This window comes from Salinivibrio sp. SS3, assembly GCF_001722105.1.
Classification (GTDB): domain Bacteria; phylum Pseudomonadota; class Gammaproteobacteria; order Enterobacterales; family Vibrionaceae; genus Salinivibrio; species Salinivibrio kushneri.
The window spans coordinates 57,672-103,486 of record NZ_MEBQ01000017.1 but is presented as its reverse complement, the minus strand read 5'-3'; the positions used below and the strand labels follow the sequence as shown (position 1 = coordinate 103,486).

Below are 45,815 nucleotides of genomic sequence, written 5' to 3'. Positions count from 1 at the left end.
TGTTGGTTGCTGTGTCTGGTTTTTGTTCATCTGGTTTGGCTTCGGCCTTGTTGGTTGCACACTTGTGTTCCGAGTTCTCTGTCATCCGTCGTCCTCCCTGACTGGTCGTGGTGTCCGCCGCCAGGTCGCTGCCGGCCACGTCCACGCTCCACTCGCCGTTTTCATCCACGGTGGTGGTGTACTCGGTGCCGTTGATGGTCATGGTGACCTGATCGTTTGCGGCGATGTCGCCGCCGCTCGCGCTGCCGGTGACCGGGATGGTCTCGCCCGCTTCTTGCGCGTTGATCACGTCATCGTTGGTGATGTCGTTCACGCTGACCGTGCCTGCATCCGCGGTTTGGTCAACGTCTGCTTGATCACTGCCCGGCGCGGAGGTGTTGCCGGAGGTGTCGGTAATGGTGGCTTCTACGGTTAACGTTTCTCCGTCTGCGGGCGTATCCGGGAGGGTCACGACAACAGAGCCGTCGGTAATATTGTCTTCTGTCACGGTAAAGGTTTGTCCGTTCACCGTTAGTACATCACCTGGATTGGCGTTGGTCCCCGTCAGGCCGATAGACACACGAATACCATCGCCAATTTCTTGGCTGCTAATCACACCATCATTGTTTGCATCGTTGAGGATGGTTACCCCAGGGGCATTAGGAGCAGTGGAATCTACTAAGCGCCCCAAACCATCTTCTTCGTTAGTACCAATCGTGCCTGCATTGTTGGCAATCGAGTCAGAGTCAAACCCGGAGCTCGCAATGGTCTCGCTTCCATCGCGCTCAACATTGACATAACTCCATGATCCACTCCCCGTTGCTTCACCACCAGCCGCGGTTGCTTGATCTTCTTGAATGGTGATCTCGCCTTCACCATCAAGAATTTGTTGCTGAATCTCGGCTATTTCATCTTGAACATCTTGCGGCAATCCATCGAGCACGGCGCCGGGCTGCTGTCCCTGAGCCTCAACGGCGAGCAACGTTCCGTCGCTGAGTACAATAACAGCCTCACTGTTATCTGGCAGAACCAGCTCGGTTCCAGACGGAAAGGACGTGCCTTCGGTCACTGTCATTGGTGTGCCATTAACAAGCAGCACACCATTTCCCTGGATACTTTCGACGTTTACATTGCGAGAGAGCGAGATTGTTTTCATAGCCGGGACTCTTTATCCATAAAAAATGTGAGGTGCATTCAAAGCCTATCACTTGCATTATCTAAGGAATTAGACTTCTTCGAAAGTAATTTTACTCCGAAATGTGCACTTTGTACGGCTCAAAATTGAGACAATGCGTAAGTCTAGATGGAGGTTTGAAACGGCGCGAACACATGCCCTTACATATTGGTTTTAACGGAATTAAGTGTTTTATCTCTTAGCCATACCGCTGCATGATGGTTGAACTGGCCTTTTCGATAAAGTCTTGGATGTAATCATCTCTCTCTCCGGCACGTATTCCTAAATGAATGGCTTTATTGATGCCGCTTTTTCCCATACGAAGAATATGTAATTTAAGTTGTTGTTGGTACTCTTCCGCCAGCCACTTCGGTAAGGCCGCGATGCCTCGTCCTGCGGCAACCATATGTAGCATAATATCCGTTGTTTCAATGGTTTTATGTTTACGTGGCGCACAATGTGCCGGCGCGAGAAACTGAGTAAAAACATCGAGACGAGCCTGATCGACAGGATAAGTGATCAGTATTTCTGATGTGAGCTGATGAGGTTCAACGTATGTCTGATCGGCCAAGGGGCTTTGTGGGCTGGTGACAAGCACAAGCTCGTAGTCAAATACAGACACATACTCGATACCAGGTTTAAATAGAGGGTCCGGCGTGACAAGCACATCAATGTCATGGCCAAAGAGCGCTCCTAGGCCACCGAATTGGAACTTCTGTTTCACGTCAACATCCACATCCGGCCATTGGTGCAAGAAAGGCTCAACCACCTTAAGCAGCCACTGATAGCAGGGGTGACATTCCATGCCGATGCGTAATGTGCCGCGCTGACCTTGAGCAAACTGTTTGAGCTGTTGTTCGGCATGCTCAAACTGCGGAAGCATACGCTCAGAAAGAGTCAGCAAGTACTCACCAGCCTGAGTGAAATGCAATTGTCTACCTGATTTTTTCCACAGACTAACGCCTATCTGACTTTCTAATTTTTTCATCGCATGGCTAATGGCAGATTGGGTGAGATAAAGCGTCTCTGCCGCCGCGGTCAGTGAGCCTTGCTCTTTTATTGCGCGCAAAATATGAAGATGATGACGTTCTAACATGTCTTTCCATGATCAGATTTCATTAATTGATGAAATAATGCCATTTTAGTTCATAACGAGAAAGCCCTATGCTGAACTCAACTTAAAGGAGGACGTATAGATGGCTAAAACTCATAATCTCGGTTTTCCCCGCATAGGGGCACAGCGCGAACTAAAATTTGCACTCGAACGTTACTGGCGTGGTGAATCATCACTGCAAGATTTGACCAATACGGCGGCGGATCTACGCCGTACTCATTGGCACCAACAAAGTAAGCTCGATACAGTACCAGCGGGTGATTTTTCCTTTTATGACCATGTGCTTGATACCAGCTTTTTAGTCGGCAATGTCCCTGACCGTGTGGCTGATCATCAAGATAACACCCTCGATAACTACTTCCGCGTCGCTCGCGGCCGCTCGGCAAACGATACCGGTTGCCAGTGTGTCCACGCTGGTGAAATGACTAAATGGTTTGACACCAATTATCACTACATCGTGCCAGAATTTACCGCGCAAACAACGTTTAGTCTTCATGCTGACAACCTGTTGAACCAAATAGAAGAAGCCCAACAAGCTGGTGTTCAGGCTAAACCGGTTTTAGTCGGCCCCGTCACATATCTGTGGCTGGGCAAAGAAAAAGATGCCTCTAATAAGCGGGATCTGCTCGATAAGCTATTGCCCGTGTATCAAACGCTTCTAAGCAGCCTGGCAGAAAAAGGCGTTGAGTGGGTCCAAATCGATGAGCCTATTTTGGTGACTGAGCTCACGCCTGAATGGCAGACGGCGCTAAAAACCGCGTATCGTGTATTAAGCCAAACCAAGGTCAAGTTATTGCTGGCGAGCTACTTCGGCGAACAAGCTGAAAACCGCCCATTGGCGCAATCCTTGCCTGTTGACGGCTGGCACTTGGATGCTATTCGTGGCCGAGGGGATGTGGATGCATACCGTGAAGCGCTTAGCGATCAACACGTCCTATCTCTGGGGGTGATTAATGGCCGTAACGTTTGGAAAACGAATCTCAATGCCACGTTAGAATGGATCGAACCGATTCACCAATCTCTAGGGGATCGCCTCTGGCTCGCGCCTTCTTGCTCATTACTCCATGTACCCGTCGATTTGGCGAGCGAACACAAGCTCGATCCTGAAGTAAAAAACTGGCTCGCCTTTGCCCATCAAAAACTCGAGGAGCTGGATGTGCTTGCCAGCGCACTCAACCATGGTAAGCAAAGCGTTCAACAAGCACTGGCCGACAACCGCCAGGCTATTGAGAGTCGTGAGCAGTCACCACGCGTGCACAACCCTAATGTGCAAGCCGCATTAGCGGCAATGACACCGCATCTGGGTAAGCGACAACGCCCGTTTGCAGAGCGTATTCGCTTGCAACATGAGCAGCTCCAATTACCGCGTTTCCCAACCACCACTATAGGATCATTCCCGCAGACTAGCACCATTCGCCAAACACGCTTGCAATACAAAAAAGGCGAGATTGATGCGGTGACCTATCAGGACATTATGCGCAAAGAGATCGCTCATGCGGTGGAAAAGCAAGAAGCTCTCGGGCTTGATGTCTTGGTTCATGGTGAAGCTGAACGTAACGATATGGTGGAATACTTTGGCGAACAATTGGATGGTTATGTGTTTAGCCAGTTCGGTTGGGTGCAATCGTATGGCTCTCGCTGTGTGAAGCCGCCGATTTTATTTGGTGATATTGAACGCCCGAAGGCAATGACCGTGGAGTGGACCCAGTACGCACAATCTCTCACCGATAAGCCGCTCAAAGGCATGCTTACCGGACCGGTGACAATTCTCAACTGGTCGTTTGTCCGCGATGATCAGCCGCGAGCGCAAACCTGCAACCAACTGGCACTGGCGATCCGCCAAGAGGTGCAAGATCTCGAGAAAGCCGGCACCAAAATTATTCAAATTGATGAAGCAGCTCTGCGTGAAGGCCTACCTCTTCGTCGCAGTGAGTGGCAACACTATCTCGACTGGGCCATCAATGCGTTTAAAATTGCGGCTAATGGCGTGAGTGACGAGACGCAAATCCACACCCATATGTGCTACTCCGAGTTTAACGATATTATTGCATCGATTGCGGATATGGACGCTGACGTGATCACCATTGAAACCTCGCGCTCGGATATGGAACTGCTGGATGCCTTTGATCACTTTGACTATCCCAATGACATCGGCCCAGGCGTGTACGACATTCACTCCCCCAATACGCCAAGCCAGGCACAAATTCTTGGCTTAATGGAGAAAGCCGCCGCCCGTATTCCTGAAGAAAGATTGTGGGTGAACCCAGATTGCGGCCTAAAAACGCGCCAATGGGATGAGGTGATCCCGGCATTAGAAAACATGGTTGCAGCGGCAAAAGCGCTTCGCGAATAATAGTCAGATAATATCTAATAAAAGAGATGAGCCTTAAGTGCTATACAATAGCTATTGATAGGGGCTCACTCTTTTAGGATCTTTTACAAATAAACCAACAACATACCAGACGAGCAACGTCAATATAAAGCTCACGATACCATCGACTGCATAATGCCACGCTAATAAAAAAGAGCCGATATAAATGATGAAAGCATACAACCAAAAGATAATACCAATCCATTTTTGGACATGTGTTAATCCTAAAGCCATCAATACCGCCATTGAAACATGCATGCTTGGCATGGCTGAAATGCCAGCTCCCGCCTTAACACCTTGCTCTACGTGAAGATTGTATAGCCAGTCTTGCATAGATAGCGCCCACAGAGGAAAGGGATAATCCGAGGCGATAAGGTAAGCGTCGATACTTCGTAATCTCTCCATCAAATCCTGATAAGGTTCAACGGCTAAACCTGGATGAACGCGAGAGAAAAAGGCAGGTCCAGCAGAGGAGAAAAGGGTTGCGCACACGACACCTAAAGCCACCCAACATGCAAGCCAAGAATATAAGTACGTACTTCTCACTCGACTCGGTAATTGAAAGCAAAAAAACGCAAAAACGCCGAGGACAGCGAACAGCCATACATTATAAAAGAGGTTAAGTAGCATCATAAAGGCTGGATATTGGTACAGCCAATCAAAAAAACGCCAAGCATCTTTTCCGAAAAAAAGAAGTCTATCCATTTCAGCAAATGCACTATCCCACGCAAACTCTCCAACTGTATATACTGATACCTTTGCTGTTGAAAACGCACTCATAAAAAAGGCTATAGCATAAAGTAAGAAGACACCTGACAAAATATAATAACGCCTAGTAAAAATAGACTTGATCAGATAGCCAAACTGCCTTATTGGTCGCTTTTCTCTAACAACAATTAGATATATAAAATAACTCACCAAGAAAAGTGCCCCTACTACCTTAAAGAGTATTTTTAGATAAGGGAAATAAGAGCCATCAGCAAAGGAAAAACTGCCATTAACAAAAATATTGTATAGCACTAAGGACAGCGTGAGTACACTTCCGTATAAGAGAATCCCTACATTGGGTAAAGCTGCTTGCTTAAAAAGCCGCCACTCCCTCTTTATTAATAAAATGACTTTCGACATAAAGGTTGCTAAAACACATCAACCTCGACACGGCGATTAATAGCGCGCCCCTTCTCGGTGTGATTGGTCGCAGCAGGTTGTATTTCACCTTTCCCGTCCAGCGTCATTGTGTTGACATCAGCAGACGGAATAAAGGGGACAACCGCGTTCGCCCGTCGCTGTGACAGTTGCTGGTTATAGTGTGCGCGGCCGACATTATCAGTATGACCGGTAATCGAGATCTGTGATGGGTGCTTTGCTAACGCCTGCGCTAAGCGTTGCAAAATCACTTGGCCTTGGGAAGAAATACGCGACGTATCAAAATCAAAATGCACACGCGCCACCGGCGAATTGGGCGCTTTTTGCCAATAGGCATGACTTCTAATAAAACTGGCACACTGTGGCGACACATCAAGTGCATCAATTTGCTCGATCAGCCATTGATCCTTGGTAGTGGTTTGGGGCGCAACCGTGAGTAGTTTATTATTCTGATAAGTGCGCGCGATGACGCCCTCACTACTCGTCACCTGATAATGTGCCGATCCTTCTTGCATGATGCAATAGGTATCAAATAAGGCGTCACTCGCCCATACGATATTGGGAAGGCTTAGCACGAGTGCAATATTGATCCATTTAATCATTGGATGCTCCTTGTTATGGGGCAAGATGACCGATTTCTTCAGAGATTAGCTCTAATATTTTGTTCTTGATAGCCGCTCTATCTTGTGCTTGGTAGATATTCTCTCCACCAACACAATTTTTAAGCTCTGGGTGTTCGAAAACATCATAGTCAAAGCCCACCACTACCATACGCGCTTTAATACTGACTCCGTCTTTGCTCTCGTTTAGCTCGTCATAAATAGTCGAACATAGGCCTTCGTCGATGAGACGCTGAGTGACTGTTCGGTAAGAATCCTCTCCATCTGACAACACTAAAAGCAACCGTCTAGGGTTCGTTCCTTCTTTTAGTATTTGAGCGCCCCGGATAATCCCAGCATAAGATGACGTTCCACTGCCGCCACTAGCAGGAACAGAGAACTGAGAAACATTAGATTTAAAACCCTCTACATTACTGGTTAAAGGTAGATCGTAAAAATAGGATACATTTGTTACTTCCCATTCATCTAACGCCTCATGAGCAGAGCTGTTCATGAAAAAAACGTCATCCACCGTACCCGAGTAGTCGATATCATTCGGCCTTGAACCCGGGAGGCTCTCATTAGGGCCGTAGTTACTATAGCTAGAGAATTTGAGGTGCCTGACAAACTTTCTTCTAGAGTTAAACCAGTGAGATGAATAAAAGTCATACCCAACGAAGGCTATTCTATTTTCTACTTCGGAAAAAAAACTATTATATTTTTTAATCTCGTCGGCCACTTCAGCGATTATATCTTTTAAGTCTTGATATTTTTGTTGGCTGCCACCAGTCCAATTGTTATACATAGAGGCAGAGAAGTCCGATACTAGCACCACATCAACAGCTTCGGATTGATATTTTCTTGCCACAGACTGACCCGCCACACCATAATCATCATCAAAACCTATGATGGCTTCATTACCAGGAAACCAGGAGGGCTGTTCCAAGTTTGCTCTCAATTGATATTCAAAAAAAGGTTGTTGATTGGGATCTGTTTCATCACAGGATGGGTTGATATCACAAGATATTTTCGTTATTTGAAGCTCGTTGTCTATTATCCTAGCTTGAGGGAAGTAGTAAGCGATATACGCTTTAGCGGTCTCTCTTTGTACATTAATATCGTCAGCATTTTGACCAGCAATAGCAAGCGTTGCCACTTCAACCGCCTCCTCTAGGCGCGCCTTGTCCTGCACCGCACGCGCACCATCTGTACCTAGGGTAAAAATGCCAAACAGTATCGGAATAAACAGGGCGAATAAAATGGCGGCATGCCCTTGCTGCTGACGATAGTAACCAGGGGCTGAGTGAGCAAAACCTTGTTGTAAGCGCATAAACTATCTCCCCATTACCACGGCGCGCGACGATACGCGCGAGAACGCTTCACCAATAAGATTGCCGTACCAATTATCGGTGTCGTAGCACAAGGTCACTTGGTATAAGGTGGCTGGCCGCCCAAAGGTCGTGGTAAAGCTGAGATCTTTACTCGGGGGCGTTGCCTGGCACAGGGTTCCAGAAGGTGCAGACCACTGGCTAATAATCTTGGTTTGATCTTCTTCGTCCGTCTCTCCAACCCCTTGACGAACATGAAGCGCAAATCCGAGCTTGCTACTGTCAAAATTAGTCATGCTGCGCGTGAGGGAGTTTCTGACGATGATGTAAGCTTCTTCGGCTTGCTCCTCGCCCACTTCAAAATCGTCCTCACCAAACAGCTCAGTACGCTCTTTAATGATATTCGCCGCAGAGAAAGCCATACGATCGAGCTTACCTTTAACACTCAATTTAATGATGATATCGGCACTGAACACCAGCAGCAGTGCGAAGAAGACCCCGACGATAGCAAACTCGACGGTAAAGTTACCTTGCTGATGAACTTTAAAGCGCGAAGGTTTCACGTTGGTATTCCTGTATCACTATCATTTCACGGGAAAAAAGAGTGTTTTTATCCAAAAATAAGTTAAAGGTAGGTTGATAGTCATAACTGACGTTATAAATGGCAATCGGCGCTTTCTCAGGCTCGCCACACACGGTTTCTCTATCGTCTTCATCTTCAGACTCACAGCCCTCCGTGATCGTGGCAAGGGTGTTGTATTCATTCACATAATGAACACTGATCCGATAATTATCGACATCGATCAACGCATGCCAAAGACTACTGTCATCATTAAGGGATTGTTTAAATACGGGTAGAAAATCTTCGGTTTTTTGTTTTTTCGCATGCTGCGCAGCTCTTGAGATAGCCAAATCGCCCAACGCCGATACATATGACATAAAACTCATTTCCACCCAGGCAGCACACATTAGCCAAAATGCAAAAAAGCCGCCAACAAATTCTATCGTTGCGACACCAGAATGCCGGCAGGGAGCGTTTCGCTTTGGTAACATCATTGATTGGCCTCTACCTCGTGTCTAGAACCACCCATCGGTGCGCCGTTGATCACGCCTGTCACTGCTTAATTCATCCCCTAGTCACCCCCTACCTGTTCCGATAAAGGGAACTTTGCTGCCGTCGCTCACTGCCCACTAAGTGAGGACTGCGTCAGCTCTTCGTCATTCGGTATCGTTACCGAATCATAATTCGCATTCCCCCCGAGAATCGCAGAAAAATCCGCAACGGGGAGTGCTTGCAATTGTTGGTAAAGCGATACGCGCTCACTCTTGCCCATATTGTCTGTTAACACTTCAAATGCCGAATATTGATCAGTTTTAGCATAGACCAACGACAGCGTTACGCGTGCTCTATCTGACAACTGTCTCAGATCTGGTACAGGCTGCAGTCGGCGTAAAGCCTCTGTATAGCGTTCCTCAAACACATCAAGGAGCGCTAAATTATTTTTGATAGTACGATCATCCGCCATATTGCTGCGCGCATGGTTAAACCACTCTCGTGCAACCGTAAAGTTTCCCTCTCGAGCAGAGAGTATGCCAAGAAGGTTCGCTGATTCGCTATTCGACGGCGCAAGTTGCTGAACCTTGTTTAAGTGCTTTCTTGCCTCAGCCCACTGCTCTAGCCCAAGTGAAATCTTTCCAGCGAGTAGTAACACATTACTAGCGGTTGGGTCTTTTGCGTCAAACGGTTGAAGAAGCGGTGTAAGGTAGAAGCGGGCTGAATCATAATCTTTAATCTCTAGATATCGCTTTACCAGCTTTATCCTCACTTCCTCCGATTCTTTTTCTTTCAGCTGGTTTTTGTAAAAATCAATGATTTCAATATCATTACCACTACTTTCCAGAACTTGCTCATTAGTTAGCGTTTTTTCCTGAGGTGGGGCACTCCCCACACATCCTGTTATGATAAGAGCAAGGCTGGGCACGAGTAGTCGTAGAAACGGAAATGATCTCAATACGAAAAGATTAAGCATTCGCTAACATCCTCATAATTCCTGGCGCCGCAATGAGAATAACTATCGGTACCATAATAAATACAATCAAGGGAATCGACATTTTTGCTGCCAACTGACCAATTTTTTCTTCTATTCGAAGCAATTGCACTTCGCGAATATCCGATGAAAGTGTCGTTAGCACACCATAAATAGACGTTCCATATTGCAAACTCTGGTTGAGGGTCATCACGAAACTGCGCATTTCATTGGAGGGAACACGCATGTAGAGTTCTTCTAGCGCTTGTTCTAGACCCACGATTCTTGAGCGTTCATTCACCCTTGTGAGTAAAAAACTCAGATCACGATCAAAAGCTGCCATTTCCCGCGATAGATAAGTAATAGACGCTTCAATCGTCATCCCGGTTTGTACACAGACCGCCATCAGGTCTAACATGTACGGAAGTTTGTTTGAAATGGATTTTACCAATGCCTTTTTTCGAATACCCAAGTAGGCATCAGGACCAATAATCGTCACAACAAGCCATAATATTTCTACAATGAATAGCCATTTACTTGGCCACTGTTGCCATTGACCAATTAGGTATATTGCTGATGCACCGACTATTAATAGCATATATTTAGCGGGCATAAACAACTTGCTCAAGCGTGTGTCGTAGATCCCTGCCGCTAGGAATTTTTGCTCCATATCTTGTTTATCACTAGAGACGAGTTGACTAAGGGCGGTTCCAACGCGCTCCCAAAAATCAAACTTTCTCTCGTCAGCCGAGTTGACGCTAAATTCTCGGAAGCGCTTTTGTTTCATTGAGTGACGTAAGCCACGAAGCGCTATCACACAACCGATTAGTATTAACGCCAAAAAAAGCCATTGCTGCTGTGACATAATGACTACCCTGTATTAGCGGACGCTTTTCATTAATCCCCACACAATGGCAATGCCAATTGCTTCACTGATCAACACATAGTAAAGAATGACTTTTCCATCCGGGTCGAACATGACAAACTCAAAATTTTCTGGGCTCAGGTACTGCAAAATGAAAAGAAAGAAGAATGGAATAGCCGCCACTATTTTTGCGGATGTTCTCGCCTCAGAAGTGAGTGCCATTTTTTTCTTCTCTATAGAGCGAGCATTAAACATCATGCGGTTCAACCGCATCATGATCTCTTTCAGCTGCCCTCCCCTTTGCATATTGGCGCGTAAAGTAATAACGAAGAAATAAAAGGATGGGTAAGGGTAACGCCGGCATGACTTACGAAAAACGTCATCCGGTGATTCACCTAACTGTAAGCGCTTCCCCATTATACGAAACTCGCGGCCGATATCACCTTCCAGTGTATTTCCTACATATAAGATGGCATGCATAATGCTCTCCCCCGCTGATACAGCACTCGTCATCATATTGAGCGCATCAGGGAATTCAGTTTCAAACATTTTGCGCTCTCGACCTTGCAACCAGCGATAGAAAACCAACATACCCACTAGTACAATGACAGGTGTGATAAGCCACTGAGACTCTCGCAAAAACTGGCGGTTAAAATAAATAGAGGCGAAAGTAAGGCCAAAAAGCAACGCCACCAGTTTTAAAATCGGTCGCGTGCCTAATTGCTTCTTAAAGTTACTCCAGCGAAGTAATAACTCCTCCCACAGGCTTCTATCGGCCAGTGATCTCAAGTCGACAGCCTGTTGGTTTGCAACTACCGATTCAACAAACTCTGTTTGATTAAACTCCTCAAGATAGTCGTAGCGCTTGCGTTTTTTAAGCCAAGGAATAATGAGCAGCCCGATACCGATCACAAGCATAACCAAGTAAATCATCTTTCCTCCCCAGCTTTGAATGCAGATGAGAGCTTGTCTTCCAGACCAAAGAAGCGGGCTTTTTCCATCAACACTGACCGTTGCATCAAACCAGCAGTCACGTAGTTACCGCGCACTTTCCCATCAGAAGATTGCTGATACATAGGCTGAAAACGAAAGATTTCTTCCATGACGACGTTACTTCCCTCTAGCCCAACCACTTCGGTTATGCTCATCACTTTACGACTGCCATCATGCAACCGGCTGATTTGTATCACTAAGTCAACAGCACTGACTATGGTGCGCCGAATCGCCTCTAACGGGAGATTGCTATTGGCCATCATCACCATCGACTCAACCCTAGCTAATGCATCACGCGGTGTATTGGCGTGAAGCGTCGACATGGAGCCATCGTGGCCAGTATTCATAGCTTGGAGCATCTCAAAGGCTTCAGCACCACGACACTCACCGACAATGATTCTATCTGGGCGCATCCGAAGTGAGTTGATAACAAGGTCTCGCTGATCCACTAGCCCAGTATTCTCAATGCCCGCTGTACGAGTTTCTAAGCGAACAACATGTGGTTGTTGTAAGCGTAGTTCAGCCGCATCCTCTATCGTAATAATGCGCTCGTTTTCACCGATAAATTGTGACAACGCGTTGAGCATCGTCGTTTTACCCGAGCCCGTACCACCTGATATCAATATATTGAGGCGGCAATGTGCGGCAATCATTAACAATTGCGCCATTTCAGGGCTCATAGCCCCAAATTCGCAAAGCTTCTGGAGATCGATGCTTTGTTTTTTAAATTTGCGGATAGAAATCGCTGTTCCATCAATCGATATCGGTGGAATAACGATATTCACACGGCTACCATCTTCTAGGCGCGCATCACAAGTGGGTGAGGATTCATCTACTCGACGCCCGACGCGAGAGGCAATACGCTTTGCGATTTCTCTTAGTTGGTTCTCATCGATAAAAGTAACAGGTGCACGCTCAACAAGGCCATTACGCTCAATATAAACGGAATCAGGGCCATTGATCATAATGTCCGTGATCGTTTCATCGTCCATCAGGTTTTGTAGCGGGCCTAGGCCAATCAACTCATCCGTTAAGTATTTAACAAACTCTTTTTTTACCGTACTACTCAGTGGCCATTGTTCACGGTTGATCAATAGTTCAACAGCGCTTTCTAATTGTTTCTCAAGCTCCTCTCGCGAAACATCGGCGACCACATTTGGATCCAAAGCGTCAAAAACCTGTTTGCGAATCTTGACATAAACTTCTTTGGTGCCAATCACTCAGCTTGCCTCTTTCTGCTAAAAAGGTTGGTTAACTTTGCTAAGGTTGAAGATGCTTCCACTGACTCACCCACAACTAGCGAGGCAAGTTTATGTATCGACCCTGAGGCATTGATCTTTGCTCGTGCTATCCGCTCTCCCTCGAGTAATAATTCGCCTATTTTCCCATTAAAAGGAATATTCACATCGACAGGACATTGCAAAAACTTTTCAATGTCATCTTCGGTAACAGTTGCAAACTTTCCAGGGAAATTATTGTTGACAACAAGGATCAAACGAGGTCGCGCGTTTTCATCCATCGAATCAATACTTAACTTTAACCGACCAGCGTCTCGCAAGGCCGCAACCGTTGGCGTAAGAACCAGAATAATACAATCACTGCTAAGCCAGCGCTTCTGATTCCGATGAGTAAAGCCTGATGATCCGGATACATCCTCGATAATAAAGTTACATTCAGACGATAGAATGTCAGCGGCGCTATTGTGATAATCATTCAACTCATCAGCACTATACTGCGAGGAGGACAATGCGAGGACAGACAGCATCTCACTGTGTTTCGTCAGTAGACTCTGAGCAGAAGATAAGTCCAGACTTGATGAAAATGCGCCTTTTTGCACCTCCCGCTTTTCAAATTTTTTAATGCCGAGCATGATATCCAAATCACCACTGGTATAGTTATGATCCACAACGATACAGGATGCCTTTTTTTCTGAAACCAGTTGATGCGCCAATTCAGAAGCAACTAGGGTTGTACCCACTCCTCCTTTTGTACCAACTACAGAGATCCGCTTGGCACGCCTATTTTGTCCTACACCACGATTTCTCTGCCGATTATCACTCACACTACGAACGAAATCGATTAGCTCTTGCTTAGTGATGGGCCAGAACAAGTAATAAAAACCCATCTGTTTGAGGTTACGAATCGTTGAAATTGCATCTTCACTACCAATGACTATCACAGAGGCATGACTCGGTAATAAGTGGCTAATTCGGCGCGCATCACCCGTCACATCTTGGCTGCTATTAAGCTCAACCAAGACAATCTCAACACTTTGCTGGCGCACATGATCCGTAATGACCATATCCGAGTTTTTACATATTTCAGGCGCAGAGACGCCTTCAAATCTAAAGGCTTCTTCAACGAGAGAGCGGCAAGGCTCCGTTTGATAGAAGAGAACGGAGGTTATCTTATCTTTGTCATCTTGCTGCGACTGATTGCTCTTTAGTATATCAACGAGATCAAACATCAATAATTGCCTTGTTCATGACTAACATCCGGGATACTTAGCCCTTTCTCAGGGTGGACTTTCGACAGCCATTGATTGTGAGTTAATACACAACCGCTTTTCTTCGGGTGAGTATCGGCAATTGTGACTGGCTCACAGGTCTCTGTCTGAACGTGATAAGAATACAACGCCACTTGCCAATCACCCTCGCGCAGTGGCATTGCCTTTTCATGGATATTTTTTTTATCAACCCCTTGGGCTAGGAGGTAATTGCGCGCTTTGACCGTTTTTTTAGCACCTGCTTTCGAGCTATAGCTTAAGTGTATGGGTTGCGTTAATATCAGTGACTGATGGTGGGAAACAAAACGGATAAACTCATCAAAACTGGCATCGCCAGTGCTAGACTGTGCGGTTAAAGACAATTTATACGTCACTGGGGTGACGGAAACTCCCACACCTTCCGTTTGATACGCAGGCGTACAAGCCGTGATCCCAGCCACTAACACAGTAAAAAGGGCCCATATTCTTGGACTTTTCATTGGATAAAGCCTCCTTTACGTAGCCATTGTCGCAATGGCGCCTGCTCAGGCACAGCATCCAGCGCGAAGAATCGCTCTAGCGTTGAAGTACGCTGTATACGAGGGATAACAACTTGGTCAGATTGAATTGGCTTCACCAAGTTCACCTTAGCAATAATGACAAGTTCGGTTTTATTGCGCTGCGTTTCTGTGTGACGAAATAGCGCACCTAGGATAGGTATATCACCGACAAAAGGTATCTTGGATAATGACTCGCGCTCTTCGCTATTGAGCAACCCCCCTAGGACAAAGCTCTCACCATCTCCCAGTTCAACCGTGGTCCGTGCTCTTCGAGTTTTTAAGGCAGGCAAATCGTACGCATCGTTACTAAATTGCTGATCGAGCGAGCTCACTTCTGGCATCAATGCGAGTTTGATCTTGTCATCGCGCCGCACATCCGCCGCAAGCTCTAACTTAACTCCATATTCGCGGTATTGAACGTTCACGCCGCCATCAATACGTGTGACGACAGGCAGTTCACCGCCGACAAGAAAGCTAGCCGTTTCACCAGAAAGCACTGATAAGTTGGGCTCTGCGAGCACTTGCCCAACATTGTCATCACCGACTGCACTGATCACTGTGATAATGTCGCTGGCACTAAAGCGCTTTAACGGATTGACAAAGATCCCACTTCCTCGGCCACCAGAGCTAAAGTCGACCCCAAACTTTTCCATGAACGAGTTTGATACTTCTGCCACTGTAAGCTGAACATTCACTTGCTTGGTTGTCGCGACTTCTAAGTTGTTGACAATACCTTCGTATCGGTAGCGGCGCATAAACCCAAGGTTGTACGTTTCGTCACCTGTGTCCCACTCTATCTCGTCTTGGGTAGAAGGCTTGGATAACAACTCCCCGACGAGTCGCTCTATATCTTGTTTCTGCTCCTCACTCGCAACAAGGCCACTTAGCACCACTTGCTCTGCTAAGTTATAAATAGACACATCTAGTTCGGGATAACGAAGCTGTATTTGTTGTTGAAGATGAACCATGCTCTGATTCACTATCAACTGTCGCGACACTATGGTCTTTCCCTCTTCATCAAAAACCAACAAAGTCGTGGATCCCACCGTTTTGCCGAATGCGACCACCTTCTGTTTATCAATGACCTGATAATCAGCGATAGCAGGGTCAGCAATGAATACCGAGCCAATCACTTTATTAACATGAAACGCCTGTGCCTGTCCCTTAGGCAAGTTCATCACAGTTGTCGACGCCTGGGCTGCAAGTACGGCCAAGCTTATTACCATTAACCCCATCCATCGGAGGTATAAGCATGTTTTTTTCATCAGGGCCCCTTACTTTATTACCGCTGAGTCGGCACGAAACTCTTTTATAGCGCGATAGTCTTCTAGCACATCACCCGCATTGGCAGACATATCTTGCTCTGGCGTTTTCCCAAAAGATTTGTGCACTTCAAGCTGAGCAATCCGTTTTGCAATGGTCATGGTCGCCACTTGCTTGCGAGTTAACTCTAGAATGAGCGTCGTTTCTGTTGATGCTGGCTCGGTTCGTGTCGCCTCTTGCTGCTGTTGGTCGACTTTCAGTACTTTCACCCCAATTAGTACAGGCGATAAAGAAACGCCACGAAAGCTACGAACCGTGGTTTCATTGGCTAAGTTCTGGTCAGTAGACGCTAACGCCATAATATCCACCAATGTGCCTGCACGCACAGCCCCCCCCACCACAGCAGTCGGAGAAACCTTTATCGGGAAAGGAATGCGATCTGCGCGAGTCACATAGTCAAGATAGTCTGGACTCTCTGGTGATACAATTTTATCGGGGTATAAGATATCGCCTGCGACAAGCGCTTCTCTTGCGATCAAGGGGCTGTCACCTGATTCAGGCAGTGCCATATCACTATCGATTCCCATTTGGTTAGCCTTATTCTCAGGCCAGGTTTCAATGATTAATTTGCTACGTGTTATCGAGTCACCACGATTGACAGGCGCTTTTAGCGAAATGACTTTATAAGTCACTTCAGGGGAAGGTGCACTCGCCTTTTCCTGAGAGGAGGTCTCAGGCTCGTCGCTTTGGAGTAATCCGTACAAACCAATCGAAATAGCGGCTAGTGCAAGAATAGAGAGTAATTTTGAGTTCATAGTCCCTCTGACCACCTAAGACAAGTAAAAAGCGAAGCGCTAAGGTATTCGTATTCACTCTCCGCAATGGTAGATAGATAACGCTATGAGTGGGGAGGCAGCTAAATCCGCTTATATTGTTATACGGATAGTGTTTTTATGTGGGTGGCCACCCATTATTATACTCGGTATCTTCAAGCGTCTGGGTTACGTCGCACTGATTAGCGTTAGCCAAATCGCCAACCATCCCGATGGAGCAATGGCTAGCGCATAGGGGACCCCCATTGCTCGCCATTCCGGCTTCCCTAACCCACTCGCCAGCAAAAGCCCTAATGCGACAATGCCACCCAAGGTAGCGGTTAAAAGCAACATCCACGGCCACCAATAGTCGCTCACCGCGAGGCTTATCGCCGCGAGTAACTTCACGTCTCCCGCGCCACACACGCCGAGCCAAAATAAAATAAAGCCAGCCAACAAAACCAGGCCGGCCTGAAAAAGTGCTCTGTCTATTGGCAACTTGTACCAATAAACAATGAAAACGTTTATAAGCACAATGACTGCAACGGCGCCATGCCCTATTTTTCTATACTTCAAGTCTCCTAGAATTATCCAAGATAGACAGCATGTCGAAAGTAGTAACAAGACTGCGGTAATCACTCTTACCCAACATCTATATCAATTACTCGTTCGCCGCCGCCGCCGTGATGTTTGACGTTATTGCGCTAATCGCTCCTTCGAGAGCCGATTGAAGGCCACCATCGCCTTGGAATACGGCTAAGACGATAGCAGAAATTGCCACACCTATGATCGCATATTCAATCGCTGTTACACCACGGTCATCCTTCGCAAACGATTCCAGCGCAAGACGAGTATTCACGAATAGTTTAGTTAACATAAGCATATTCCTTCTCCAAAGGTTGGGCCACTGGAACCCGTACCACAATTTATAAATAAAGTGTAGCACCTAAACGCAAAGCAACAACTAACCAGTTGACAAAAAGCCGACGTATAAGGTAGGCGAGCAAATACTACTTACCACTACAACAATCAAGCCGCTACACCTTATCCACTGTCAGGGTACTGCCCTCTGACTCGTCCTTGTGCGCGTCTCATTTTTAATGACGAAAAATCACGAGTTCATTTAGAAAGCGCAAGCGTCACAGCTACCAGTATGGGTTGAGACTGAAAAAGGCAGGGGTTTCAATCGCTCAGTAAGAAGGACACAAGCAATGAATGGAAGACTAGAATCGGAGGGATGTACAAATAGAGTAAGAATTAGCAGAAAAAGAAAAGGGAGCCTGAGCTCCCTTTTCTCCAGAATCTTAGCGACGGATGCCTAGACGCTTGATAACGTCCAAGTAACGGTCAACGTTGTTCTTTTTCAGGTAGTCCAGCAGCTTACGACGACGTGAAACCATGCGTAGCAGGCCACGACGGCTGTGGTGGTCACCTTTGTGCTCAGCGAAGTGCGATTGCAGATCGTTGATTGATGCGGTCAAAAGGGCGATTTGAACTTCTGGTGAACCCGTATCGTTCTCAGTTTTACCAAAATCAGCAACGATTTGTGCTTTTGCTTCTGCAGTCAGAGACATAATGCTCTCCTAATAAGAGTGTGTGATTATCATGCACCAGCCAATCTCTGATTCAGCCGGTGCCCGAAGGCGCGTATTCTACTGACTTTCGTCTAAGGTAGCAATCTATCCACGCCGCTTTTCCTGTAAAAACACGCGCCGAAGCGTCGGTTTTTTAGCGCGCTTCAGGCTGGCGACTGGCCACCAAACGGCGTGGGGCGACCAAACCATCGGCGTCGATTTCTCCCACACCGATGAAGTGGCGCTTATCACCCGCGGTGAGGCGAACAAAACCACTCGTGGGTGCATTAGGCACTTGAACCGCTTGCCCTTGCAATGCATAGCTGGCCATCACCGGCAGCAAGTTAATTTCGCGCAAATCTTGCACCGCGGTATCGAGGGGCAGCAACAAAGGATCGAGCAGCTGCTTGGGCTGGATCTCTTGCTCTCTGGCTTGATTGAGCAAGCTTTCCAGTTGCTCAAGCGTCACCATCTGGCGCGTTGGGTAGGCTGATACGCCAGTACGACGTAAGGCCGTCACATGCGCGCCACAGCCCAACATTTCACCCAGATCATCGACGATAGTGCGAATATAAGTGCCCTTAGAGCAATGCACTTCCATTTCAATCTCATCACCTTCAAAGCGCAGCAATTCAATCTGATACACCTTGATGGTACGCGCTTCACGTGGCACCTCGATGCCTTGACGCGCATATTCATACAAAGGCTTACCTTGGTATTTCAGCGCCGAGAACATAGAAGGAATTTGCTGGGTTTCACCACGAAACTTAGCAATACAACGCTCGAGTAAGCCTAGGTTAACTTTCACGTCTCGGGTTTCTACCACGTCGCCATCGGCGTCAGAGGTGTTCGTGCGCTCACCCAGCTTTGCAACCACGCGATAACGCTTATCAGAGTCGAGCAAAAACTGGGAGAATTTGGTGGCTTCGCCCAGGCAAATAGGCAGCATACCGGTTGCGAGCGGATCAAGCGCACCTGTATGGCCTGCTTTTTCGGCAAAAAAGATACGTTTTACTTTTTGTAAGGCATCATTAGAGGTCATGCCCGTGGGCTTATCGAGCAGGATAATCCCATCAACGGGGCGACCTCGACGACGTTGACGACGCGCCATCTGTTACTCCTCACCTTTGTCATCTTCACCACGGCGCTCATCATCGCTGCGCACCGCTTTGCTTACCAAGTTGGAAATACGAATTCCCTCAGTGAGTGACTCATCAAAAACAAACGTCAGCTCAGGGGTCACACGCAAACGAATGGCCTTTCCAACCAAAGAGCGGATATAACCACTCGCTTCATTGAGGGCTTTGAGGCTTTCTGTCGGCGCTTGCTCGTCAACGGTTAAAAACGTGACGAAAACCTTCGCGTACGCCAGATCACGTGAAATCTGAACGTCAGAGACAGTGACCATGCCAATGCGCGGATCTTTGATTTCGCGCTGCAGTATCAGTGCAATTTCTTTTTGCAGCTGATGGGCGACGCGGTCTGTGCGGCTAAAATCTTTACCCATTTTCTTTTCTCTCAATAAAATGGGGGTAAGCGCATGCGCCTCCCCCCACGGTGTATCCAAACAACCTGGTTGATTTATACGCTTAATCAGTCGATTGAGCGCTGAATTTCAACCGTTTCATAGACTTCGATTTGGTCTCCCACGCGAACGTCATTGTAGTTCTTCACGCCGATACCACATTCGTAGCCTTTCTTCACTTCGTTGACATCATCTTTGAAACGACGCAGTGATTCTAGCTCACCCTCGTAGATAACCACGTTTTCACGTAGTACACGGATTGGGTTGTTACGCTTAATCACACCTTCAGAAACCTGACAACCAGCAATGGCGCCCAGTTTCGGTGATTTGAACACGTCACGGACTTCTGCCAGACCGATGATTTCTTGTTTGAACTCAGGCGCAAGCATACCGCTCATCGCTTGTTTCACTTCATCAATCATGGTGTAGATGACAGAGTAGTAGCGCAGATCCAAGCTTTCATTTTCAATGGTCTTACGTGCTGCGGCATCGGCACGCACGTTAAAGCCACAAATGATCGCATTGGAGGCGGCAGCCAAGACGGCGTCAGTTTCAGTGATACCACCGACACCTGAGCCGACAATCTTCACTTTCACTTCATCCGTTGACAGCTTGACCAGTGAATCGGCAATCGCTTCGACAGAACCTTGTACGTCCGCCTTGAGCACGATATTCAGCTCAGCCACTTCACCTTCAGCCATGTTCGAGAACATGTTCTCCAGTTTGGCTTTTTGCTGACGCGCCAGTTTCACGTCACGGAACTTGCCTTGACGATACAGCGCCACTTCACGGGCTTTCTTCTCGTCACGCACAACCGTGGCTTCGTCACCGGCTGCTGGCACACCAGACAAGCCGAGGATCTCAACCGGAATCGACGGACCAGCATGCTCTACATCTTGGCCATTCTCATCACGCATCGCACGGACACGGCCATATTCCAAGCCACACAGAACGATATCACCTTTGTTTAAGGTACCTTCTTGAACCAGTACTGTCGCGACAGGACCGCGGCCTTTATCAAGACGTGATTCAACTACCACACCGCGCGCCATGCCTTGCTCAACCGCTTTCAGTTCAAGCACTTCTGATTGCAGCAAGATAGACTCAAGCAGGCCGTCAATGTTCTGACCTTGTTTTGCCGACACATGCACGAAGATGTTTTCACCACCCCACTCTTCAGGGATAACGTCATACTGTGCGAGCTCGTTTTTCACGCTGTCAGGGTTAGCGCCTTCTTTATCCATCTTGTTGACGGCCACAATCAAAGGCACACCGGCCGCTTTCGCGTGTTGAATCGCTTCTTTGGTTTGTGGCATCACGCCATCATCAGCGGCAACCACCAAGACAACGATATCCGTAGCACCCGCACCACGTGCACGCATCGCGGTAAACGCGGCGTGTCCAGGGGTATCTAAGAAGGTGATCATGCCATTGTCGGTTTGTACGTGATACGCACCGATGTGCTGGGTAATACCGCCCGCTTCGCCCGTCGCAACGTGCGCTTTACGGATGTAGTCAAGCAGCGAGGTTTTACCGTGGTCAACGTGACCCATGATAGTTACCACCGGCGCACGTGGTGCGACGGGTGCATCGCTATCACGATCCGAGAGTACAGCCTCTTCCAGCTCGTTCTCTTTACGTAGGATAACTTTATGGCCCATTTCTTCCGCCACTAGTTGCGCGGTTTCTTGGTCGATCACTTGGTTAATCGTCGCCATCGCACCCATTTTCATCATGGTTTTGATGACTTCGGCGCCTTTAACAGCCATCTTGTTGGCCAGCTCCGCGACGGTGATGGTTTCGCCGATTTCAACTTCACGGTTTACTTTCTGCGCTGGCTTTTTAAAGCCATGCTGCATCGATGATGGCTTAGCCATGCGGCCTTTGCCTTTCCCACCTTTGCCACGACGGCCACGAATGGTTTTATCTTCGGCTGCATTGGCCTTTTTCTTTTTCTTACGACGTGGCGCCGCGCTTTCTTCGCGACGATCCGCCTCGTCTTCTGCCTCACGGGCGTACTCGGAAGTGACTGTATGGTGATCAGCCGCCTCCATGGTATTGAGTGCTTTGTCTTGATCTGACCAGCGTTCTTGGTTTGCTTCTGCCATTTTGCGTGCCTCTTCTAACTGCCGCTGACTTTCTTCTTCAGCTTTACGCTTGGCTTCCTCTTCCTGGCGACGCTTAAGTTCATCAGCTTCTTTCTTCGCTTGCGCATCAGCAGTTTGAGCTGCAGCAGTATCCGCTGCGTTTTCTGTAGACTGCTCAGTTTTCGGTTGCGCTTGCGGCTTGGCTTCACGCTTAGCTTTTTCTTCGGCTTCGCGTTTGGCTTTCTCTTCTGCTTCACGTTTGGCTTTTTCTTCCGCCTCACGCTTGGCTTTCTCTTCTGCTTCGCGTTTCGCTTGCTCTTCCGCTTCTAGACGCGCTTTTTCTTCGGCTTCGCGTTTCGCTTGCTCTTCCGCTTCTTGCGCTGTCTTTTGCTCTTCAAGCTCGCTACGCTTCACATAGGTACGCTTCTTACGCACCTCAACTTGGACATCTTTGTTCTTTCCGCCAGCCCCTGACACGCTCAGTGTGCTACGTTTCTTGCGCTGAAGCGTCAGACGCGTCGGAGCATTGCCGTTATCACCGTGCTCACGCTTTAAATGCGCGAGCAAAGCTTGTTTCTCATCTTGGCTTACCTGATCGTCAGCCGACTTTTGCATACCAGCTTCTTTAAACTGCTTCAGCAGACGATCGACTGGCGTATCAATTTCCTTCGCCAGCGTATGTACTGTAACCTCTGACATTCTGCTCCTCCTTTGCCGTCTTTACGCTTCGTCGCTGAACCAGCAGATATTACGTGCGGCCATAATTAGCTCGCCCGCACTGGTTTCGTCTAATCCGTCAATATCTAACAGATCGTCAGTGCCTTGATCAGCCAGATCTTCCAGCGTCTTCACGCCCTTCGCGGCCAGCTTGAAAGCCATTTCACGAGAAAGACCATCGAGAGCCAGTAAATCTTCGGCAGGTTCAACGTCTCCCAGCGACTCTTCTTGTGCCAGCGCGATGGTGGTCAACGCTTCTTTGGCACGTGCGCGCAAAATCTCGACGGTGTCTTCGTCTAGACCATCGATTTCGAGCATTTCGCTGGTTGGCACATAGGCCACTTCTTCAAGGGTGGTAAACCCTTCTTCTACCAAGGTTTCGGCAAAGTCTTCGTCAATATCGAGATATTTCACAAACAACTCGACGGAGGCTTGCGCTTCTTCTTGGTGCTTTTTCTGTAGATCTTCAACTGTCATCACGTTCAGTTCCCAACCGGTTAGTTGAGACGCCAAACGAACGTTTTGACCATTACGACCAATGGCTTGCGCCAAGTTATCCGCCGCGACAGCGATATCCATGGAGTGCGTGTCTTCATCGACGATGATAGAGGCTACGTCGGCCGGTGCCATGGCATTGATCACAAATTGTGCAGGGTTATCGTCCCAAAGCACGATGTCAATGCGCTCGCCACCTAGCTCGGTCGATACGGCTTGCACACGTGCACCACGCATACCGACACAGGCGCCAACAGGGTCAATACGCTTGTCGTTGGTTTTAACCGCAATTTTCGCCCGCGACGCTGGATCACGCGCCGCGCCCATCAGCTCAATCATTTCTTCGCCAATTTCTGGCACTTCAATGCGGAATAGCTCGCTGAGCATTTCCGGCTTTGAGCGGGTCATAAACAGCTGGAAACCGCGCGCCTCTGGACGGACGGCATACAGCAAGCCACGTACACGGTCGCCTGGACGGAAGTTTTCACGAGGCAGCTGATCGTCGCGCTGGATAGCCGCCTCCGCGTTGTTACCCAAATCAACGATGATCACATCGCGGTTAACCTTCTTAACCACACCGGTTACCAGCTCACCTTCGTTGTCCATGAACTGCTCAACCACTTGTGCACGCTCAGCTTCACGGACTTTTTGTACGATCACTTGTTTGGCGGTTTGGGTGGTAATACGGTCAAAGGCAACAGATTCAATCTGATCTTCAACGTAACCGCCCAACTCTAGGGTCTCGTCTTCGTATTGTGCCGCTTCTAACGTAATTTCACGCGTCGGCTGGGTGACTTCATCAACCACGAGCCAACGGCGGAATGTATCGAATTCACCGGACTTGCGATCAATGGCGATACGTACATCAATGTCGGCTTCGTACTTCTTTTTAGTTGCCGTTGCCAGTGCGGTTTCTAGTGCCTCAAAAATACGCTCACGGGGAACGGCTTTTTCGTTTGAGACCGCTTCGACAACAGCCAAGATTTCTTTATTCATCTACTAATGCCTCATTTACTCTTAAAATGAAGGAACCAGGTTTGCTTTGGCGATATTACTCAAGGCAAACGCCTCATCTTGGCCGTCAACGCGAACCGTGATGGTATCGCCATCGACAGAAAGAATTTCTCCTTTCCACTTACGGCGGTTTTGCATAGCCATTTTCAGCACGATGTTCACTTCATGCCCGATGAATTGCTGATAATGATCAGCGGTGAACAGTGGACGGTCAACCCCGGGTGATGACACCTCAAGGTTATAAGCCACTGTGATTGGGTCTTCTACATCCAACACGGCACTGACCTGACGGCTCACGTCGGCACAATCGTCGACGGTAATGCCATTTTCATGGTCAATAAAAATACGCAATGTTGAATGCTGGCCAGCTCGAACAAATTCAAGCCCAACCAACTCATAGTCCAACGCCTCAACCGGCGCGGCCAAAAGCTCAGTCAGTTGTTTCTCTAATCCTGTCATTCCAAACCCCAGAAATAAAAAAAGGGCTTAAAAGCCCAGTTACTATCCGAATGGTCTTCTTCAGATAACAAAAAACCCCGAAGATCGGGGTTTAATGTAACTGGACCCTGATGCCATGCTATCAACATAAGTCGCTAGCATAGCCGTTATCGCTGGTGTCGGAATCATCTCAGCAATAACGAGAGAGTAACTCTCTACACAAAGGCTTATTGGTCCGCTTTGTGCTGCCCCCGAGGGCAAAAAGGCTAGCACATGGCTAGCCCGGTCAGCGTGGCTTTGACAAGAAACGCTGACGCGTTATTCAGTTTAGCCGTTATTTAAACAACAAACTCAAATTCGGTTGCGGAAGCGGACTTTATCGCTTCACCAACCTAAAATTGGTTGCGAGAAGCGGATTTTATCGCGCCGTGCAACGGCGCCGACCGGAGGTCGTGTTGATTACGTTCAACCTGATATTTCACTTCACGAACCTAAAATTGGTTGCGGGAGACGGATTTGAACCGCCGACCTTCGGGTTATGAGCCCGACGAGCTACCAAACTGCTCCATCCCGCGTCCGATTGCGATTATTATATCGCTTTTTGCAACAAAGGTGCAAGCTAATGCCCTTTGTGAACTTGGTGCCGAGAGCGGGACTTGAACCCGCACGCCTATAAGGCACTACCCCCTCAAGATAGCGTGTCTACCAATTCCACCACCTCGGCTCAATTTTTACTGAGGGATCTCACTGTTATCAACAGGGATTTCGTCCTCTTTTGGCGTCGCTTGCTGTTGTGTAGCAGGCTCGCTTAAATCTTCAAAACCGCCTTTTGCTTCAGGTTTGTGTGCAGTGAGGTTACCCAGCACCAAACTTAACGCAAAGAATGCAATTGCAAAACCGGTTGTCATTCGGGTTAAAAAGTTTCCAGAGCCGCCAGAGCCAAATACTGTATTTGATGCTCCAGCCCCGAACGAGGCTCCCATATCTGCGCCTTTACCTTGCTGAACCAGAACCAGGCCAATTACACCGATTGCGGCCAACAGATAAATCACAAGTAGAATTTCGTACATGGTTCCACCTATGCTCCAGGTTGTTGAGCCGGCAGTGTTACTTCTCAGCCAGCGCAGCCCCCTTCGTTGGGAGCGGGTGAATACTAGCGAAAGCGCGGTGACGAAACAAGAGGAAATTGCAAAAAACCTTGATTTCGACGCTGTTTGCGCAATCTATGACCACCCGCTCGACCGTTATCAACAATTCGCCTTCACAGCCTCTGCGATTTCAAGCGCATAAGCGTGAACCTTGTCGGTATCCGGTCCCTCAACCATCACTCGAATCAAAGGTTCTGTCCCGGATTTACGTAACAGTACACGCCCTTGCTCGCCCAGCTTTTGCTCGACATTGGTTTTCGCTGCCAGCACCGGCTCGCTTTGTAACGGGTCAACCGTGCCACTAAAACGGACGTTCTCTAATACCTGAGGCAACAAGGTCATCCCGTCACTCAACGCTTTTAGATCCATGCCCGTCGCGGCGATGCTCGCTAACACTTGTAATGCAGCGACAATGCCATCGCCGGTCGTGACCTTATCCAGCACAATGACGTGACCCGAGTTTTCGGCACCGATCCGCCACCCTTTCTCTTGCAGCAGCTCCATCACATAACGGTCGCCCACTTTGGCGCGCGCAAACGGAATACCGAGAGACTGAAGTGCAAGCTCCATCCCCATGTTGGTCATCAAGGTACCAACCACTCCGCCTTTTAATTCACCACGACGAAGGCTCTCGCGGGCGATAATATATGCAATTTGGTCGCCGTCGACTTTATTGCCAAGGTGATCCACCATGATGACGCGGTCTCCATCCCCGTCAAAAGCAATGCCTAAATCGGCTTTTTGCTCGAGGACGTGTTTTTGTAACGCACGGACGTCCGTGGCTCCCACCTCATCGTTAATATTGGTGCCGTTAGGGGCACAGCCAATGGTGGTCACCTCCGCACCTAGTTCACGAAACACAGAAGGCGCAATGTGATAGGTGGCACCGTGAGCACAATCGAGCACAATTTTTAACCCACTCAGGCTCAACGCGCTGGGGAAGGTGCCTTTACAGAATTCGATGTAACGCCCGGCCGCGTCGTTAATGCGGCTGGCTTTACCTAACTCCGCCGACTCGACACAAGTCAATGTTTTTTCGAGCTCAGCTTCAATCGCTAACTCAACCTCATCAGCCAGTTTCGTGCCCTCGGAGGAGAAAAACTTAATCCCGTTATCGTAATGCGGGTTATGCGAGGCCGAAATCACAATCCCGGCTTCCGCGCGGAACGTTTGGGTTAAGTAAGCAATCGCAGGTGTCGGCATAGGGCCGGTAAAGGCCGCTTCCAATCCCGCCGCAGACAGCCCTGACTCGAGCGCCGACTCTAACATATAACCAGAAATACGCGTGTCTTTACCAATCAGTACCTTACGCGTGCCTTGTTGCGACAACACGCGACCTGCGGCCCAGCCAAGCTTTAGCATAAATTCCGGCGTAATGGGAAATTCGCCCACCTTGCCGCGCACACCATCGGTGCCAAAATACTTACGCTCTGTCATTATTTTTCTTCTCCTAGTTCATTTTTTACGCGCGCTGTCATGGCGACAACCTTGAGCGCATCAGCGGTTTCTTTCACATCATGGACGCGAATGATCTGTGCGCCTTTCGCCGCGGCTAAGGTGGCACAGGCAAGGCTACCGCCCAGAATATCCTGCGGCGTTTTATCTAACATTTTATAAATCATTGACTTGCGTGACATGCCTGCTAATACAGGTAATCCGAAGTCATGAAAAGCATCGAGGTCAGCAAGAAGCTGATAGTTATGCGCCAACGTCTTACCAAAACCAAAGCCAGGATCCAGAATGATATTCTGTCGATGGATCCCCGCCTCAGTGCAGGCATCGATACGTGCCGCTAAAAACGTTTTCACCTCACCAACGACATCTTGGTAGTCAGGGGCCGCTTGCATTGTTCGTGGCTGCCCTTGCATGTGCATGATGCATACAGGCACTTGCAGATCTGCTGCCGCTTCCAACGCCCCAGGCGCTTGTAATGCGCGCACATCATTAATGACGTTGGCACCCGCATTGACTGCGGCACGCATGACGGCTGCTTTACTGGTATCAATTGAAATCCAACAATCAGATTGCTCACGAATCGCTTCAATGACGGGAACAACACGATTAATCTCGTCTTGCTCATCGACATCGGCCGCACCTGGGCGCGTCGACTCGCCACCAATATCGAGAATGGTGGCGCCGTCTGCGAGCATCTGCATCGCACGTTCGACCGCTTTATCACAGTGCTGAAATTGGCCGCCATCGGAAAAGGAATCTGGCGTGACGTTTAAGACCCCCATGATGACGGGGCGGGTCAGAGAGAGTGTGAGGTTATTGTGTGTTATTTGCATGCGTTTTTCCGAGCACGATCAAAAAAACCCCGACGTATCGGGGTTTGTATTCATGGGTATTTACGCTTCAGACTGGTTTTCTGAATCAAGCGGTTTTTGCTTTTTGTCGTCAGATGATTCGTCAGACGCGCTCGCTTTCGAGGCATCCGGCTTGCTTGGAGTATCATCAGAGGATGACCCCCCATCGCCACCTTCCCAGCCAGCAGGCTCTCGCACATCACGGCGAGCCATCAAGTCATCGATCTGCGCCGCATCAATGGTTTCGTACTTCATCAAGGCATCTTTCATCGCGTGCATGATATCCAGGTTTTCTTCCAAGATTTGCTTGGCGCGATCGTAGTTGCGATCGATGATGCCACGGATCTCCGCGTCAATAAGTCGAGCCGTTTCATCGGAGATGTGCTTGGTCTGTGCCATAGAGCGGCCTAGGAAGACTTCACCTTCTTCTTCTGCATAAAGCAGTGGACCCAGCTTCTCTGAGAAGCCCCATTGCGTTACCATTTTGCGGGCAATATCGGTCGCGCGCTCGATGTCGTTCGATGCCCCTGTCGAGACTTTTTCTTTGCCGTAGATCAGCTCTTCTGCCAAACGGCCGCCGTACAGGCTCGAAATCATCGAGTCGAGATGCTGGCGCGACATGCTGATCCTGTCTTGCTCAGGCAAGTACATGGTGACACCCAATGCACGCCCACGCGGGATAATGGAGACCTTGTAAACCGGGTCATGTTCTGGCACCAAGCGACCAACAATGGCGTGACCCGCTTCGTGATACGCCGTTGACTCTTTGGTTTCTTCCGACATCACCATTGAACGGCGCTCTGCACCCATCATGATTTTGTCTTTCGCCAGTTCAAATTCGACCATCGACACTACACGCTTGTTACCACGCGCAGAGAACAATGCCGCTTCGTTAACAAGGTTAGCCAAGTCAGCGCCTGAGAAGCCTGGCGTACCACGCGCAATCAGTGAGGCATCAACATCATTACCGAGTGGCACTTTGCGCATGTGTACTTTAAGAATATGCTCACGACCGCGCACATCTGGCAAGCTGACTACCACTTGGCGGTCAAAACGGCCAGGACGCAACAGCGCTGGGTCGAGGACATCTGGACGGTTGGTCGCCGCAATGACGATAACGCCTTCATTGCCCTCAAAGCCATCCATTTCGACCAACATCTGGTTCAAGGTTTGCTCACGCTCGTCGTGACCACCACCAAGCCCAGCGCCACGCTGACGACCGACGGCGTCGATTTCATCGATAAAGATGATACACGGCGAGGCTTTTTTTGCCTGTTCGAACATGTCACGGACACGTGATGCGCCCACACCCACGAACATTTCCACAAAGTCAGAGCCAGAAATGGTAAAGAACGGCACTTTCGCTTCACCGGCAATCGCTTTGGCGAGCAAGGTTTTACCGGTACCTGGAGGGCCGACCATCAATACGCCGGTTGGGATTTTACCGCCTAGTTTTTGGAAACGGCTTGGATCGCGCAGGTAATCCACCAGCTCTTTCACGTCTTCTTTCGCTTCATCGCAGCCAGCGACGTCAGTGAAGGTGGTCTTAACCTGCTCTTCACTCATCATTTTGGCTTTCGATTTACCAAACGACATGGCACCTTTGCCGCCACCGCCTTGCATCTGGCGCATGAAGAAAATCCACACCCCGATAAGCAGTAGCATTGGGAACCAAGAAATGAAGATCGATGCCAACATGCTTGGCTCTTCAGGTGGCGTCCCTTTCACGCGAACGTTTTTATTAAGCAAATCATCCAACAACTTTGGATCATTCATCACAGGCATAAAGGTGACATAGCGTGAGCCGTCACGTCGGGTGACACTCAGCTCACGATCGTCAAATTTTACTTCCTGTATTTGATCGTTGCCGATTTCGCGTACGAAAGAGGTATAGTCGACTTGACGACCGGCGCTGTCTCCTGGTCCAAAGCTTTGGAACACAGACATTAAGACAACGGCGATAACCAGCCACAGAATCAAGTTTTTTGCCATGTCACTCAAGGTGTTAGCCTCGCATAACTGAGATAGATAAATGTAAGGGTACTACAGTTTATAACCTGTAGCCACAATGTAGACTTCTCGCGACCTTGCACGGGATGAGTCGGGTTTTCGAATTTTGACCGCTGTAAACATTTTACGCACCTCGGCCAAATACTGATCAAAGCCTTCGCCCTGAAAAACTTTTACCACGAAGCTGCCTTTCGGTCCCAGCACTTCACGGCACATTTCTAATGCCAATTCGACCAAATACATCGCTTTGGGTTGATCGGCCGCCTGATTACCGCTCATGTTTGGCGCCATGTCAGACATCACCACATCAACTTGGTTGGGTTGAATGCGCTCGAGCAAGGTATCGAGTACCGCTTGTTCGCGAAAGTCCCCTTGCAGAAAGCTAACACCTGGCATGGAATCCATCGGTAAGATATCGCAAGCAATCACTTGCCCGTCATCGCCGACTTGTGTTGCAGCATATTGTGACCAACCTCCGGGGGCAGCGCCCAGATCCACTACCGTCATTCCCGGTTTCAAGATGCGATCTTTGTGCTGAATCTCTTCTAGCTTAAAAATCGCCCGAGACCGATACCCTTTCTTCTGCGCTTCATGAACGTATTTATCGTCGAAGTGTTCTTTCAACCAGCGTCCTGAGCTGGCAGAGTGTTTTTTATTCGCCATGTTGTTCCTACTACGCCCACCCATCGCACCACATTCATATAAAATTCAGACAATTGTGTGCGTTAGCTTATTCTCAAAGACAGACTTACTCTCACCCAGCAGACCAAGTGCTTGCCATCCGCCCACTTTCTAGTGTTTCAGTTTGTGGTGAGATGGCGTTAGAATGGCATGTTTTCAACCCCTAGCAAATAGAAATCGAGCCAACATGAAACTCAGCACCAAACAAAAACAGTATCTCAAAGGACTGGCTCACCCCCTTAAGCCTGTCGTCTTAATGGGCGCCAATGGTTTAACTGAAGCCGTGGTCGCTGAAATTGAGCTTGCACTTGACCACCACGAGCTGATTAAAGTGAAAGTCGCTTCAGAAGACCGTGAGACCAAAAACCTGATTGTCGACGCCATTCTTCGGGAAACCGGCGCCGAAAAAGTGCAGGTGATCGGTAAAACCTTGGTGATTTATCGCCAAAGCGAAGATCGCAAAATTGAATTACCACGCAAATAGTTACGTGCGTGATCAGTCTGTGCTATCGCATAACAAAAAGGCCGCATTGCGGCCTTTTTACTGTCTCAGCATCGGAGAAGGGTTACATTCAGTAACACTTTTCTATACGTAATCGACGCTATCGAGTTCGAACTCTTTGACGCCACCCGGGGTAGTGATGCTCACTTCTTCCCCTTCTTCTTTTCCAATCAGGCCACGGGCGATGGGAGAATTCACCGAAATTAAATTCGCTTTGATGTCGGCTTCATCATCACCCACGATCCGATAGGTCACCTCTTCGTCCGTGTTCACGTCAATCAAGGTGACCGTCGCGCCAAAAATCACTTTGCCATTATTCGGCATTTTAGTGACATCAATCACCTGTGCCACCGACAGCTTGTACTCGATGTCACGGATTTGCGCCTCACAAATACCCTGCTCTTCACGAGCCGCATGATATTCTGCATTTTCTTTTAAGTCACCGAGTTCACGCGCCTCTGCAATGGCGTTGGAGATCTCAGGGCGACGCTTGATCAACTTGTCCAGCTCTTCTCGTAGCAGCTGCTCACCGCGTACGGTCATTGGCACTTTATCCATAAATGACATTACCTCTTTCAATCCACAGCAAAGGGATTTTGGCAAAACAAAGCCACGCCCAAATAAAATATCTGGGCGCGGCGGAATTCAACGCTTTTTTTAGATTGTAAACAAGAATTCGCGCAAAATCATCTCTTATCCGGCGATAGCGTGAGCCATCCATCTGCGATCCACTTTGCGGCTATCCACTTTATCATCAGCCCAACGAGTGGGTTGTCCGCCCCGAACCGCTTGTCTTCAAGGCTAGACAGGGTAGGATGGCATGCATGCGCAAATAAAAAGGCTTTTATCATGCTTTCCGCTCTTTTTCGCCATCTCGCTCTGATGACGATTTTCCTGGTGCCGTTTGCGTCGGCCTCGGCGGCGTCGTTAACGCTGGCACAACTGACACCGTTGCTGCCTAAAGGCAGCCAAGTCGCGCTATGGGTGAGTGATGTGGAGCAAAATCACCCCCAGATCAGTGAGCAAGCCGATGCGCTGCTACCCCCAGCCAGTACACAAAAGCTTCTCACCGGACTCGCCGCCCGGCTTTATTTACCCAGCACCTTCCGTTTTTCCACCCGATTGGTGCAAAGCGGTGATGACATCGCCCTTATTTTTAATGGTGATCCGTTACTGACTCGAAAAGATATTCGTCAACTGCTGAGTCAATTACCGCGTCGCGGTCTCGATACCATTAACAATCTCTATCTGGATGGACACGCGTTTGCTGGTCGCACCCGTGCGCCTGGCTGGCCATGGGATATTTTAGCGGTCTGCTACAGTGCGCCTTCCACGGCAATCACCCTCAATCACAACTGTGTGCAAGGGGCGATTTATAGCCAACCTGATAGCAGGTTGACACGCGTACATGTCCCTGACCATCAGCCCGTTTCAATAGAGAACCAAGCGCGAGCGGTAAGCGAGGACGAACAAGCTACCCGCCATTGCGGGCTCGATCTCACCGCGACAGCAAAAAACACCTATTATTTTTCCGGTTGCCTCCCGCATCGGGCGCGTCCTCTGCCACTCAACTTTGCCGTACAAACGCCATCGACTTACGTCAAAGCCATTGTGGCCGATGAGCTCGCGCGCCTGAATGTGCGTGTGAAAGGCGATATTCGCGTGGCGCGGGCACCCAGTCAGTCACGCGAGCTGGCTCGTCACCAGTCAGCCCCCCTTACCTCCCTGCTCACTAGGATGCTGCGCGACTCTGACAACCTCATTGCCGACAACCTTCTCAAAGCCTTAGGGCGCCGCTACTTTCAGCAGCCTGGCTCGTATCGCAATGGCGTTGCAGCGGTGAAGGCGATATTACAGGAGGCTGGGATTGACCTATCACAGGCCGTGCTGGTCGATGGTTCCGGGTTGTCTCGTAATAACCGTCTCAGCGCCCGCCAACTGGCGCAGGTGATGCATTATATCACCACGCATCCGACACTGGGCATGACTCAAATGCTCCCCACTGCCGGCGTGGATGGTACCCTCAAGTATCGCCAGAGCATTCGTCATGCGCCCATAAAAGGACGTTTAAAGGCCAAAAGTGGCTCGCTGTATGGCAGCTTTAATTTGGCTGGGATGCTAGAAGATGATTCAGGAAAACAGCACATCGTAGTGCAACTTGTCAGTCATTATCATCCCGAGGAAGACGCGCAGCCGGAGAATGTTCCCTCGCCGATTACTCAGTTTGAGCGTGAGTTTTATATGGCGCTGATCCGCGGTCAGTTACGGCGACACTGGCCCAATCTCACTGAATAAAAAAGCCCGCCAAGATGGCGGGCTGATACGCGTTGACAGTCGTACCGTTATGATTTGGTCTGCACCCGTGCATGCAAAGATTGCACAGGGTTGACCTTGCTCATGTCCGCCGCTGTTAACGCCATGCAAGTGGCGAAGGCGGCGTTCAGCGTAGTGGTGTAATTCACCTTGGCTGCGAGCGCGCCGCGACGCAAGACTTTTGAATCTTCAATCGCTTGGCGTCCTTCCGTGGTGTTGACAATGTAGCTGTACTCACCATTTTTGATACGATCAAGAATGTGTGGTCGCCCTTCATGCACCTTATTGACCAAACGCGGATTGATACCCGCCTCACCAAGGATCACCGCGGTGCCATGGGTCGCGTCGAGCTCAAAGCCAAGCTTGAGTAACTTCGCTGCTAAATCCACCACGCGCTGTTTGTCATTATTGCGCACCGATAACAAGGCCCGTCCGCCCTCGCTGTAGGCTTTACCGCAGGCGAGGTCTGCTTTTGCAAAGGCTTCGGCAAAGGTATCCCCCACGCCCATCACCTCACCGGTCGAACGCATTTCAGGGCCCAGCAATGGATCAACCCCTGGGAATTTGTTGAACGGTAGCACCACCTCTTTCACCGAGTAATAAGGCGGGATCACCTCTTTGACAAACCCTTGCTCAGCCAGGGAGCGGCCTGCCATGACGCGCGCAGCGATTTTCGCCAGAGGAACACCCGTCGCTTTAGAGACAAATGGCACCGTTCGAGCAGCGCGCGGGTTGACCTCGATGAGATAGATTTCATCATCCTTCACCGCAAATTGCGTATTGACCAATCCATTCACGCCTAGCTCCAACGCTAGCTTGCGCACCTGTTCACGCATGCGATCTTGGATATCGTCACTTAACGTATACGCGGGCAGCGAGCAGGCGGAGTCACCAGAGTGCACGCCAGCTTGCTCGATGTGCTCCATGATGCCGCCAATCACTGCCGTTTCACCATCGCACACCGCATCAATGTCCACTTCCGTCGCATCATCCAAGAAATGGTCCAGCAGCACGGGAGATTCGTGCGAGACACTCACTGCCTCATTAAAGTAGCGGCGCAGGTCGGTCTCATCATAGACAATTTCCATCGCCCGTCCGCCCAATACGTAAGACGGACGCACCACCAACGGATAACCAATTTCTTTGGCTTTCTCCACCGCTTGCTCCAGTGCAGTGACTGTCGCGTTGGCAGGTTGTTTGAGGCCAAGGCGCTGTACGGCATCTTGGAAACGCTCACGGTCTTCGGCACGGTCAATCGCATCTGGGCTGGTACCGATAATCGGCACACCCGCCGCTTCTAAGTCACGGGCCAGTTTAAGAGGCGTTTGCCCACCGTACTGAACAATGACCCCTTCAGGCTTTTCAACGTTCACTATCGCCAGCACATCTTCTAGAGTGATGGGTTCAAAGTACAAACGGTCAGAGGTGTCATAGTCGGTAGAAACGGTTTCTGGGTTACAGTTAACCATGATGGTTTCAAAACCGTCTTCACGCAGGGCCAATGACGCGTGAACACAGCAGTAATCGAACTCGATCCCTTGCCCAATGCGGTTAGGGCCACCGCCAATAACCATGATTTTCTTCTTATCTGTCGGCTGTGACTCACACTCTTCATCGTAGGTGGAATACATATAGGCCGTATCCGACGAGAACTCAGCAGCACAGGTGTCGACACGCTTATAGACAGGGTGAATCTGAAATTTGTCCCGCAGCTTGCGCACTTCAATTTCTGAAACGCCCAACAAGGCGGCCAAACGCGCATCGGAAAAGCCTTTACGCTTTAACTGACGCAATGCGGCTTTATTAAGCCCCGCAAAGCCCTGCTCACGCACTTGCTGCTCATGCTTGACGATGTCTTCGATTTGCACCAAGAACCAACGGTCGATATTGGTCAGATTAAATACCCCATCGACCGACATCCCCGCACGAAAGGCATCGGCAATGTACCAAATCCGCTCTGCGCCTGGCTCTTTGAGTTCATGACGGATTTTTGTTAACGCCGTATCGTCATCCAGGTTTACCATCTCGTCAAAGCCCGCCGCACCGACTTCTAGGCCGCGCAGTGCTTTTTGCAATGATTCTTGCTGGTTACGTCCAATCGCCATCACCTCACCCACTGACTTCATCTGGGTGGTTAAGCGATCGTTGGCACCGGCAAATTTTTCAAAGTTAAAGCGTGGGATTTTAGTCACCACATAATCAATGGTCGGCTCGAACGACGCGGGCGTGGCGCCACCGGTGATATCGTTCATCAACTCGTCAAGGGTAAAGCCCACGGCCAGTTTGGCCGCCACTTTGGCAATCGGGAAGCCGGTTGCTTTTGACGCGAGCGCCGAAGAGCGTGATACCCGCGGGTTCATCTCGATGATCACCATACGGCCATTTTTGGGGTTAATACCAAATTGTACGTTCGAGCCGCCGGTCTCAACGCCTATTTCGCGCAGCACTGCCAAGGATGCGTTACGCATTAATTGGTATTCTTTATCCGTCAGGGTTTGTGCTGGCGCAACCGTGATAGAGTCGCCCGTGTGGACCCCCATGGCGTCGAAGTTTTCAATCGAGCAGACAATGATGCAGTTGTCGTTGTTATCCCGCACCACTTCCATTTCGTACTCTTTCCAGCCAATGAGGGACTCATCGATAAGCAGCTCATTGGTGGGAGATAAATCGAGACCGCGCTCGCAAATATCTTTAAACTCTTCTTGGTTGTAGGCGATGCCCCCGCCAGTGCCGCCCATGGTAAAGGAGGGGCGGATAATACAAGGAAAGCCCACTTCGTCGAGCACCTTGTGCGCCTCATCCATGCTGTGGGCGATACCCGCGCGTGGACACTCCAAACCAATGCTTTGCATCGCCTCATCGAAGCGATGACGGTCTTCGGCTTTATCAATCGCATCAGCAGTAGCGCCAATCATTTCCACGCCAAATTCGGCCAACACGCCATGGCGTTCAAGATCCAGAGCGCAGTTCAAACCTGTCTGACCACCCATGGTTGGCAGTACGGCGTCAGGGCGTTCTTTTTCGATGATGTGTTTCACCACCTGCCACTGGATAGGTTCAATGTAAGTGGCATCGGCCATCTCTGGGTCGGTCATGATAGTGGCTGGGTTGGAGTTCACCAGAATGACGCGATATCCCTCTTCGCGCAGGGCTTTACACGCTTGCGCTCCGGAGTAGTCAAATTCGCAGGCTTGGCCAATGATGATAGGGCCTGCGCCCAGGATAAGAATGCTTTTTATGTCTGTGCGTTTTGGCATGCTCAACGACTCCAATTAGGCGCGATGTTGTTTGATAAGATCGATAAAATGATCAAAAAGTGGCGCGGCATCATGCGGCCCCGGACTTGCCTCGGGGTGCCCTTGGAAGCTAAATGCGGGCTTATCAGTGCGATGAATACCTTGCAAACTTCCATCAAATAGAGACACATGGGTGGCTCTTAATGTGTCTGGCAGACTGTCTTTATCGGCGGCAAAGCCATGGTTCTGGCTGGTGATCATCACCACGCCACGGTCTAGGTCTTTCACCGGATGGTTAGCGCCGTGGTGGCCAAATTTCATTTTCACTGTCTTCGCGCCGCTCGCCAGCGCCAATATCTGATGGCCCAAGCAAATACCAAAGACAGGCACGCCTGCTTCTAAAAACGCTTGTGTAGCCTCAATCGCGTAATCACATGGTGCTGGGTCGCCGGGACCATTGGATAAGAAGACACCATCGGGGTTCATCGCCAACACCTCATCAGCCGGCGTCGTCGCCGGCACCACAGTCAAGCGACAACCTCGGTCAACCAACATGCGCAAGATATTGCGTTTGGCTCCAAAGTCATAGGCGACCACGTGATACGGCAGCTCACCTTCTACGGCAGCCTCGGGCAAGCCTTGATGAAGCTGCCAAGAGCCTTGCGTCCAGCGGTAACTTTCTTTGGTGGTCACTTCTTTGGCGAGATCCATTCCCTTTAAGCCAGGAAAGTCCTGCGCTTTCGCCAGCGCCAATGCCTCATCTACACTATCGCCGGCCACAATACAGCCGTTCTGCGCGCCCTTTTCTCGCAATAATCGCGTGAGTTTGCGCGTATCAATATCGGCAATGCCGAGAATGTTGTGATGTTTGAGGTAATCAGAAAGGGACTGTTGATTGCGGAAGTTGCTGGCTAACAGGGGGAGATCACGAATGACGAGGCCTTGGGCGTGGACTTGGCTAGATTCTTCGTCTTCGGTGTTGGTGCCGGTGTTGCCAATGTGGGGATAGGTGAGTGTCACGATCTGACGGGAATAAGAGGGGTCGGTGAGTATTTCTTGATACCCCGTCATCGAGGTATTGAAAACCACTTCTCCCACCGCGGTGCCATCAGCGCCGATCGGGGTACCGTGGAACACTGTCCCATCTTCTAGGACTAAGAGCGCAGACTTGCTCAAGACAACCTCCAGTTATATAGAAATGCACTTTTTACGACTAACGTTGCATTCACGTATTCCATCTAAGATCAAAACCCGCGTCAAGCTGAATTTTGACAAATTGCGCGCATTCTAGGGACGAGGCGGCTAGCTGTCAATCAAAGCACAGTATTTTTCTTTATTTTATTAGTCACTCACTAACAAAGCGCCATCAAAGCACCATAAAAACAAACCTAAACCGCGATTTACGGACAAAAAACACCCAAATCGAGCACTGAGATTCTTTTATTGCTCGTGTTTTCTCTCTTTAAAATGAAATCAAACTCGCAAACGTTTACCTTGCATTACTAAACACTGATGAAAGCGACTTTGTCACTTAAAGCGCTTGAGAGGCGTATAAAAAACAAGAAAGAAGAAAATAAAAAGCAAACGTGGCAAAGCAAACAAGAGGGGATAAAAAAACATCGCGCCGAAGCGCGATGAATAATTATTTAAGATTGAGGACATCTTGCATCGTGTATAAACCGCGTTGATGCTGATTGAGCCATACCGCGGCACGTACCGCCCCTTTAGCAAAGGTATTACGATTAGAGGCCTTGTGTGTGATTTCGACACGCTCGCCAATATCGGCAAACATCGCTGTGTGTTCGCCAACAATGTCCCCAGCTCGAATGGTCGCGAAGCCAATTTCGTCTTTACTCCGCTCGCCAGTGATCCCCTCACGGGCATAAACCGCCACGTCACTAAGCTGGTTACCCATCGCCCCCGCGATCGCTTCACCCATACCTAATGCAGTACCTGATGGTGCGTCCACTTTATGGCGATGGTGCGCTTCAACAATTTCAATGTCGCACTCGTCGCCCATCACTTTCGCCGCCTGCTCAAGCAACTTGAAGACAAGGTTCACACCCACACTGTAGTTGGGCGCCATCACCATCGCTGTCGAGGATGCCGCCTCTTCAATGGTTTGTTTTTGCGCCTCATCAAAGCCGGTGGTACCGATAACCAGTTGCTTACCGACCTCTTGGCACAGCGTTAAATTGGCCAAGGTTGCAGCGGGAGCGGTAAAATCAATCACCACGTCAAAGTCGTCACTGACTTTGCGCAAATCGTCCACCACATTGACGCCCAAGCGGCCGATCCCTGCCAGTTCGCCTGCATCGGTGCCGACTAAGCTAGATTCCGGCCTTTCGCTCGCCGCCCCTAACACGGCACCTGGATACTGTGAAACCGCTTGGATAAGGTTGCGCCCCATGCGCCCAGCCGCACCGGCTATGGCAATACGTACCATGATTTTCCCCTTTGTCACTTTGCCAGTTCACTGGCTCCTTCTCGGTAACCCACCACTCTAGCGCGTTCCTTGGCACTTGTATATTGGCGAAAAAAAGGGAAGCACTTGCTCCCCTCATCGTCTTGCTCATCACCCTAAGTGACTTCACGAATTTGTAGCTCTTTAGGCACTTCAAAAAACATGTTTTCTTCACGCCCAGCAAGGTTATCAACATGGGTCGCACCCAGCTGCTTGATACGCTCGATAATTTGATCCACTAGCTCTTCTGGTGCCGACGCACCGGCCGTGATCCCCACCGTATGCTTGCCTTCAAACCAAGCCGGATCAATATCTTCTGCCGTGTCAGTTAAATAACCTGGCGTTCCCAGTTTTTCGGATAACTCACGCAGACGGTTTGAGTTAGAGCTATTTTTTGAGCCGACAACCACCATCACGTCACAGCTTTGCGCTAAATCGCGCACCGCATCTTGGCGGTTCTGGGTGGCGTAACAAATGTCGTCTTTGCGTGGTCCTTGGATGTTAGGAAACACCTTACGCAGAGTATCAATCACATCCGCGGTTTCGTCGACCGACAGGGTGGTTTGACTGACATAATGCAGGTTATCCGGATCGCTCACCTCCAAGGTATACACATCCTCTGGGGTTTCGACCAAATACATCCCACCGGTTTCACTGGCGTATTGTCCCATGGTGCCTTCCACTTCAGGGTGGCCGGCATGGCCTATCAGTACCACTTCCATGTTCTTACGGCTGGCACGCGCGACTTCCATATGCACCTTGGTCACTAGCGGGCAGGTCGCATCAAACACGGTTAACTGACGCGACTTGGCCTCATTGCGCACGGCCTGAGACACGCCGTGGGCGGAGAAAATCACAATACTGTCATCAGACACTTCGCTGATCTGCTCAACAAAAATCGCCCCACGCTGCTTTAAGCCTTCCACCACAAAACGGTTATGCACCACTTCATGACGGACATAAATGGGAGGCTGATAGATTTCTAGCGCGCGCTCAACAATACTGATGGCACGGTCAACCCCTGCGCAAAAACCACGGGGATTGGCAAGTAAGATCTTCATGTGTCCGCCTTTATTGCACACTTATAATTTCAACATCAAAAATGACGGTTTTCCCAGCCAGCGGGTGGTTAAAATCAACCGTGACGGAATCGCCCGTCACTGCCGTCACAATCCCCGGGATCTCCTGTCCTTGCGGCCCACTAAAGGCAATGATCGCCCCTTCTTCTGCGGGCGTTTCTCCACCAAAGTGACGGCGATCCATGTGATGGATGTTATCCGGGTTAGGTTGGCCGAATGCATCCTCTGGTGCCAAGGTGAAGCTGCTCGACTCCCCTTCTTTTAAGCCAAGAAGGCAAGTTTCAAAGTTTTCCGTCAAACTCCCGTCGCCCATTACCAGCTTCGCCGGTTTACCCGCATTGTGGGTGGTATCGGCGACCGAGCCATCTTCAAGCTTGATGGTAAAGTGCATAATGACTTCGCTAGACGCTGTGATTGCTGTCATGATTCATCCTTTTAGAACGTCGCGGTAACGGGGATAGATACGCATCACTCATGTTTGGTCGATGACTGGCCTTGACGAAAACTATCCAAAATAATCAATGCCGCGCCCACGCAAATCGCCGAATCGGCGAGATTAAACGCTGGCCAGTGCGACTGACCGAGATAGAAATCTAGAAAGTCAATCACATAGCCATGCACAAGACGATCAAACAGATTACCCAGGGCCCCACCAATGATCATTGCATAAGCAATATTGATCATGCGTTTATCGGCCGGGGTATGCCGCATCCAATACGCCAATAACCCGCTCACCCCCAGTGCAATAACACTGAAAAGCCAACGTTGCCAGCCACCCGCATCACTTAAAAAACTGAACGCCGCGCCATGATTGTGCACGTACGTCAGGTTAAAGAAAGGCAATACTTCAATCCGATTCGCAAACCCGTATTCCATGGTTTGCATCACCAGCCACTTGCTGCCGATATCAAGTGCAAAGACCAGTGGCGCCAGCCAAAGCCAGCGCCATCCTGATTGTGAGAGGGAAAGAGTCTGCATCACACAAATTGGCGAGTTTCGCCTTCTCCTGCAATATTGGTCACGCATCGGCCACAGATCTCTTCATGACCTGCAATGGTGCCGACATCAGCAACGTGGTGCCAACAGCGCTCACACTTGGCCGCGCTTGATGCCGCCACTTCTACGGCCAATCCGTCGAGTTCCGTCTGCGTGGCAGACGCTGGCGCGTCACCGGCAACTACAGTTGCTTTCGAGGTCAGCAATACAAAGCGAAGTTCATCACCCATCAAGCGTAGCTTTTCGGCAAAATCAGCGGGAGCATAGAGGGTGACTTCCGCTTCTAATGAGCCACCAATGACTTTTTCATTCCGCGCTTGCTCAAGGGTTTTGTTCACTGCATCACGCACATCAAGCAGTTTCGCCCAGAAAGCCTGATTCAGCACAGCCTGCTGTTCTAGGTCAAACAAGCCGTCATACCAGACTTCAGTGAACACAAACGGATTACGCTCACCCGGCATCTCATTCCAGATCTCATCGGCAGTAAATGACATAATCGGTGCCATCCAGCGTACCAGTGCTTCTACGATGTGGAACAGCGCCGTTTGACAACTGCGGTGCGCATGGCTGCCTGCTTTGGCGGTGTACTGACGGTCCTTGATGATATCGAGATAGAACGAGCCCATCTCAATCGAGCAGAACTGCATTAAGCGCTGGGTTACTTGGTGGAAGTTACACGCATCATACGCGGCAGTGATCTCTTGTTGCGCCTCGAGAGCGCGGCTCACTGCCCAGCGATCGACCGCCACCAAATCGTCTGGTGCAACCAAGTCAGCTTTAGGATCAAAACCGTGTAGGTTAGCGAGCAAGAAGCGCGAGGTATTACGGATACGACGATAAGCATCAGCACTGCGCTTGAGAATTTCATCCGACACACTGATCTCACCCGTGTAATCGGTTGATGCCACCCACAAACGAAGAATGTCAGCGCCCAGCTTGTTCATCACATCTTGCGGCATGATGGTGTTACCCAGCGACTTCGACATTTTGCGACCGTTACCATCAACGGTGAAGCCATGCGTCAGTACGCGGCGGTAAGGCGCGTGGCCTTTAATTGCCACTGACGTCATCAGCGATGACTGGAACCAGCCACGGTGTTGATCCGAGCCTTCCAAGTACATATCGGCTTCTTGACCGTTAAACTCATCACGCTGATTGACCACGGCATAGTGCGTCGCACCAGAGTCAAACCACACATCTAGGGTATCCAAAACTTTCTCATACTGGTCAGCGTCATCGCCTAGCAGTTCGTTTAGATCGAGATCCCACCACGCTTGAATACCGGCTTTTTCTACACGCTGAGCCACCTTCTCAATCAGGTTGAGCGTATCCGGGTGCAGCTCGGAGGTTTCTTTATGCACGAACAGGGCAATGGGTACGCCCCAAGTACGCTGGCGAGAAATACACCAGTCTGGACGCCCTTCTACCATGGACTCAATGCGGCTTTGTCCCCAGTCCGGGATCCACTCAACGTTCTTGATCTCTTGCAACGCTTTGTCACGCAGACCTGCTTTGTCCATGGCAATAAACCATTGCGGCGTCGCGCGGAAAATAATCGGTGTTTTGTGGCGCCAGCAATGCGGGTAGCTGTGCTCATACGCGTGATGATGCAGCAACGCCCCGTGCGTTTTCAGCGCTTCAATCACATTGTCGTTGGCTTTGAACACGTGTTGACCAGCAAACAGTGGCGTATCCGGCAGATAAACACCATTGCTGCCAACCGGGTTAGCCACTTCGAGATCGTATTTTTGTCCTACCACAAAGTCTTCTTGACCATGACCCGGCGCCGTATGAACCACACCCGTACCGGACTCGGTGGTAACATGATCGCCTAGGATAACCGGCACATCAAAATCGTAAAAAGGATGCTGCACGCGTTGAAGCTCTAGCGCTTCACCTTTACAGAAACCAAGGTTATGATAGTGCTCAATGCCCGCGCGATCCATCACATCTTTTGCCAGCTCTGCGGCAAGGATCAAGCGCTGTGGCTGGTCACCTTCGACTTGGACTAAGGCATATTCCAAGTCCGCCGCGACCGCGACCGCACGGTTCGCCGGCAAGGTCCAAGGGGTGGTGGTCCAGATCACCGCGGATACTGGGCCTTCACCTTGGTGATCGCCAGCTAGAGTAAATACGTTAACCAATGCTTGCTCATCAACCGCGCGGAAAGTCACGTCAATCGACGGTGATGTCTTATCTTGGTACTCAACTTCGGCTTCCGCGAGCGCTGAGCCACAGTCTGTACACCAGTGCACAGGCTTGAAGCCTTTGTGTAGATGGCCATTACCGGCAATTTTACCCAATGCACGGATAATATTGGCTTCGGTATTAAAATCCATGGTCAGGTAAGGCTTATCCCACTCACCTAACACGCCAAGGCGTTTAAAGTCCGCTTTTTGGCCTTCCACTTGTTTGGCGGCATATTCACGGCACTTTTCACGGAACTCGGCGGTAGAAACTTTCTGACCTGGCTTGCCAACTTTTTTCTCTACCATCAACTCGATAGGCAGACCGTGGCAGTCCCAGCCAGGGACGTACGGTGCGTCATAGTCCGCCAGCGTTTTCGATTTAATAATAATGTCTTTGAGAATTTTATTAACAGAGTGACCAATATGAATGTTGCCGTTCGCGTACGGAGGACCGTCGTGCAAAATAAATGTTTTTTTGCCTTTCTTCGCTTGACGGATTGCACCGTAAAGATCTTCATCGTACCAACGCTTGAGCATATCAGGCTCACGCTTAGCAAGATTACCTCGCATCGGAAACGCGGTTTCCGGCAGGTTTAAGGTATCTTTGTAGTCACTCATTGATTATTGATTCCGTATGGAGGTTACACTCTAGACATTATTGGCATCAGCCAGCCACGCACGCGCGGCTGATGCATCTCGTTGAATTTGCATTTTTAACGCGTCTACTGACGCAAATTTGGTCTCGTCACGCAACTTATGTAACAAGCTCACTTCAAGCTGTTTGCCATATAAGTCGAGCGTGTGATCAAAAAGGTGTACTTCGAGTTGCTGGTGCGTGCCGTTGACCGTCGGGCGATGTCCTACATTTGCCACTCCAGGTAATGATTGCCCGTCGATGGCCACCGTTACCGCATAAACACCAGACACAGGTGAAACGCGACGTTTAAGCAACACATTCGCCGTAGGAAAACCAATCGTTCGCCCCAGCTTGCGCCCGTGGGCAACCCGGCCACAAATACTATAAGGACGCCCCAGCATATCGGCCGCGGCTTTCATTTCACCCGCGGAAAGCGCATCACGAATCGCGGTGCTACTCACGCGACGATCACTGACACAAAAGCTTTCAGTGCTGACAACCGCAAAGTCATGCTCTTGTCCGGCTTGCGCTAAACGGGAAAAATCGCCCGCTCGCTTAAGGCCAAAGCGAAAGTCGTCACCCACAACCAGAAACTTAACACCCAATTGATTGACCAACAAGCGGTCCACAAAGGCATCAGGACTCATGGCGGCGAAAGCCGGGGTAAAACTGACGCACAACAACCTATCGACGCCCAGTTTGGCAAGCTGGGTGTATTTATCCCGCAATCGCGATAATCGCGCAGGCGCTTGCTCACCAAGGAATAACTCGAGCGGTTGCGGCTCGAACAGCATCACAGTCGCAGGCAAGTCAAGGGCTCTGGCCTTCTCAACCACTTGACGCAAAACAGCCTGGTGACCTAGGTGGACACCATCGAAATTCCCGATGGTCAGTACACAGCCTCGGTGTTGCGCCCGGATGTTGTGGATGCCTCGAATTAATTCCATCGCCTGCTGACTATTTGAACTATTAAAACTGGCGGATTATATACTAGTCAGCGCCGGCAATCAGCCCTGGATTGATAATCCGCGCTTTCTATCATCCACGGTGTCGAATATCACTCAACCGCACACCGACCAACAAGGCGGTGACAAGATAAAGCGCACCGCCCCCCACAATAAGCCCGCCTAACGTTACGCTTCGCGATAGCAAGGACATAGACACCCATTGAGACAACGCAGGCATCACCAGATACAACCCGCCGATCATCACGCTCACCGCCAACACGAGTTTGCTAATAAAGCCGAGGGTCGCCCGCGATAACTGATAAATACCTTGGCGGTGTAATCCTTGATAGAGCAGGCCGGCGTTAATCAACGCAGAAAGTGCGGTCGCCATGGCCAGCCCGACATAACTAAACAAGTAAGCAAAAATGGCGTTAAAAACCATGTTACTTACCATGGCAATGACCCCGTACTTAACAGGCGTTTTAGTATCTTGGCGGGCGTAGTAGCCAGGCGCAAGGATCTTAATCACCATAAAGTTGACCAAACCACACGCATAGGCCATCAAGGATAAACTCGCCGCCTCTACGTCGGGGACGCCAAATTCACCCCGCATAAAGAGCACTATCAACATCGGTTTAGCCAGCACGATCAACCCCGCCATCGCTGGGATCCCAAGGAGCAACACCATACGCACCCCCCAGTCCATGGTGGCGGAAAATTGCTGAGGCGATTGATCCACAT

Annotated in this window: 41 protein-coding genes and 2 tRNA genes (1 of these 43 only partly in view); 3 read left to right on the top strand and 40 right to left on the bottom strand. The window is 49.6% G+C overall.

The genetic code is table 11. The features are described 5' to 3' along the window. Together BGL48_RS07945 and BGL48_RS07940 are read right to left on the bottom strand one after the other, a co-directional pair. The coding region (locus BGL48_RS07945; RefSeq protein ID WP_141698073.1) for an Ig-like domain-containing protein at nucleotides 1-1,135 on the bottom strand (1,135 nt) is incomplete at its 3' end. Nucleotides 1,136-1,352: 217 nt separating this feature from the next. Beyond that, entirely contained in the window at nucleotides 1,353-2,249 is an 897-nt protein-coding gene (locus BGL48_RS07940) for a LysR family transcriptional regulator (RefSeq protein ID WP_069362152.1), read from the bottom strand. Nucleotides 2,250-2,349: 100 nt separating this feature from the next. Between BGL48_RS07940 and metE the strand changes: the two genes are divergently transcribed. Continuing rightward, nucleotides 2,350-4,620, top strand: coding sequence for a 5-methyltetrahydropteroyltriglutamate--homocysteine S-methyltransferase (metE, locus tag BGL48_RS07935; protein ID WP_069362151.1), 2,271 nt, complete (start codon nucleotides 2,350-2,352; stop codon nucleotides 4,618-4,620). Nucleotides 4,621-4,671: 51 nt separating this feature from the next. On the opposite strand, the gene BGL48_RS07930 is transcribed toward metE, so the two are convergent. The 28 genes from BGL48_RS07930 to rlmE form a co-directional block, all read right to left on the bottom strand. After that, nucleotides 4,672-5,766 carry a phosphatase PAP2 family protein gene (locus BGL48_RS07930; RefSeq protein ID WP_077659574.1) on the bottom strand — a complete coding sequence of 365 codons (1,095 nt, stop codon included), beginning with the start codon at nucleotides 5,764-5,766 and terminating at the stop codon, nucleotides 4,672-4,674. 8 nt (nucleotides 5,767-5,774) lie between these two features. After that, complete coding sequence (locus tag BGL48_RS07925) at nucleotides 5,775-6,386, bottom strand: OmpA family protein (RefSeq protein WP_069362150.1); 612 nt, start codon at nucleotides 6,384-6,386, stop codon at nucleotides 5,775-5,777. Nucleotides 6,387-6,399: 13 nt separating this feature from the next. Further along, nucleotides 6,400-7,713 (bottom strand): TadE/TadG family type IV pilus assembly protein, encoded by a 1,314-nt coding sequence (locus tag BGL48_RS07920; protein ID WP_069362149.1) that lies wholly within the window; start codon nucleotides 7,711-7,713, stop codon nucleotides 6,400-6,402. Nucleotides 7,714-7,716: 3 nt separating this feature from the next. After that, nucleotides 7,717-8,274, bottom strand: coding sequence for a tight adherence pilus pseudopilin TadF (gene tadF / locus BGL48_RS07915; protein ID WP_069362148.1), 558 nt, complete (start codon nucleotides 8,272-8,274; stop codon nucleotides 7,717-7,719). Then, nucleotides 8,255-8,767 (bottom strand): hypothetical protein, encoded by a 513-nt coding sequence (locus BGL48_RS07910; RefSeq protein WP_069362147.1) that lies wholly within the window; start codon nucleotides 8,765-8,767, stop codon nucleotides 8,255-8,257. Before BGL48_RS07910 ends, tadF begins: the two co-directional genes overlap by 20 nt. Before the next feature lie 125 nt (nucleotides 8,768-8,892). After that, a complete protein-coding gene (locus tag BGL48_RS07905) occupies nucleotides 8,893-9,741 on the bottom strand; it encodes a tetratricopeptide repeat protein (protein ID WP_069362146.1) in 849 nt (282 codons plus the stop codon). Next, complete coding sequence (locus BGL48_RS07900; RefSeq protein WP_069362145.1) at nucleotides 9,734-10,603, bottom strand: type II secretion system F family protein; 870 nt, start codon at nucleotides 10,601-10,603, stop codon at nucleotides 9,734-9,736. The genes BGL48_RS07905 and BGL48_RS07900 overlap by 8 nt, the downstream gene beginning before the upstream one ends. A 15-nt stretch (nucleotides 10,604-10,618) precedes the next feature. Next, nucleotides 10,619-11,536, bottom strand: a complete 918-nt coding sequence (locus BGL48_RS07895; RefSeq protein WP_069362144.1) for a type II secretion system F family protein — start codon at nucleotides 11,534-11,536, stop codon at nucleotides 10,619-10,621. Next, complete coding sequence (locus BGL48_RS07890) at nucleotides 11,533-12,816, bottom strand: CpaF family protein (RefSeq protein ID WP_100297997.1); 1,284 nt, start codon at nucleotides 12,814-12,816, stop codon at nucleotides 11,533-11,535. Before BGL48_RS07890 ends, BGL48_RS07895 begins: the two co-directional genes overlap by 4 nt. Beyond that, a complete protein-coding gene (locus BGL48_RS07885) occupies nucleotides 12,813-14,063 on the bottom strand; it encodes an AAA family ATPase (RefSeq protein WP_069362143.1) in 1,251 nt (416 codons plus the stop codon). The genes BGL48_RS07890 and BGL48_RS07885 overlap by 4 nt, the downstream gene beginning before the upstream one ends. Next, nucleotides 14,063-14,581 (bottom strand): hypothetical protein, encoded by a 519-nt coding sequence (locus BGL48_RS07880; RefSeq protein ID WP_069362142.1) that lies wholly within the window; start codon nucleotides 14,579-14,581, stop codon nucleotides 14,063-14,065. The genes BGL48_RS07885 and BGL48_RS07880 overlap by 1 nt, the downstream gene beginning before the upstream one ends. Then, nucleotides 14,578-15,906: a type II and III secretion system protein family protein gene (locus tag BGL48_RS07875; protein WP_069362141.1), complete on the bottom strand. Its 1,329-nt coding sequence runs from the start codon at nucleotides 15,904-15,906 to the stop codon at nucleotides 14,578-14,580. The genes BGL48_RS07880 and BGL48_RS07875 overlap by 4 nt, the downstream gene beginning before the upstream one ends. Before the next feature lie 9 nt (nucleotides 15,907-15,915). Then, nucleotides 15,916-16,719, bottom strand: a complete 804-nt coding sequence (gene cpaB / locus BGL48_RS07870) for a Flp pilus assembly protein CpaB (RefSeq protein ID WP_069362140.1) — start codon at nucleotides 16,717-16,719, stop codon at nucleotides 15,916-15,918. A gap of 186 nt (nucleotides 16,720-16,905) precedes the next feature. Then, entirely contained in the window at nucleotides 16,906-17,355 is a 450-nt protein-coding gene (locus tag BGL48_RS07865) for a prepilin peptidase (RefSeq protein ID WP_083238485.1), read from the bottom strand. Between the two features lie 22 nt (nucleotides 17,356-17,377). Further along, entirely contained in the window at nucleotides 17,378-17,593 is a 216-nt protein-coding gene (locus BGL48_RS07860; RefSeq protein WP_069362138.1) for a Flp family type IVb pilin, read from the bottom strand. A gap of 427 nt (nucleotides 17,594-18,020) precedes the next feature. Then, nucleotides 18,021-18,290 (bottom strand): 30S ribosomal protein S15, encoded by a 270-nt coding sequence (gene rpsO / locus BGL48_RS07855; RefSeq protein WP_046075122.1) that lies wholly within the window; start codon nucleotides 18,288-18,290, stop codon nucleotides 18,021-18,023. Nucleotides 18,291-18,444: 154 nt separating this feature from the next. Next, entirely contained in the window at nucleotides 18,445-19,401 is a 957-nt protein-coding gene (gene truB, locus BGL48_RS07850; RefSeq protein WP_069362137.1) for a tRNA pseudouridine(55) synthase TruB, read from the bottom strand. Between the two features lie 3 nt (nucleotides 19,402-19,404). Then, nucleotides 19,405-19,797, bottom strand: coding sequence for a 30S ribosome-binding factor RbfA (gene rbfA, locus BGL48_RS07845; RefSeq protein WP_046075120.1), 393 nt, complete (start codon nucleotides 19,795-19,797; stop codon nucleotides 19,405-19,407). Between the two features lie 86 nt (nucleotides 19,798-19,883). Continuing rightward, nucleotides 19,884-22,601, bottom strand: coding sequence for a translation initiation factor IF-2 (gene infB, locus BGL48_RS07840; protein WP_069362136.1), 2,718 nt, complete (start codon nucleotides 22,599-22,601; stop codon nucleotides 19,884-19,886). A gap of 21 nt (nucleotides 22,602-22,622) precedes the next feature. Then, the gene (gene nusA, locus BGL48_RS07835; RefSeq protein ID WP_069362135.1) at nucleotides 22,623-24,110 is read right to left on the bottom strand and encodes a transcription termination factor NusA; all 1,488 of its coding nucleotides are present in this window, start codon (nucleotides 24,108-24,110) and stop codon (nucleotides 22,623-22,625) included. A gap of 21 nt (nucleotides 24,111-24,131) precedes the next feature. Further along, a complete protein-coding gene (rimP, locus tag BGL48_RS07830) occupies nucleotides 24,132-24,587 on the bottom strand; it encodes a ribosome maturation factor RimP (protein WP_069362134.1) in 456 nt (151 codons plus the stop codon). Between the two features lie 477 nt (nucleotides 24,588-25,064). After that, a tRNA-Met gene (locus BGL48_RS07825) sits at nucleotides 25,065-25,141 on the bottom strand. 63 nt (nucleotides 25,142-25,204) lie between these two features. Continuing rightward, a tRNA-Leu gene (locus tag BGL48_RS07820) sits at nucleotides 25,205-25,290 on the bottom strand. A gap of 7 nt (nucleotides 25,291-25,297) precedes the next feature. Next, the gene (secG, locus tag BGL48_RS07815; RefSeq protein WP_069362133.1) at nucleotides 25,298-25,636 is read right to left on the bottom strand and encodes a preprotein translocase subunit SecG; all 339 of its coding nucleotides are present in this window, start codon (nucleotides 25,634-25,636) and stop codon (nucleotides 25,298-25,300) included. Nucleotides 25,637-25,813: 177 nt separating this feature from the next. Beyond that, nucleotides 25,814-27,151, bottom strand: a complete 1,338-nt coding sequence (glmM, locus tag BGL48_RS07810; protein WP_069362132.1) for a phosphoglucosamine mutase — start codon at nucleotides 27,149-27,151, stop codon at nucleotides 25,814-25,816. After that, nucleotides 27,151-28,002, bottom strand: a complete 852-nt coding sequence (gene folP / locus BGL48_RS07805) for a dihydropteroate synthase (RefSeq protein WP_141698072.1) — start codon at nucleotides 28,000-28,002, stop codon at nucleotides 27,151-27,153. The genes glmM and folP overlap by 1 nt, the downstream gene beginning before the upstream one ends. Before the next feature lie 60 nt (nucleotides 28,003-28,062). Beyond that, a complete protein-coding gene (ftsH, locus tag BGL48_RS07800; protein ID WP_069362131.1) occupies nucleotides 28,063-30,012 on the bottom strand; it encodes an ATP-dependent zinc metalloprotease FtsH in 1,950 nt (649 codons plus the stop codon). A gap of 51 nt (nucleotides 30,013-30,063) precedes the next feature. After that, nucleotides 30,064-30,693 carry a 23S rRNA (uridine(2552)-2'-O)-methyltransferase RlmE gene (rlmE, locus tag BGL48_RS07795; protein ID WP_069362130.1) on the bottom strand — a complete coding sequence of 210 codons (630 nt, stop codon included), beginning with the start codon at nucleotides 30,691-30,693 and terminating at the stop codon, nucleotides 30,064-30,066. Nucleotides 30,694-30,898: 205 nt separating this feature from the next. Between rlmE and yhbY the strand changes: the two genes are divergently transcribed. Further along, entirely contained in the window at nucleotides 30,899-31,195 is a 297-nt protein-coding gene (gene yhbY, locus BGL48_RS07790; protein WP_069362129.1) for a ribosome assembly RNA-binding protein YhbY, read from the top strand. Nucleotides 31,196-31,297: 102 nt separating this feature from the next. On the opposite strand, the gene greA is transcribed toward yhbY, so the two are convergent. After that, nucleotides 31,298-31,771 carry a transcription elongation factor GreA gene (gene greA / locus BGL48_RS07785; RefSeq protein ID WP_069362161.1) on the bottom strand — a complete coding sequence of 158 codons (474 nt, stop codon included), beginning with the start codon at nucleotides 31,769-31,771 and terminating at the stop codon, nucleotides 31,298-31,300. A 291-nt stretch (nucleotides 31,772-32,062) separates the two neighbouring features. Between greA and dacB the strand changes: the two genes are divergently transcribed. Continuing rightward, nucleotides 32,063-33,508 (top strand): D-alanyl-D-alanine carboxypeptidase/D-alanyl-D-alanine endopeptidase, encoded by a 1,446-nt coding sequence (dacB, locus tag BGL48_RS07780; protein WP_083238483.1) that lies wholly within the window; start codon nucleotides 32,063-32,065, stop codon nucleotides 33,506-33,508. Nucleotides 33,509-33,555: 47 nt separating this feature from the next. Here dacB and carB read toward each other — a convergent pair whose 3' ends face one another. From carB to murJ, 9 genes are all read right to left on the bottom strand, one after another. After that, nucleotides 33,556-36,783 (bottom strand): carbamoyl-phosphate synthase large subunit, encoded by a 3,228-nt coding sequence (gene carB, locus BGL48_RS07775; protein ID WP_069362128.1) that lies wholly within the window; start codon nucleotides 36,781-36,783, stop codon nucleotides 33,556-33,558. Nucleotides 36,784-36,798: 15 nt separating this feature from the next. Then, nucleotides 36,799-37,938 (bottom strand): glutamine-hydrolyzing carbamoyl-phosphate synthase small subunit, encoded by a 1,140-nt coding sequence (carA, locus tag BGL48_RS07770; protein WP_069362127.1) that lies wholly within the window; start codon nucleotides 37,936-37,938, stop codon nucleotides 36,799-36,801. 466 nt (nucleotides 37,939-38,404) lie between these two features. After that, a complete protein-coding gene (gene dapB, locus BGL48_RS07765) occupies nucleotides 38,405-39,208 on the bottom strand; it encodes a 4-hydroxy-tetrahydrodipicolinate reductase (RefSeq protein ID WP_069362126.1) in 804 nt (267 codons plus the stop codon). A 134-nt stretch (nucleotides 39,209-39,342) separates the two neighbouring features. Then, nucleotides 39,343-40,287, bottom strand: coding sequence for a 4-hydroxy-3-methylbut-2-enyl diphosphate reductase (gene ispH, locus BGL48_RS07760; protein ID WP_069362125.1), 945 nt, complete (start codon nucleotides 40,285-40,287; stop codon nucleotides 39,343-39,345). 10 nt (nucleotides 40,288-40,297) lie between these two features. Beyond that, a complete protein-coding gene (gene fkpB, locus BGL48_RS07755; RefSeq protein ID WP_069362124.1) occupies nucleotides 40,298-40,729 on the bottom strand; it encodes an FKBP-type peptidyl-prolyl cis-trans isomerase in 432 nt (143 codons plus the stop codon). A 44-nt stretch (nucleotides 40,730-40,773) separates the two neighbouring features. Next, nucleotides 40,774-41,283: a signal peptidase II gene (gene lspA, locus BGL48_RS07750; protein ID WP_069362123.1), complete on the bottom strand. Its 510-nt coding sequence runs from the start codon at nucleotides 41,281-41,283 to the stop codon at nucleotides 40,774-40,776. Further along, the gene (ileS, locus tag BGL48_RS07745; protein WP_069362122.1) at nucleotides 41,283-44,108 is read right to left on the bottom strand and encodes an isoleucine--tRNA ligase; all 2,826 of its coding nucleotides are present in this window, start codon (nucleotides 44,106-44,108) and stop codon (nucleotides 41,283-41,285) included. Before ileS ends, lspA begins: the two co-directional genes overlap by 1 nt. 30 nt (nucleotides 44,109-44,138) lie before the next feature. After that, entirely contained in the window at nucleotides 44,139-45,074 is a 936-nt protein-coding gene (gene ribF, locus BGL48_RS07740) for a bifunctional riboflavin kinase/FAD synthetase (RefSeq protein WP_069362121.1), read from the bottom strand. A 91-nt stretch (nucleotides 45,075-45,165) separates the two neighbouring features. After that, nucleotides 45,166-45,815, bottom strand: partial view of a murein biosynthesis integral membrane protein MurJ gene (gene murJ / locus BGL48_RS07735; protein WP_069362120.1) — the 3' portion only. 922 nt of this gene lie beyond the right edge of the window; 650 of the gene's 1,572 nt are visible here — the last part of the coding sequence; the start codon falls outside the window, past its right edge; the stop codon is at nucleotides 45,166-45,168.

Coding starts and splice junctions, on each gene's coding strand:
- BGL48_RS07885 (WP_069362143.1), bottom strand. CDS start 14,063: ATGTTTGATCTCGTTGATATACTAAAGAGCAATCAGTCGCAGCAAGAT.
- ribF (WP_069362121.1), bottom strand. CDS start 45,074: ATGGAATTAATTCGAGGCATCCACAACATCCGGGCGCAACACCGAGGC.
- BGL48_RS07910 (WP_069362147.1), bottom strand. CDS start 8,767: ATGATGTTACCAAAGCGAAACGCTCCCTGCCGGCATTCTGGTGTCGCA.
- rimP (WP_069362134.1), bottom strand. CDS start 24,587: ATGACAGGATTAGAGAAACAACTGACTGAGCTTTTGGCCGCGCCGGTT.
- BGL48_RS07925 (WP_069362150.1), bottom strand. CDS start 6,386: ATGATTAAATGGATCAATATTGCACTCGTGCTAAGCCTTCCCAATATC.
- metE (WP_069362151.1), top strand. CDS start 2,350: ATGGCTAAAACTCATAATCTCGGTTTTCCCCGCATAGGGGCACAGCGC.
- BGL48_RS07905 (WP_069362146.1), bottom strand. CDS start 9,741: ATGCTTAATCTTTTCGTATTGAGATCATTTCCGTTTCTACGACTACTC.
- rlmE (WP_069362130.1), bottom strand. CDS start 30,693: ATGGCGAATAAAAAACACTCTGCCAGCTCAGGACGCTGGTTGAAAGAA.
- secG (WP_069362133.1), bottom strand. CDS start 25,636: ATGTACGAAATTCTACTTGTGATTTATCTGTTGGCCGCAATCGGTGTA.
- BGL48_RS07940 (WP_069362152.1), bottom strand. CDS start 2,249: ATGTTAGAACGTCATCATCTTCATATTTTGCGCGCAATAAAAGAGCAA.
- truB (WP_069362137.1), bottom strand. CDS start 19,401: ATGGCGCGTCGTCAACGTCGTCGAGGTCGCCCCGTTGATGGGATTATC.
- rbfA (WP_046075120.1), bottom strand. CDS start 19,797: ATGGGTAAAGATTTTAGCCGCACAGACCGCGTCGCCCATCAGCTGCAA.
- lspA (WP_069362123.1), bottom strand. CDS start 41,283: ATGCAGACTCTTTCCCTCTCACAATCAGGATGGCGCTGGCTTTGGCTG.
- BGL48_RS07895 (WP_069362144.1), bottom strand. CDS start 11,536: ATGATTTACTTGGTTATGCTTGTGATCGGTATCGGGCTGCTCATTATT.
- BGL48_RS07900 (WP_069362145.1), bottom strand. CDS start 10,603: ATGTCACAGCAGCAATGGCTTTTTTTGGCGTTAATACTAATCGGTTGT.
- infB (WP_069362136.1), bottom strand. CDS start 22,601: ATGTCAGAGGTTACAGTACATACGCTGGCGAAGGAAATTGATACGCCA.
- cpaB (WP_069362140.1), bottom strand. CDS start 16,719: ATGAACTCAAAATTACTCTCTATTCTTGCACTAGCCGCTATTTCGATT.
- glmM (WP_069362132.1), bottom strand. CDS start 27,151: ATGACAGAGCGTAAGTATTTTGGCACCGATGGTGTGCGCGGCAAGGTG.
- BGL48_RS07875 (WP_069362141.1), bottom strand. CDS start 15,906: ATGAAAAAAACATGCTTATACCTCCGATGGATGGGGTTAATGGTAATA.
- folP (WP_141698072.1), bottom strand. CDS start 28,002: ATGCAAATAACACACAATAACCTCACACTCTCTCTGACCCGCCCCGTC.
- ileS (WP_069362122.1), bottom strand. CDS start 44,108: ATGAGTGACTACAAAGATACCTTAAACCTGCCGGAAACCGCGTTTCCG.
- yhbY (WP_069362129.1), top strand. CDS start 30,899: ATGAAACTCAGCACCAAACAAAAACAGTATCTCAAAGGACTGGCTCAC.
- rpsO (WP_046075122.1), bottom strand. CDS start 18,290: ATGTCTCTGACTGCAGAAGCAAAAGCACAAATCGTTGCTGATTTTGGT.
- ispH (WP_069362125.1), bottom strand. CDS start 40,287: ATGAAGATCTTACTTGCCAATCCCCGTGGTTTTTGCGCAGGGGTTGAC.
- BGL48_RS07930 (WP_077659574.1), bottom strand. CDS start 5,766: ATGTCGAAAGTCATTTTATTAATAAAGAGGGAGTGGCGGCTTTTTAAG.
- ftsH (WP_069362131.1), bottom strand. CDS start 30,012: ATGGCAAAAAACTTGATTCTGTGGCTGGTTATCGCCGTTGTCTTAATG.
- dapB (WP_069362126.1), bottom strand. CDS start 39,208: ATGGTACGTATTGCCATAGCCGGTGCGGCTGGGCGCATGGGGCGCAAC.
- greA (WP_069362161.1), bottom strand. CDS start 31,771: ATGGATAAAGTGCCAATGACCGTACGCGGTGAGCAGCTGCTACGAGAA.
- fkpB (WP_069362124.1), bottom strand. CDS start 40,729: ATGACAGCAATCACAGCGTCTAGCGAAGTCATTATGCACTTTACCATC.
- dacB (WP_083238483.1), top strand. CDS start 32,063: ATGCTTTCCGCTCTTTTTCGCCATCTCGCTCTGATGACGATTTTCCTG.
- BGL48_RS07860 (WP_069362138.1), bottom strand. CDS start 17,593: ATGTTAACTAAACTATTCGTGAATACTCGTCTTGCGCTGGAATCGTTT.
- carB (WP_069362128.1), bottom strand. CDS start 36,783: ATGCCAAAACGCACAGACATAAAAAGCATTCTTATCCTGGGCGCAGGC.
- nusA (WP_069362135.1), bottom strand. CDS start 24,110: ATGAATAAAGAAATCTTGGCTGTTGTCGAAGCGGTCTCAAACGAAAAA.
- BGL48_RS07920 (WP_069362149.1), bottom strand. CDS start 7,713: ATGCGCTTACAACAAGGTTTTGCTCACTCAGCCCCTGGTTACTATCGT.
- BGL48_RS07880 (WP_069362142.1), bottom strand. CDS start 14,581: ATGAAAAGTCCAAGAATATGGGCCCTTTTTACTGTGTTAGTGGCTGGG.